The organism is Notoacmeibacter ruber, assembly GCF_003668555.1.
Classification (GTDB): domain Bacteria; phylum Pseudomonadota; class Alphaproteobacteria; order Rhizobiales; family Rhizobiaceae; genus Notoacmeibacter; species Notoacmeibacter ruber.
Window position 1 is genome coordinate 1925029 of sequence record NZ_RCWN01000001.1, and the last position, 57006, is coordinate 1982034.

The 57006-nt window shown below is 60.7% G+C and carries 50 protein-coding genes, 1 tRNA gene and 1 pseudogene (2 of these 52 cut by a window edge); 23 read left to right on the forward strand and 29 right to left on the reverse strand.

The features are described 5' to 3' along the window. Together D8780_RS09185 and D8780_RS09190 are read right to left on the reverse strand one after the other, a co-directional pair. Nucleotides 1-113 carry the 5' end (the start) of a CoA pyrophosphatase gene (locus tag D8780_RS09185; RefSeq protein ID WP_245412314.1) on the reverse strand. The gene continues 544 nt to the left of window position 1, outside the view, so 113 of the gene's 657 nt are visible here — the first part of the coding sequence; it begins with the start codon at nt 111-113; the stop codon falls past the left edge of the window. Beyond that, entirely contained in the window at nt 110-733 is a 624-nt protein-coding gene (locus D8780_RS09190) for a DUF1285 domain-containing protein (RefSeq protein ID WP_121645320.1), read from the reverse strand. Before D8780_RS09190 ends, D8780_RS09185 begins: the two co-directional genes overlap by 4 nt. 110 nt (nt 734-843) lie before the next feature. On the opposite strand from D8780_RS09190, the gene D8780_RS09195 reads away from it, so the two are divergent. Genes D8780_RS09195 through D8780_RS09210 form a run of 4 tightly spaced genes read left to right on the forward strand, consistent with a single transcriptional unit; the run spans nt 844 to nt 7719 of the window. After that, entirely contained in the window at nt 844-1851 is a 1008-nt protein-coding gene (locus D8780_RS09195) for an AAA family ATPase (RefSeq protein WP_121645321.1), read from the forward strand. Between the two features lie 8 nt (nt 1852-1859). Next, nucleotides 1860-2762: a DUF58 domain-containing protein gene (locus D8780_RS09200; protein ID WP_121645322.1), complete on the forward strand. Its 903-nt coding sequence runs from the start codon at nt 1860-1862 to the stop codon at nt 2760-2762. After that, the gene (locus D8780_RS09205; RefSeq protein WP_121645323.1) at nt 2762-5638 is read left to right on the forward strand and encodes a DUF4159 domain-containing protein; all 2877 of its coding nucleotides are present in this window, start codon (nt 2762-2764) and stop codon (nt 5636-5638) included. Before D8780_RS09200 ends, D8780_RS09205 begins: the two co-directional genes overlap by 1 nt. Next, complete coding sequence (locus tag D8780_RS09210) at nt 5635-7719, forward strand: hypothetical protein (protein WP_121645324.1); 2085 nt, start codon at nt 5635-5637, stop codon at nt 7717-7719. The genes D8780_RS09205 and D8780_RS09210 overlap by 4 nt, the downstream gene beginning before the upstream one ends. Before the next feature lie 4 nt (nt 7720-7723). Here the strand turns inward: D8780_RS09210 and D8780_RS09215 are convergent, their stop codons facing one another. Together D8780_RS09215 and D8780_RS09220 are read right to left on the reverse strand one after the other, a co-directional pair. Continuing rightward, nucleotides 7724-8380, reverse strand: a complete 657-nt coding sequence (locus D8780_RS09215; RefSeq protein ID WP_121645325.1) for a metallophosphoesterase — start codon at nt 8378-8380, stop codon at nt 7724-7726. Nucleotides 8381-8409: 29 nt separating this feature from the next. Further along, nucleotides 8410-8946, reverse strand: a complete 537-nt coding sequence (locus D8780_RS09220; protein ID WP_121645326.1) for a GNAT family N-acetyltransferase — start codon at nt 8944-8946, stop codon at nt 8410-8412. A 292-nt stretch (nt 8947-9238) separates the two neighbouring features. On the opposite strand from D8780_RS09220, the gene D8780_RS09225 reads away from it, so the two are divergent. Together D8780_RS09225 and D8780_RS09230 are read left to right on the forward strand one after the other, a co-directional pair. Further along, complete coding sequence (locus D8780_RS09225) at nt 9239-10207, forward strand: glutathione S-transferase family protein (RefSeq protein ID WP_121645327.1); 969 nt, start codon at nt 9239-9241, stop codon at nt 10205-10207. A gap of 82 nt (nt 10208-10289) precedes the next feature. Next, complete coding sequence (locus tag D8780_RS09230) at nt 10290-11147, forward strand: hypothetical protein (RefSeq protein WP_121645328.1); 858 nt, start codon at nt 10290-10292, stop codon at nt 11145-11147. 15 nt (nt 11148-11162) lie between these two features. On the opposite strand, the gene D8780_RS09235 is transcribed toward D8780_RS09230, so the two are convergent. Next, complete coding sequence (locus D8780_RS09235; RefSeq protein WP_121645329.1) at nt 11163-11636, reverse strand: NUDIX domain-containing protein; 474 nt, start codon at nt 11634-11636, stop codon at nt 11163-11165. A gap of 51 nt (nt 11637-11687) precedes the next feature. Between D8780_RS09235 and D8780_RS09240 the strand changes: the two genes are divergently transcribed. Next, a complete protein-coding gene (locus tag D8780_RS09240) occupies nt 11688-12656 on the forward strand; it encodes a metallophosphoesterase family protein (protein WP_121645330.1) in 969 nt (322 codons plus the stop codon). On the opposite strand, the gene D8780_RS09245 is transcribed toward D8780_RS09240, so the two are convergent. The 3 genes from D8780_RS09245 to leuA form a co-directional block, all read right to left on the reverse strand. Then, entirely contained in the window at nt 12629-13414 is a 786-nt protein-coding gene (locus D8780_RS09245) for a hypothetical protein (RefSeq protein ID WP_121645331.1), read from the reverse strand. The two genes, D8780_RS09240 and D8780_RS09245, sit on opposite strands and share 28 nt — an antisense overlap. Nucleotides 13415-13506: 92 nt before the next feature. Beyond that, nucleotides 13507-14298: an alpha/beta fold hydrolase gene (locus tag D8780_RS09250; RefSeq protein ID WP_121645332.1), complete on the reverse strand. Its 792-nt coding sequence runs from the start codon at nt 14296-14298 to the stop codon at nt 13507-13509. Next, the gene (gene leuA / locus D8780_RS09255; protein WP_199699637.1) at nt 14298-15977 is read right to left on the reverse strand and encodes a 2-isopropylmalate synthase; all 1680 of its coding nucleotides are present in this window, start codon (nt 15975-15977) and stop codon (nt 14298-14300) included. Before leuA ends, D8780_RS09250 begins: the two co-directional genes overlap by 1 nt. Nucleotides 15978-16405: 428 nt before the next feature. Between leuA and D8780_RS09260 the strand changes: the two genes are divergently transcribed. Continuing rightward, on the forward strand, nt 16406-17005 hold the full coding sequence (locus D8780_RS09260) for a DUF998 domain-containing protein (RefSeq protein ID WP_158598476.1): 600 nt from the start codon (nt 16406-16408) through the stop codon (nt 17003-17005). Between the two features lie 7 nt (nt 17006-17012). Here the strand turns inward: D8780_RS09260 and D8780_RS09265 are convergent, their stop codons facing one another. From D8780_RS09265 to D8780_RS09275, 3 genes are read right to left on the reverse strand one after another with little or no spacing between them, the layout of a single operon-like run. Continuing rightward, nucleotides 17013-17957, reverse strand: coding sequence for a cation diffusion facilitator family transporter (locus D8780_RS09265; protein ID WP_121645334.1), 945 nt, complete (start codon nt 17955-17957; stop codon nt 17013-17015). A 40-nt stretch (nt 17958-17997) separates the two neighbouring features. Next, nucleotides 17998-19002: an extensin-like domain-containing protein gene (locus D8780_RS09270; RefSeq protein WP_121645335.1), complete on the reverse strand. Its 1005-nt coding sequence runs from the start codon at nt 19000-19002 to the stop codon at nt 17998-18000. 5 nt (nt 19003-19007) lie between these two features. After that, nucleotides 19008-19976 (reverse strand): L,D-transpeptidase family protein, encoded by a 969-nt coding sequence (locus D8780_RS09275; RefSeq protein WP_121645336.1) that lies wholly within the window; start codon nt 19974-19976, stop codon nt 19008-19010. 527 nt (nt 19977-20503) lie between these two features. On the opposite strand from D8780_RS09275, the gene D8780_RS09280 reads away from it, so the two are divergent. The 3 genes from D8780_RS09280 (at nt 20504) to D8780_RS09290 (ending at nt 24034) form a co-directional block, all read left to right on the forward strand. Next, nucleotides 20504-22687 (forward strand): anthranilate synthase, encoded by a 2184-nt coding sequence (locus D8780_RS09280; protein WP_121645337.1) that lies wholly within the window; start codon nt 20504-20506, stop codon nt 22685-22687. A 172-nt stretch (nt 22688-22859) separates the two neighbouring features. Next, nucleotides 22860-23204: an ArsR/SmtB family transcription factor gene (locus D8780_RS09285; protein WP_121645338.1), complete on the forward strand. Its 345-nt coding sequence runs from the start codon at nt 22860-22862 to the stop codon at nt 23202-23204. A gap of 38 nt (nt 23205-23242) precedes the next feature. Further along, nucleotides 23243-24034, forward strand: coding sequence for a TrmH family RNA methyltransferase (locus D8780_RS09290; RefSeq protein ID WP_199699581.1), 792 nt, complete (start codon nt 23243-23245; stop codon nt 24032-24034). 10 nt (nt 24035-24044) lie between these two features. Here the strand turns inward: D8780_RS09290 and D8780_RS09295 are convergent, their stop codons facing one another. Together D8780_RS09295 and D8780_RS09300 are read right to left on the reverse strand one after the other, a co-directional pair. Continuing rightward, nucleotides 24045-25109, reverse strand: a complete 1065-nt coding sequence (locus D8780_RS09295; RefSeq protein WP_121645339.1) for a coiled-coil domain-containing protein — start codon at nt 25107-25109, stop codon at nt 24045-24047. A 113-nt stretch (nt 25110-25222) separates the two neighbouring features. Beyond that, nucleotides 25223-25723, reverse strand: a pseudogene (locus D8780_RS09300) (DUF1134 domain-containing protein); the annotation flags it as partial. Between the two features lie 365 nt (nt 25724-26088). Between D8780_RS09300 and chpT the strand changes: the two are divergent. Next, on the forward strand, nt 26089-26718 hold the full coding sequence (gene chpT, locus D8780_RS09305; protein WP_121646487.1) for a histidine phosphotransferase ChpT: 630 nt from the start codon (nt 26089-26091) through the stop codon (nt 26716-26718). Between the two features lie 136 nt (nt 26719-26854). After that, the gene (locus tag D8780_RS09310) at nt 26855-27259 is read left to right on the forward strand and encodes a response regulator (protein WP_121645341.1); all 405 of its coding nucleotides are present in this window, start codon (nt 26855-26857) and stop codon (nt 27257-27259) included. Nucleotides 27260-27418: 159 nt separating this feature from the next. Here the strand turns inward: D8780_RS09310 and ctrA are convergent, their stop codons facing one another. Further along, entirely contained in the window at nt 27419-28114 is a 696-nt protein-coding gene (ctrA, locus tag D8780_RS09315) for a response regulator transcription factor CtrA (protein ID WP_121645342.1), read from the reverse strand. 445 nt (nt 28115-28559) lie between these two features. On the opposite strand from ctrA, the gene D8780_RS09320 reads away from it, so the two are divergent. Next, entirely contained in the window at nt 28560-28937 is a 378-nt protein-coding gene (locus D8780_RS09320; RefSeq protein ID WP_121645343.1) for a flagellar export protein FliJ, read from the forward strand. A 150-nt stretch (nt 28938-29087) separates the two neighbouring features. Here D8780_RS09320 and D8780_RS09325 read toward each other — a convergent pair whose 3' ends face one another. From D8780_RS09325 to D8780_RS09350, 6 genes are all read right to left on the reverse strand, one after another. Continuing rightward, nucleotides 29088-30092 carry an ABC transporter ATP-binding protein gene (locus D8780_RS09325; protein WP_121645344.1) on the reverse strand — a complete coding sequence of 335 codons (1005 nt, stop codon included), beginning with the start codon at nt 30090-30092 and terminating at the stop codon, nt 29088-29090. Nucleotides 30093-30104: 12 nt separating this feature from the next. Further along, a complete protein-coding gene (locus tag D8780_RS09330) occupies nt 30105-30935 on the reverse strand; it encodes a carbohydrate ABC transporter permease (RefSeq protein ID WP_121645345.1) in 831 nt (276 codons plus the stop codon). Nucleotides 30936-30947: 12 nt separating this feature from the next. Continuing rightward, nucleotides 30948-31820, reverse strand: a complete 873-nt coding sequence (locus tag D8780_RS09335) for a carbohydrate ABC transporter permease (RefSeq protein ID WP_121645346.1) — start codon at nt 31818-31820, stop codon at nt 30948-30950. Nucleotides 31821-31895: 75 nt separating this feature from the next. Then, nucleotides 31896-33212 carry an ABC transporter substrate-binding protein gene (locus tag D8780_RS09340; protein WP_121645347.1) on the reverse strand — a complete coding sequence of 439 codons (1317 nt, stop codon included), beginning with the start codon at nt 33210-33212 and terminating at the stop codon, nt 31896-31898. A 110-nt stretch (nt 33213-33322) separates the two neighbouring features. Continuing rightward, nucleotides 33323-34384, reverse strand: a complete 1062-nt coding sequence (locus D8780_RS09345) for a LacI family DNA-binding transcriptional regulator (protein WP_199699582.1) — start codon at nt 34382-34384, stop codon at nt 33323-33325. 379 nt (nt 34385-34763) lie between these two features. Further along, nucleotides 34764-34840, reverse strand: a tRNA-Met gene (locus D8780_RS09350). Nucleotides 34841-35200: 360 nt separating this feature from the next. On the opposite strand from D8780_RS09350, the gene D8780_RS09355 reads away from it, so the two are divergent. Further along, nucleotides 35201-36166, forward strand: a complete 966-nt coding sequence (locus D8780_RS09355) for a Gfo/Idh/MocA family protein (protein WP_121645348.1) — start codon at nt 35201-35203, stop codon at nt 36164-36166. 9 nt (nt 36167-36175) lie between these two features. Here the strand turns inward: D8780_RS09355 and mnmA are convergent, their stop codons facing one another. Continuing rightward, entirely contained in the window at nt 36176-37360 is a 1185-nt protein-coding gene (mnmA, locus tag D8780_RS09360) for a tRNA 2-thiouridine(34) synthase MnmA (protein ID WP_121646489.1), read from the reverse strand. Between the two features lie 243 nt (nt 37361-37603). Here mnmA and sciP point away from each other — a divergent pair, with 243 nt between their 5' ends. Then, nucleotides 37604-37879, forward strand: coding sequence for a CtrA inhibitor SciP (gene sciP, locus D8780_RS09365; protein WP_121645349.1), 276 nt, complete (start codon nt 37604-37606; stop codon nt 37877-37879). A 104-nt stretch (nt 37880-37983) separates the two neighbouring features. On the opposite strand, the gene D8780_RS09370 is transcribed toward sciP, so the two are convergent. Next, nucleotides 37984-38733, reverse strand: coding sequence for a sulfite exporter TauE/SafE family protein (locus D8780_RS09370; protein WP_199699583.1), 750 nt, complete (start codon nt 38731-38733; stop codon nt 37984-37986). Between the two features lie 164 nt (nt 38734-38897). On the opposite strand from D8780_RS09370, the gene D8780_RS09375 reads away from it, so the two are divergent. The 5 genes from D8780_RS09375 (at nt 38898) to D8780_RS09395 (ending at nt 45407) form a co-directional block, all read left to right on the forward strand. Next, a complete protein-coding gene (locus tag D8780_RS09375; protein WP_121645350.1) occupies nt 38898-41219 on the forward strand; it encodes an FdhF/YdeP family oxidoreductase in 2322 nt (773 codons plus the stop codon). A 183-nt stretch (nt 41220-41402) separates the two neighbouring features. After that, the gene (locus D8780_RS09380; protein ID WP_121645351.1) at nt 41403-42362 is read left to right on the forward strand and encodes a ubiquinol oxidase subunit II; all 960 of its coding nucleotides are present in this window, start codon (nt 41403-41405) and stop codon (nt 42360-42362) included. Beyond that, nucleotides 42359-44356: a cbb3-type cytochrome c oxidase subunit I gene (locus tag D8780_RS09385; protein ID WP_121645352.1), complete on the forward strand. Its 1998-nt coding sequence runs from the start codon at nt 42359-42361 to the stop codon at nt 44354-44356. The genes D8780_RS09380 and D8780_RS09385 overlap by 4 nt, the downstream gene beginning before the upstream one ends. Next, entirely contained in the window at nt 44353-45003 is a 651-nt protein-coding gene (locus D8780_RS09390; RefSeq protein ID WP_121645353.1) for a cytochrome (ubi)quinol oxidase subunit III, read from the forward strand. Before D8780_RS09385 ends, D8780_RS09390 begins: the two co-directional genes overlap by 4 nt. Continuing rightward, a complete protein-coding gene (locus D8780_RS09395; RefSeq protein WP_121645354.1) occupies nt 45000-45407 on the forward strand; it encodes a cytochrome o ubiquinol oxidase subunit IV in 408 nt (135 codons plus the stop codon). Before D8780_RS09390 ends, D8780_RS09395 begins: the two co-directional genes overlap by 4 nt. Nucleotides 45408-45416: 9 nt before the next feature. Here D8780_RS09395 and nadC read toward each other — a convergent pair whose 3' ends face one another. The 4 genes from nadC to cobU all read right to left on the reverse strand — a co-directional run bounded on the left by nadC (nt 45417) and on the right by cobU (nt 49599). Beyond that, nucleotides 45417-46277, reverse strand: coding sequence for a carboxylating nicotinate-nucleotide diphosphorylase (gene nadC, locus D8780_RS09400; protein WP_121645355.1), 861 nt, complete (start codon nt 46275-46277; stop codon nt 45417-45419). Further along, nucleotides 46274-47857, reverse strand: coding sequence for an L-aspartate oxidase (locus D8780_RS09405; RefSeq protein ID WP_121645356.1), 1584 nt, complete (start codon nt 47855-47857; stop codon nt 46274-46276). The genes nadC and D8780_RS09405 overlap by 4 nt, the downstream gene beginning before the upstream one ends. A 16-nt stretch (nt 47858-47873) precedes the next feature. Then, nucleotides 47874-48923 carry a quinolinate synthase NadA gene (gene nadA / locus D8780_RS09410; RefSeq protein WP_121645357.1) on the reverse strand — a complete coding sequence of 350 codons (1050 nt, stop codon included), beginning with the start codon at nt 48921-48923 and terminating at the stop codon, nt 47874-47876. A gap of 124 nt (nt 48924-49047) precedes the next feature. Beyond that, complete coding sequence (gene cobU / locus D8780_RS09415; protein WP_245412316.1) at nt 49048-49599, reverse strand: bifunctional adenosylcobinamide kinase/adenosylcobinamide-phosphate guanylyltransferase; 552 nt, start codon at nt 49597-49599, stop codon at nt 49048-49050. A 186-nt stretch (nt 49600-49785) separates the two neighbouring features. On the opposite strand from cobU, the gene D8780_RS09420 reads away from it, so the two are divergent. Continuing rightward, nucleotides 49786-50859 carry an NAD(P)H-dependent flavin oxidoreductase gene (locus D8780_RS09420; RefSeq protein WP_121645358.1) on the forward strand — a complete coding sequence of 358 codons (1074 nt, stop codon included), beginning with the start codon at nt 49786-49788 and terminating at the stop codon, nt 50857-50859. A gap of 5 nt (nt 50860-50864) precedes the next feature. Here the strand turns inward: D8780_RS09420 and D8780_RS09425 are convergent, their stop codons facing one another. The 3 genes from D8780_RS09425 to D8780_RS09435 all read right to left on the reverse strand — a co-directional run bounded on the left by D8780_RS09425 (nt 50865) and on the right by D8780_RS09435 (nt 56440). Beyond that, a complete protein-coding gene (locus D8780_RS09425; protein ID WP_342633430.1) occupies nt 50865-54023 on the reverse strand; it encodes an efflux RND transporter permease subunit in 3159 nt (1052 codons plus the stop codon). Between the two features lie 2 nt (nt 54024-54025). Then, entirely contained in the window at nt 54026-55234 is a 1209-nt protein-coding gene (locus D8780_RS09430; protein WP_147440304.1) for an efflux RND transporter periplasmic adaptor subunit, read from the reverse strand. Nucleotides 55235-55366: 132 nt separating this feature from the next. Continuing rightward, on the reverse strand, nt 55367-56440 hold the full coding sequence (locus D8780_RS09435; RefSeq protein WP_121645360.1) for a zinc-binding metallopeptidase family protein: 1074 nt from the start codon (nt 56438-56440) through the stop codon (nt 55367-55369). A 167-nt stretch (nt 56441-56607) separates the two neighbouring features. On the opposite strand from D8780_RS09435, the gene queC reads away from it, so the two are divergent. After that, nucleotides 56608-57006, forward strand: the 5' portion of a protein-coding gene (gene queC, locus D8780_RS09440; protein WP_121645361.1) for a 7-cyano-7-deazaguanine synthase QueC. 309 nt of this gene lie beyond the right edge of the window; the window shows 399 of its 708 coding nt (coding positions 1-399); it begins with the start codon at nt 56608-56610; its stop codon lies off the right edge, out of view.

Genomic DNA, 57006 nt, shown 5'->3' on the forward strand with positions numbered 1-57006 from the left:
CAGTCGCGCGTCTCGAACGGCCCGGCCTCCTTGCTCGCCCTAAGACGGAAATCATCTGTCGAATAAAGGCTTTCCCCAGTTTCGATGTTCGCCATGCCGCCGGGTGGCCTCATTCGCCCATCGCTTCCAGCCGGTCCATCGGAGCAATCGGAAAGACCGCGCCACGGCTGTGGACCGCGAGAACCTCGACATCACCGACGGTCATCGGCTCCGCCATGGCAACGAGATCGAACGTCACCGCACGCGTTGCCAGAGCCTGAAGGCGGCCCCGCACACGCAGATAGGGCTTCAGAGGTCCGTCCTCTTCCGCTCCGTCGAAGTGGATCGGATGATCCGGGCCGGCCTCGACCACGTCGCCGACATTGGTGCGAAACGTCAGAACCCGGTTCTTGCCGACACCGCTCGACACACATTCGACAGCGATAAAGGGCGCGTCTGCCACATTCACCACCACCTTCTCGACCGGCGTGACGAGATAGGTCTGCCCGTCTTCATCCTTGCGCAGCACCGAAGAGAAGAGTTGAACCATCCGCTCTCTCTCGATCGGCGAATCCTTGTAGAGCCAAGTGCCGTCCGCCCCGATGGAGAGGCCTATATCCCTGCAATTGTCGGGTTCCCACATCTCGACAGGGGCCGGGTCGCGCCCATTGCTGACAGATCGCGAGATCAGCGCTTCGAGCGCGTCGGCACCTTCTTGTTCCATTTCCTGACGGTCCGGTTGAGGCTTTTTCATGCCTTACGAAATAGTCATGGCGCGCGCGCTTGCCAGCCTTATTCGATCCCTTAAGCTTTGAACTTGGAATGTAAGGTCCCTGATTCTGAAAAAGCCAAGGCGTATCCTCCATGAGTGCACTGACCGAACCCGGCACGATGACCGAGGAGGAAATGCTGGCAAGCGCCGAAAGTGCCCTTGCCGATATCGATGAGATCAAACGCGCGGTCGGCGAGATCATCTTCGGTCAGGAGACCGTCGTCGAACGCACGCTGGTGGCTGTGCTGGCCGGCGGACATACGCTTCTCGTCGGTGTGCCGGGCCTTGCCAAGACGCTGTTGGTGGAGACGCTCGGCGCGGTTCTCGGGCTCGATGCACGGCGCATCCAGTTCACCCCGGATCTGATGCCGGGCGATATTCTCGGCACCGAGATCCTCGAAGAGAACGAAGCCGGCAAACGCGCCTTCCGCTTCGTGGCCGGTCCGGTCTTCGCCCAGCTGCTGATGGCCGACGAGATCAACCGCGCGAGCCCCCGCACCCAGTCGGCGCTTTTGCAGTCCATGCAGGAATATCATGTGACAGTGGCGGGCCAGCGTTACGACCTGCCGCAGCCATTCCATGTTCTGGCCACGCAGAACCCGTTGGAGCAGGAAGGCACCTATCCACTGCCCGAAGCGCAGCTCGACCGCTTCCTCATGCAAGTCGACATCGATTATCCTGACCTCGATGCTGAGCGGCGCATCATCACCGACACGACCGGCATTTCCAGCGCGCGCGCCAGAAGCGTCGTCAGCGCAGGCCGGCTGATGGAAATTCAGGAACTGGTGCGACGCATGCCCGTCCCCGATTCCGTGGTGGACGCCATTTTGCAGCTTGTGCGATCAGCACGGCCCGGCCATGGCAATGATGAGATCGACCGGCAGGTCGCCTGGGGCCCCGGCCCGCGCGCCAGCCAGGCATTGACGCTCTGCGCACGTGCGCGAGCGCTTTATGATGGACGGCTGGCCCCCTCCATCGACGATGTGGCTGCTCTGGCCGAGCCGGTTCTGCAACACCGTATGGCGTTGAGCTTCGGCGCAAGGGCGGAAGGCACGAGGATAAGGGATGTCATCGCCGATCTGGCGAAGAGCCTGCGATAGGAAAGCCATTGGCGGCAATCGGCACATCCAGCGCACCCGTTGCGCCCCAAGACGCTCTGGCACGGGCGCGGGAACGTGCGGCCTTCATTCCGGACCTGCTTGTGGAAGCGCGGCGCATCGCCGCAGCCGTCCTGTCTGGATGGCATGGCCGGCGGCGGCGCGGCATTGGCGAGGATTTCTGGCAATACCGCCCCTATACGCCCGGGGAAACCATGGCGCGTATCGACTGGCGACGCAGCGCGCGTGACGATCATGTCTATGTGCGCGACAATGAATGGCAAAGCGCGCACACGGTCTGGCTGTGGGCGGACCCGTCGCCTTCGATGCTGTTCCAGTCGCAAGGCGCCAACGTGTCAAAGGAATCCCGGGGCATCGTTCTCGCCCTGGCACTGGCCGAACTTCTCGCGCGATCGGGCGAAAGGATCGGCTGGCTCGGTCTTTCGGAGCCGGTGGCCACACGCAATGCAGCAGAGCGACTGGCGAGCCGCATGCTGATGGCTCCTCTTCCCGAGCGCCCGGATTTCAAACTCGTCAGCGGTCGGTGCGACGTCGTTCTGATTTCCGACTTTCTCGATGACGTCGAGACGCTGCAGGAAATGTGGCGCCCGCTCGCCAAGCGCGGCGCGAGAGGCCATCTCATCGAGATATCCGATCCCGCCGAAGAGAACTTTCCCTATGGCGGGCGCACCCGTTTCATCGACCCGGAAACCGGCGAGAGGCTCACTGCGGGGCGCGCCGAAGATGCGGCCGATGCTTATCGCGATATCTACCAGGCACGGCGCGACGAAATCTCTCGCGATGCCCGTCGGCTCGGCTGGAGCTATACGCTGAACCATACCGACCAACTGGCAAGTGAAGCGCTCGTTCATGTTCATCAGGCGATGACAACGGCTCATGGAAGCGGCCAGTGATGTTTGGTCTGCCGCTCGCTTTTGCCGCTCCAGCCCTCCTCGCCGGCCTGATTGCTCTTCCCGCGATCTGGTGGCTGCTGAGAGCGACGCCGCCGCGGCCGAAGGAAGAAGTCTTTCCGCCCCTGCGCATTCTCGCGCGCGTCCTGAAAACCGAGGAAACACCCCAGAAGAGCCCTTGGTGGCTGACGGCGCTGCGACTTCTGATCGTCGCCATTGCCGTGCTCGCGCTGGCCGGACCGATCTGGAACCCGCGCCAGACCGTTATTGCCGATACGGGAGCACTGGCCCTGATCGTCGACAATAACTGGGCAAGCGCCGAAGACTGGGATGAGCGCCTGGCGACCGCAGAAGACCTGGTCGATGAAGCGGCGGACGATGGACGACCGATCCTCCTTGCCTTCACCGCAGATGCCGCCAATAGCGAGATCGGTCCTTTCGACGCCACAGAAGCCCGACAGCGCCTGGCGGCCGCAACTCCCCGGCCCGTCCCGGCCGAGCGTACCGCTACCTTTGAAAGGCTCGTAGAAGCGGCACAGGCCCTCGATCAGCCCGTCAGCTTGGCCTATCTTTCTGACGGACTGTCCACCGAGGCCGACGAGATGGCCTTCTCGGTTCTCTCTGCTCTGTCGCCCGCCAAAGTGGTGCTCGGGGCACCAGACCGTCTGCCTTCCGTTATTGTGACCGCTGCGGAGAACGAGGCCGACGCGCTGGTCACGACCCTACGCCGTCCCGACGATGGCGGACCGGCGTTGATGGCTGTCGGTGCATATGATGCTCGCGGACGCCGGATTGCCGAAACCAACGCGACTTTTTCGTCCGGCGAAGACGAGGCGCAGGCGCGTTTTGCCGTGCCTTTCGAACTCCGCAACGACATTGTCCGCATTGCGGTCGATGGAGAAAGTCAGGCCGGGGCTGTTCACCTTCTGGATGACGACGCACGCCGAAGGCGCGTCGGACTGATCGGCGGCAGCGGCGCCGAAGCGGGGAACCAGCCACTATTGGCACCGCTCTTCTACATCCGGCGGGCTCTCGCCCCCTTTGCCGATCTGGTCGAACCGACGTCCGGCGATCTAGGCGAGGCCATACCCTCCGTTCTGGAACAGAAACCGGCCATGATCGTGCTGGCAGATGTCGGCGTTTTGCCGGAAGCCGTCGAACGGTCGCTCCTGCGCTGGGTACAGAATGGCGGTATGCTGATCCGGTTCGCAGGTCCGCGCCTCGCTGGCAGCGACCTGACCGCCGACCCGCTGCTCCCGGTGAGATTGCGCAGCGGGGAACGCACTCTCGGCGGAGCCCTCTCCTTTAGCGAGCCGCAGCCTGTTGCGGATTTTCCGGCGGACGGGCCGTTCGCCTCGCTCATTCCCCCGCGCGAAGTCTCGGTCGAACGTCAGGTACTGGCCGAGCCCTCCCCCGAATTGGCCGACCGCTCGTGGGCCAGCCTCGAAGACGGCACGCCGCTGGTGACGGGACGGACGGAAGGCGAAGGGACGCTTGTACTTTTCCACGTGACGCCCGAAGCGAGCTGGTCGAACCTGCCCCTCTCGGGAAGTTTCGTCGACATGCTGCGCCAACTGACCCGCCTGTCGCGCAACCAGGGCAGGCTGGATGCGGACGCCGGTACGGCACAGGCCGCGGCTCTTTCACCATGGCGCGTGCTCGATGCGAGTGGCCTCCTGATCGCGCCAGGCGCTGAGGCTCGGCCCCTCGAGCCACAGGCAGAGCAGGTGACGATTGCCAATCCCCCAGGTCTTTACGGGACCGAAGATGCGGTTTTCGCGCTCAATCTCATGAGTGAGGACGACCGTCTGGAGCCGATCGCCCTCCCCGATCTCGACACGGCGGTCCAGCGGATCGGCTATGGCGACGGCGAACAGATCGATCTTCGGGGGCCGCTTTTCGCTATCGCGCTGGCTCTTCTGGCGATCGACAGCCTCATCAATCTCTGGCTCTCGGGCGCTCTCACCTCCCTTCGTCCCGTTCAGCGCGGTGTGCGTCGTGGAAGCGCCGCAGCAATAGGGGCCGTCCTCGCCATTGGCCTTCTGTCAGCGCCGGGCGAACTTCACGCGCAGCAGCAGACACCGGGATCATCAGGCGGCACCGGCAGTAGGCAAAGCGAAATCGACGGCGCCGAAGCCGTCGAGGCGCTGACGAGAACCCGACTGGCCTTCGTCATGACCGGCGACGCTGAGACCGATCGCATCAGCCGGGCAGGCCTGCGAGGCCTTTCAGCATGGTTGATCGGACGCACTGCGATGGAGCCGGGCGAGCCACAGGGTGTCGATATCGAAACGGACGAGCTGTCCTTCTATCCGATCCTCTACTGGCCGATCGTAGCCGACGCCCCGACGCCATCGGCCGAAGCCCTCGCCAGGATCGATGCCTATATGAACACTGGTGGAACGGTCCTGTTCGATACGAGGGACGAGTTCTCGCAGAACCTGCGCCGCAGCGGCACCGTGACGCCGGCCACACGCAAGCTGCGCGACATCCTTGCGACGCTGAATGTCCCGCCGCTTGAGCCGGTCCCTGCCGATCATGTTCTGACGAAGAGCTTCTACATCCTGCCGAGTTTCCCCGGCCGCTACGCCAACGGACCGCTCTGGGTCGAGGCGCTGACCGATGCGGATGGTGGGATGGCCCGCCCGGTCCGACGCGCCGATGGCGTCTCTCCGATCATGATCACGAGTAACGATCTGGCGGGTGCCTGGGCGATTTCAGACGATGGACGGCCGCTGCTCCCAGTCGTACCGGGCGGTGAACGCCAGCGCGAATATGCCTATCGTGTCGGCACCAACATCGTGATGTATATGCTGACGGGCAACTATAAGGCGGATCAGGTGCATGTACCGGTACTGCTGGAAAGGCTCGGCCAGTGACCGACCAGTTTTCGCTCGCGTTCGAACCGCTCGTACCCCCTCTCTGGCTGGCCGTTCTGGCTCTGCCGCTCATTGTTTTCGTCGGTCTCGGCTTTGTGTTTCGCCGGCGCGGCGCGCTCATCCGCGCCCTTGCGGCAACGCTGCTGTTTCTTGCGATCACCAACCCGGTCGTTCTGCGCGAAGAGCGCGATCCCCTGACAAGCATCGTCGCCGTCGTGGTTGACAGGAGCCAGAGTCAGGAGATCGGCGAGCGCGCTTCCCAGACCGACGAAGCCCTTGCCGATCTACGCGAACGGATCGAGGCATTGCCGCAGTTCGAACTGCGCGTTGCTGAGGCGGGCGGCCCCTCCGAGGATGCCGACCGTACCGAGACCCGTCTTTTCGAAAGCCTCAACAGCCTTCTGGCCGACGTTCCGCCAGCGCGTGTTGCGGGCGCAGTTTTCATTACCGATGGCCAGATCCACGACATCCCGACCGATGCCGCAACAGCCGGAATCGATGCGCCGGTGCATGGGCTGATCACCGGGGAAAAGAACGAGTTCGACCGGCGGCTACGTCTGGAACGCGCACCCCGCTTCGCCCTTGTCGGCGAGCCCGTGGAGCTGACCTATCGCGTCTTGTCGGAAGGGATAGCGGCCGGTGCCGATGAGCCGGAAAACGGTATGGTCGACGTCACCGTTCGTTTGAACGGCCAGGAGGTTTCGCGCGAACAGGCGCTGATCGGACGCGAAACCGTGACCTCCGTCGAATTGCCGAACGCCGGTCGCTCCATCGTCGAGATCGAGGTGGCGCAGGCCGAGGGCGAACTGACGGCCGCCAACAATGCCGCTATCGCCAATATTGACGGGATCCGCGAAAACCTTCGGGTGCTGCTCGTCTCAGGCGAGCCCCACGCCGGCGAGCGGGCCTGGCGAAACCTCCTCAAAAGCGACGCCTCTGTCGACCTGGTTCACTTCACCATTCTGCGGCCACCGGAAAAGCAGGACGGCACGCCGATCAACGAACTATCGCTGATCGCCTTTCCGACGCGCGAGCTTTTCGTCGAAAAGATCGACGAGTTCGATCTCATCATCTTCGACCGCTACCAGCATCGCGACGTGCTGCCGATCCTCTATTACGACTACATCGCCGAATATGTCCGCAATGGCGGCGCATTGCTCGTCGCAGCAGGCCCGGAATATGCCTCCGAGCAATCCATCGCCCGTACGCCACTGCTGCCGGCCCTTCCCGCGCTGCCGACCGGACAGGTTGAAAATGCCGGCTTTCGCCCTGCGCTGAGCGATCTCGGCCGGCGCCATCCTGTCACCCGCAGCCTCGACGGCGCCAATGCGGAGCCACCCTCATGGAGCCGCTGGTTCCGCCAGATCAATGTCGACAAACCGCGCGGACAGGTCGTCATGGAAGGCATCGACAATGCGCCGCTGCTCGTTCTCGACCGTGTCGAGGAGGGACGTGTCGGCATGCTCCTTTCCGATCAGGGCTGGCTCTGGTCACGCGGTTTCGAAGGCGGCGGACCTCATGTCCAGCTTTACCGGCGGATCGCACACTGGCTGATGAAACAGCCGGAACTGGAGGAAGAGCGGCTCATGGCGCGAGGCGACGGCATGGTTCTGGAGATCGTTCGCCAGACCATGTCCGAGGAGGCGCCGCCCGCCCTCATCACAGGCCCGGACGGGCAAGAGCGGGAAGTCGAACTTACGGCAGATGGCCCCGGCATTTTCTCGGCGCGTCTGTCGATGGATGATATCGGCCTTCATCGCGTGAAAAACGGCGATCTGGATGCCATCGCGCATATCGGTCCGGTCAACGCGCCGGAATTCGCCAATACTATCTCGACGACGGAGACACTGTCCTCTCTGGCGGATGAGACGGGCGGAACCGTCCGGCGCGTCTCGGATGGCTCCCCGTCCGTCGCCCCCATCCGCTCGGGCACGGCAAGCTCGGATCGGTTTCTCGGGCTTCGTCAAACCGACGAGACGATCTTGCGGAGCGTGGACCGAACGCCCCTCCTTGCCGGCTTTGCCGGCTTGGCAGCCATTCTTCTTCTACTCGGTGGGATGTGGTGGCGCGAAGGGCGTTGATCGCCTATTGCGCCTGAATGAGATCGACCGGCGGTCCGGGCTGGTCGTCATCGAAAACCGCAGCTGAAAGCGGGCCGCCAAAGACCGCGCCACTGTCGACATTCGTCCGGTTGCCCCGGGACGAAGGGTTGGATGCTTGCGGCGTATGGCCGTGAACGAAATGGAGCGGCGCGAGATCCTTCATGCGGTCCCTCGAAGAGAAACGCTCCCAAAGAACCATTTCCTCCTGCTGGTCTTCAAAGGCAACGGCCGGGTCATACCATGCGTGGCCGTAAATACGGTGTCGATCGCGATAAAGGAGGTCGAGACCCCGAATAAAGCTGACATGCTCGGGTTTGACCGTGCCTTCAGGGTAAGAGGCGAGCGTCGCTTTTCCTCCATTCTGAAGCCAGAGCGGCAGATCGTCCGTGGAACTCCCGCTCTCGCTGATCGCATTCAACATCATGATTTCATGGTTGCCGGACAGGATAACCCACCGCCACCCGTCGGACGGGCCTTCGATCAGCCTATCGAGCACACCGGCGCTGTCCGGCCCCCGGTCGATATAGTCGCCAATGAAGACCACGGTGCCAGCGTCGCAATAGTCGCCGATCTTACCGAGGAGCGTTTCCATCTTCTCCTTTTCACCGTGAATATCTCCGACGGCGAAAGTGAAGGCCATTGTCTCGGCTCCCGGCTGTCTTGTGGCACCTACCCTTTGTCAATGCAGCGGACATGGCGAACGTTCCCCGCCAGACATTCCGCCAGATTGGATTGCAATTCGCAGACCAGCAGCCGATCCGGCGCGACAGGAAGTGGCATGCGGACCCGATCGGTATAAACCGGACGAAAGCCCATCGACCAATAATAGGGCGCATCGCCGACCAGCATCACGAAGGGGCTGCCCACAGCCCGCGCAGCCTCGACGCTCATATTGACCAGATGTTTGCCGACACCGAGCTTCCGCCGGTCTGTGAGCACCGCGAGGGGCCCCAGCAGATGACCGCGCTCTCCGCCGACAGCAATGGGCGTGAGACGCACCGACCCGATCAGAAGGCCTTCGATCCGTGCGGTGAACGACAGGGAAAGGTCATGCGATCCCTGCTCTCGAATGATCGAAGCCGCGCGCGCAAAACGGCCGGGCCCGAAAACACCGGCGTGCAGTGTGTCTATCGACCCGGCATCCTCCGGCTCCTCGGGAGTGAAGACAATCTGAGACAGTGTGACAGGCGACGAGGGTGCGGACATGAGGCGATCCAGAACTTGCGAAGAGAGAGGGGCACCGCAAGATCGCAGTACCGTTCAGTAAGAAACGCGTCGTCCTCGTCGCAGAATCATTGAAATGCCTCTCATCTTCGGGCGCGTGAGCCCGTCTGCTCTGGTGGCTAGCGTATCATGACGGGCCTGTCCACTGTGCAAGCCCAAAGGTGGCGCTGCCGGCCTCCCCACCAGATGGAGACGGACTGTTCAGGACCGGAAGTGTGGGCGGAGGCGTGCCGGCACACTAACTCTCCGTACAAGTAAGAGAGAGGAGAAACCGATGGGACAGCTTGTCGACGGAACGTGGAAAAGTGGTGAAGTCGCCCGGATCAAGGATGGCGCTTTCGACCGCCCCGATTCGACCTTCCGCAACTGGGTGACGAAGGACGGCAGCGCCGGTCCCTCGGGCGAGGCCGGTTTTGCTGCGGAAGTGGATCGTTATCACCTCTACGTATCTTATGCCTGCCCCTGGGCCCACCGTACGCTTGTGATGCGCAAGCTGAAAAAACTGGAAGACATCATCTCCGTCTCTGTCGTCCACTGGCATATGGGAGACGAGGGGTGGAGTTTCCGCAAGGCGGACGGTGCAACGGGCGATCCCCTTTACGACAAGGCCTTTCTTCACGAGATCTATCAGCACGCCGACCCGCAGGCGACATGCAAGGTCACGGTCCCTGTCCTGTGGGACAAGAAGAAAGAGACCATCGTCAGCAATGAGAGCAGCGAGATCATCCGAATGCTGAACTCCGCTTTTGACGAATGGGCAGGCGACAGCGCGGATTTCTATCCGGATGAGTTGCGCAGCGAAATCGACGCGATCAATGATCTCGTCTATCCGAACATCAATAATGGTGTTTACCGCGCCGGCTTCGCCAAGGCGCAAGACAAGTATGAAGGGGCGTATGACGATCTCTTCGGCGCGCTCGACAAGTTGGAGCAAAGGCTTGCGGAAAGCCGCTACCTCGTCGGCGACCGCTTCACCGAGGCGGATATCCGCCTCTTCACCACTCTGATCCGTTTTGATGCGGTCTATCACTACCACTTCAAGTGCAATCGCAACCGCATCGACGAGATGCCCAATCTTGCTGGCTATATGCGCGAGATCTACCAGATGGACGGCGTGGCCGAGACCGTGCGGATGGACCACATCAAGGGCCACTATTACACCAGCCATCCGGACGTGAATCCCACCCGTATCGTTCCCAAGGGTCCGATCCTGAATTTCGACCGCCCGCACGGCCGGGGCTGAGCCTTCGAGAGCAACTGCGCAACATCCTCCCTGCCGGGGCGTTGTCCAACCAACGGACAGCCAATCCCAGGGAGGATCATCCATGCTTGGCAGCAATCATCTTTCACTTCTCGCTGCAACCGCAGTCGCCCTGACCATGACAGCCGCGCCGGCCTTCAGCCAGCAGAACGGAACCACGGTCGAGACACCAGCTCTGGTCCCGGCTGAGCCGGGTACCTCGATCCGCGACCTCGATGAAGGGCCGGATGATGCGGAGACGGCCAGCCAACAGACGCTTCAGCCCGGTGATAGTGCTGGGTCGGACGACGATTCGATTTCCGCCGAAACGCCTGAGATCGAGCAAATGGACCCTCCCGACGAACTGGTCGACGAGGAGAATGTCGAGACGCCCGCTGCCAACACTTCGCCGAAAGCCAAGGCAGATCAGGCACCCGAACGCCGCAATCGGAAAATGCAGGGAGCCGGTGATCGCCAGACTGGCGATGTTCGTAATGAGCGAAAGGCGCGGACCATGGGCAAGTGCCGGCGCATGCTCAAGCGCCAGCGCGCACGATTGATGCATCAATGCGATTCTCGTCCAGATCCGATGCGGCAAGATTCATATCACGATCGCAGGGAAACACATGGAGACATGAACCGCCGGGGCCCTCACGGGATTCACCATTCTCCTCCTGCCACCTTCTCGATCCAATTGCCGGGTGGCGGCAGGTTCGATGTCGCATGCGGCGATTCCCCGATCGAGGCGTGCCTGCGAGCCGCGAGCCCGATCATCGACTCTCTGACAGAGCGAAGCCGTGGCCCCATCTCGTCCGGCTCACCTGGCCAGAAGCTCCCGGCTCCGGCGGTCCCGCCGAAGAGTTCGACCGCGCCCATGGATTCAAACCCAGCCTCACCGATTCCGGACGATAGTCGGGATGGCGAAATGCCGTCGCGCACCTGACTTGACAGAGAGGCCCTACCAGTCGGTGGCGGGCGGCTTGCCTGCCCGCCATTCTTCGATGCGCCGTTGGGTTGCAGCGGTAACGCCGTCCGGTAGTTCAGAAAGAGGAAAAGCCTTTGCCTCCGCAATCTCCCGATCACCGGGGTGCTCACCGATCCGCCGGCAGTCATCGGTGAAATAGAGCAAGACGTGATCGTGCCGTGCCCGGCGATTGAAGAAAACGCCCACGAGGCGCGGATCGGTCTGGGGCTTGAGGCGCGCTTCTTCCCAGAGTTCGGCATAGACCGCCTCCATGGCTGTCTGCCCCCGCTCCACGCCGCCGCCCGGCAGATACCAGCCATCGACATAGGTGTGGCGGACGAGGAAGATACTGTCCGCATTGCGATCATGCACGATAACACGAACGCCAAGCGTCATCGGCCTCTTGAAGAGAAAGAAGGTCCGCAGCGCAGCACGGCGCAGGTGCCTTGCACGGAAAGACAATCTCATTCACGCAATCCTGTATGGAAAACCTGCCCGGAGCGACTAAGATAGGCATCGATGTACACACTCGGCCACATTTCCGACCTCCATCTCGGCCCGTTGCCGGATATTCGCTATCGTGAGCTGGTAAGCAAGCGTATCACCGGCTACGTCAACTGGCACCGCACCCGGCGAAGCGCTCTCGGCGACGAGGTGCTGAATCGTGTCGCCGAGCATATGCTGCAATCATCGCTCGATCATGTTGCCATCACCGGCGACATGACGAATCTCGCGCTCGACAGCGAAATCGAGTCGGCCCGACAATGGCTTGAGGGCTTCGGCGACGGCCAGTTCGTTTCGCTCGTGCCGGGCAATCACGATGCCTATGTGCCGGGGGCTCTGGACAAGGCTTGCCGCGCCTGGAGCCAGTGGATGGGCGGCGATGAGGTTGCGCCGCCGATCGATAGCCGCTCCTTTCCCTATATGCGCGTGCGTGGGCCTTTGGCGCTGATCGGTATTTCCAGCGCGCGCGCCTCCGCGCCCTTCATGGCGACCGGCTACTTCCGGCGGCGTCAGGCGACCCGCCTTGCCCTGATGCTGGACGACGCCAAGCGACGCAATCTCTGCCGTGTGATCATGATCCACCATCCGCCGGTGCGTAACGCCGCCTCGCAGCACAAGCGGCTGAACGGTATCAACCTTTTTCAGCGCATCGTTTCTCAGCATGGCGCCGAACTGGTTCTTCACGGCCATACGCACCTGCCGACAATTCACTGTGTGGAAGGCCCCGGTGGGCCGGTGCCGGTGGTCGGTGTGAGCGCGACCGGTCAAAAGGCGGGCGGCCACAAGCCGGCCGGCGGCTGGAACCGCTTTTCCTTCGCTCCCAACAATCGCGATGGCTGGGCTATAGGCTTAGAGCGCTACGCCGTCACGGGTGAAACCACGCCGCTGGAATGCATCGCCGAGGTGCAGCTCGATCAACTGGATATGCCGATCGAGAACCCGGATTGGAGCAGCCCTCAAAACCGTGAAGCGATCTCGCGATAAGTCCCCGCTGAAACACCGCTCGTATCCGTCACCTGGCTCAGCAGGTTCTGAAGAAGTTCCGGCGCGATAAACAGTGCGATAGCAAAGAATCCGACCACCATACCCAACAGGATCACGATTAGCGCCAGCAGAGCTGTCAACCACCAGCGGCGCCGCTTTCCAGATCGAACGGTTGCAGGCTCACTCTTCGCCCTTGCAGCCGTGATGGTATCGCTATCGGTTTCCTCGACCGTATCAGGTGTCTGATCCTTTTCGATCTTTTCTGCCGCTTCGGCCTCTTCCGGCGGATTGAGCCATTCTCGGGACGGCAGGCTGCTCCGGCGTCCTGAACTGACGCCTTCCATCTGCAACCGTTCACGCTCGACCATGCGTTCCGCGACGTAGAAGGTCACATATTCCGCCATCTCACGCGCGTCGGTCGATTCCGCGATCACCTCACGCCCCCGCCGCAAATCCCGCACGAAACAATAGGTTCGACCGTCACGGCCAATATGGACATGAGCCACGGCATCGACCCAGAATCGCGGCTCCACACCCGATGAAACAGCCAGATCGAAACGATCGTCCTCCGGCGGAATGTCATCGATGACGGATTCCAGCTCCTGCACCAGAAGATCGATGCGCGCCTGCCGGGCTTCGCGGAGATCGCCAAGTATGTCGGAACGGTCCGCGACCGCGTTCTTCACCTCGCGAATGGCCTCCGAAAGACGGCGCGTACGCACCGGATCACCATCGGGCTGATCCTGCTTATCGTCCATCTGTCGGTCCGTATCCTCTCACTGATTAGCCACGACTTTAGCGGCACAGCGCCGATTTGCCATCAAAGATCTCGGTAATCTGCTGACGTGCCTCAGCGACCTGTCAGGGCGATGATATGCGCAACGGTCTCCGGGCATTCCTCCGGCAACATATGGCCGCCATCGACGATGGTATGCAGCGCGAAATGGGCCGGAATGCCTTGGCTCTGGTGATAGGGCAGGATGCTGTCGGCCGTGCCCCAGAGGAGCGCGACCGGCATGGTGAGCTTTTCAAGCCACTCGCCGGGCAATTGCCCCTGTTTGCCATCCCGCGTCATGCCTGCGGCAATTGCCTCCAACATCGACGTCTGACCGGGCTGTGCCCGCGAGGCGGCAAGCGCCTTCATATCGTCATCGGCCATCACAGTGCCGGGCGCACTCATCGCGCCGAGGCAGCGTCGCAATTCTTCGGGGGTCTCGGCGGCCGCAAAGGCCGACAATGTTTTGATATCGATTTCCGGGCCGAAGCCACCCGGAGCCACAAGGCTGAGTGAAGAGACCCGCTCCGGGGTGGAAATGGCGATGAGCGCTGCGATCGCGCCGCCCATGGAGTGTCCTGCGAGATGAAAGTGCTGGACGCCCCGCCGTGTGAGATCGGCGGTAATCAGTTGTGCGGCCCGCTTCGGCGGCCCCGAATCTGGCGCGTCCAGATTCTCACCATGGCCCGGCAGGTCATAGGCAATGATCGAAAGACACGGGTCGGCGTCTCGCAGGGACGCGACAACCTGTCGCCAGATGTGGTGAGTACCGCCGAAACCGTGCAGCAGAACCAGTACCTTCGTCCCCTCAGCCGCGCCGAAGATCTCGGCGCGGAGAGGAACGTTTTTATCGGTGTCGTCGCTCATCAGGCTGTCTGATCGGACGAGAGAACACGGTTCGCCGCAGCGGTGATCGCCTTGAGAGAAGAGGTCACGATGTTCTTGTCGATACCGACACCGAAGAGCCGACCATCGGGATAATCGATCTCCATGTAGCAGATGGCCGCCGCGTCAGAGCCCTTGCCGATCGAATGTTCCGAATAATCGATCACCGACATCGGTACGCCCACATGCTCGGACAATGCGGCGATGAAACCGTCAACAGGACCGGTGCCCGATGCGGCGATCCGCATCTCTTGCCCTTCGTCGACGATCGTCGCCTCCACCATGCGCCGGCTGTTCGTGGTGCTATCGGCGAAGGTGTGATGATCCACGAATTTCAGCCGTCCGTTCGGCTGATCAACATAACGCTCCATGAAGCGCTCATGGATTTGCGCACTCGGCATTTCGACACCCTGCTCATCGGTGATGCGCTGAATGTCCTGACGGAACTCCACCTGCAGATTGCGCGGCAGGTTCATGCCGTAATCGGCTTGCATGATATAGGCGATACCGCCTTTGCCACTCTGGCTGTTGATGCGGATGATGGCTTCATAGGTGCGGCCGACATCCTGCGGGTCGATCGGCAGATACGGCACCTCCCACAATTCCTTGTTGGCCTGCGCGACCGCCTTCATTCCCTTGTTGATCGCATCCTGGTGACTGCCGGAAAAGGCCGTGTAGACCAGCTCGCCGACATAGGGGTGACGCTCCGGAATCGTCATCTGGTTGGAATATTCGAAGACTTCCTTGATGCGGTTGATATCGCGCACATCCAGCATGGGATCGACGCCCTGCGTGTACATGTTCAGAGCCAGCGTCACGATATCGACATTGCCGGTCCGCTCGCCATTGCCGAACAGCGTGCCTTCCACGCGGTCTGCGCCGGCCATCAGCCCCAATTCCGTGGCAGCGATGCCGGTGCCCCGGTCATTATGCGGATGCAGTGACAGGATGACGTTTTCACGGTTCTCCAGATTGCGGCTCATCCACTCGATCTGATCGGCATGAATATTCGGCGTGCTCATCTCGACTGTTGCCGGCAGATTGATGATCAGCTTGCTGTCGGGTGTCGGTTGGATGATCTCGATCACCGCATTGCAGATCTCCAGCGAGACTTCCAGTTCCGTCCCGGTAAAGCTCTCCGGGGAATACTGGAAGCGGTAGCCGCCGCCGGCCTTCGCGGCCATGTCGGTGATCATCTTGGCGGCGTCCGTGGCGATCTGCTTGATGCCTTCGACATCCTTTCCGAACACGACGCGGCGCTGCAATTCGGACGTCGAGTTGTAGAAATGCACAATCGGACGGTTGGAGCCTTCCAGCGCCTCGAACGTGCGTGTGATCAGCTCAGGACGGCACTGCACCAGGACCTGCAGCGATACATCCTGCGGCACATCCCCCTTCTCGATGCACCAGCGCGCAAAGTCGAAATCGGTCTGGCTGGCAGCGGGAAAGCCGATCTCGATTTCCTTGAATCCCATATCGAGCAGCAGCGCGAACATGCGGGCCTTGCGGTCGTGGCCCATCGGATCGACCAGTGCCTGGTTACCGTCGCGCAGATCCACCGAGCACCAGATCGGAGCCTTCTCGATCCGTTTGGACGGCCAGGTCCGGTCGTTCAGACCAACCATCGGGTAAGCCTGGTATTTCCGCGCGGCGTCATCCATCGTCCGCCGTCCTGCGTTCAGATTCATATCGTTCATAAGTCGGTATCCCATTCATCTCGCCGGGCCTGCCGCGCAAAGAGCGCCATCGTGCGAGGCCTTGTCGGCCATTCGGTCTGAAATTTCAATTGAGTTGGCTGGGGCAGTGACGCGAACGGCCTATCGACCGCCGGGCGCCCCTTATCGGACCCGACGGTCGCCGAGAAGAAGGAGAAGCTGCGTGGCGCGCTTCGAAAAGGAGGTCGAAATCCTGTTCATGGCGGCAAGACTAGCTCTAGATGTTTGGTCCGGCAAGCCCAGTTAGACCATATTACGTTGCGGCGGCGGCAGGATCGGAGCTTTGTCAGCTTTTGGCTTCAGACAATAATACCCGGGATGAAACCACCACAAGGGCGAGCCCATGGGTGCTGAAGGCAATCGGATGGTTTGCGATGGCCGGATGCATCTTCGCGGCCGGCACCGATCTCATTCTCGGTTTCTTTCTGGAAGAGAACTATTCTCCCATCTCCGACACGATCAGCGATCTGGCCGCAGGCGGTCGCTACGCGCCGTTGCAGGACAAGGCGATGGAGACATTTGCGGTAGCGACTATTCTGACCGGCCTCGGTCTGCTCCTGGCGCGGCGCAGCGGCGCGAAGTGGATCCTGGGAGCCGTCGCAATGGCCCTCACGGGCATTCTCGTTTTCCTTATCGCGCTGTGGGACGAGTATGGCGATCTCGATCAGGGCGGCTGGGTCGTCCACTACAAGCTCGTCTATGCCATGGCCGCACTGGTTCCGAGCGGTCTGCTCCTGTTACGCCGAGATATCGTTCGCCGCTCCGACCATAGCAAACTGGTCGGCATTCTCTTTCCCGTGCTCGCGGGACTCTGGGTCCTCGGCGCGCCGATCTTCTACTTCATGCATACCGGCTATGACGGCCTCGTTGAGCGTACGCTGGCGGCCATCCTGATCATCTGGGTCGCGGTATGCGCATGGTCGCTGATCCGTGAGCGAGAGCTCGACGAAGATGGCGGACGGGGCGAAGTTTGATTGCAGTCTAGGTGATCGGCAGGCCGTGCGGTTCGCTCTTTTCTTCCGGCTCGACGTGAATGGTGACCCGCGCTCCCTTCATCGCGCGTCGGATCGCCCCTTCGATCCGGTCGCAAATTTCATGAGCGGCACCAACGCTCATCGCCCGATCGACCACCAGATGAAATTCGATAAAGCGGACCGGTCCCGCCACACGAGAGCGAATGTCATGGACCTCGATGGCGCCCATCGCATTTTCGCGGATGCACTCTTCGATCAACGCCTGTTCATCCGGCTCAACGGCCCGATCCATCAAGCCGTTGAGCGATGAAACGATGACCTTTGCACCGTGATAGAGAATATTGGCGGCGACGAGGATCGCGACGAGCGGATCGATCCAGAGCCAGCCGGTCAGTGCCACAAGGACGAGCGCGAGCACGACGCCGAGGGAGGTCCAGACGTCTGTCAGAATGTGCTGACCGTCGGCCTGCAGGGCTGGCGAGCGAAGCGCCCTGCCCTTTCGCAGAAGCAAGATGGCCAGGCCGCCATTGACTGCCGTCGCGACCAGATTGACGCCGATGCCGAGCGAAGAATTTTCAACGGGCACCGGCCTTAGAAACATGGGAATGGCCTCAACGGCGATCAAAAGCGCCGCGACCGCGATCAGCACCCCCTCCAGCACCGCAGAGAAATACTCTGCCTTGTGGTGACCGAAAGGGTGATCCTCGTCCGGAGGCCTCTGGGCGATCGAAATGGCCATCAGGGCGGCGAAAGCCGCCACCACATTGACGATGGATTCCAGCGCGTCGGAGAAGAGCGCGACCGACCCGGTCAATTGCCAGGCCAGAAACTTCAGCCCCATGACGACAAAGGCCATGACAACCGACAGAACGGCGAGACGCCTCACCGTCCGGGCGTCGCTCGGCCGTTTCTGGCCATCTGGCCTGTTCCGCTGAAAGACGCCCACCACCATGGCCTGCTCCTATCACGGCCGGTTTCGGTGGTCATGAATTTTATTGGCAGAGACGGTAGCCGCTGCTCCGTTCAATGACATCCAGATGCAGATGATCGTTGTGATATTCGTCAGAGCCCGGGCCGAGCACGGTGGTGAACTGCAGGCAGGCTCCCGCCTGCACTGTCCGCTGGAAAGCTTCTTCCATTGTTCCCTTGCCTGCGCGCGGCACGATCGGAAGCGGCTTATGGCCCTCGAACGAAAAGCTCATCACGTCGATCGCCTTGCCCTTCGCATGTTCGCTCAATTTGCCGGTCGGCTTGTTGTTACGGCGGCGGCAAATATAGGTCGATCCATGATTGATGGCGGACACCCTCACATCGGGTCCGAAAGCCGCGGCGCTGGGCTGAACGACACTGCGAACCCATCGCGCCATCGCCAGCGCGGCATCGCAGGTGATGCTGGTGCTCGGATTAACCTCCACCCCATTGATTTCGGTCACATTGTAAGGCCGGGCGACGCCGCACTCATTATCGCCGGCAATCGGTTCGAGAACCTCGTAAGAAACCTTCAGCAGATCCAGCGCCTTTTCGCAGGCGGCAATCTTTTCGTCGCTCGGGCTGAGAGGCAGGGTCGGCTGGTCGGCGCGCGGTTGCGATAGAGGCCCCTGGTTCTCAAATTCATCGAGATCGACGTCTTCCGACTGCCGCGCATCACTATCAGGATTTCGTTCCGAAGCTGCATCGTCAGAACGCTCGTCTTCGCTCTCGGAACTGTTCTCTCCATCCCGATTGCCGGAAGGACGGTCCTGGGGCACGGGAGGCGTCGCCTCCGAACTTTCATCGTCGGTTTCTGTGTCCTGAGCCTCTTCCCCCGAGTCGCTCTTCGAGCTGTCGGATTCGACCTCGGAAGCGTCCGGCGCATCATCCGGCCTCGGAGATGGCAGAGGGGGGGCAACGTCGCTCGTCTCCGACGTCGCCTGGGACAAAGCAGGCTCGGGTTGGACCAGCAAAGCCAGCGCGAGAAAACCGCAGCCCAATGCGACCGAACGAGACGTGATGACCATCAACTTCAATCCTTGAATTCGACTGTGGTGCCCTGTGAGACGGCGTGCGCCAGTTCGACGGCATCCCAATTCGTCAGACGAACACAACCATGGCTCGCCGTCTTGCCGATTTCGGCCGGATATGGCGTTCCGTGAAGGCCGTAGGTCGGCTTCGAAAGATCGATCCAGACAAGGCCCACCGGCCCGTTCGGACCTGGCGGAATGGACAGCTTCTCATCGATCTCGGCCTCGGGAATGTTCTTCGGATCGAAGGTGTAGTTGGGCTCCATCGCCACCGCCTCGACTTCGACCTTGCCTGACGGGCTCGGCATATCGTCCGAGCCGATCGTCGTGGGGTAAGAGAGAACGATCTCGTCATTGTCGTTATAGGCCAGAAGGCGCGAACGGCTCTTATCCGCAATAATCCGCGTGACCGCGACGTCCTTTCTCTCACCCGGATCGGCAACGACGATCGTATCGTCCTCCTCGAAACTGCTATCCGGATTAAGGCTCTCGAGAAAGTCGACATCCATGTGGAATTTCTCGCCAAGCGCCTCGCTTGCCGAGGTAAATCCGAGCCACTCTTCCTCGGCCATTTCCTTGTAATCTTCGGGATTGCTCTCCTTGATCCGGTCGAGGTCGGAGGCGGTAACGGTGTATTCCATCATCGCGGCCTTGTCCTTGCCGGAAAGCGCGTCCCAGACCTCCTGGTCCATCTTCCCGTCAACGGTGAAGCCGTTCATCTCCTCGAAACCGCGCAAGGCATCTTCCACATTGCCGCCAGAGTAACCGTCGATCACACCGGGAGATGACGCATTGCGGTCCAGAAGAATCTGGATTCGCGCCGTCAGGGGGCTCTGCCCAACAGGCAGCGGCGCCCCGTCATAGCGGGCCTCGTTCACGGATTTCATTGAAATATCAGCAGCAAGAGCAGGGGTCGTCATCACCGCGACAGCCGCACCTGCGGAAAGCAATCCATGAAAGGAAAAGGCCATAAACATCTCCAATTGAATAGTGAAGGCTCAACGCCGTTCGGACCTTTTTGTTGCCCGTCCACAACATGCGTGAAGATATAAACCCTGAGTTGCATTTGTCATGGAAAACACTTTTACGAATTGTATGGCACATGGAGGAAGTCCGGTTGATGGATATCAGGTCATGGCCGGAACGGGGTCCCGCGGAACCGCCCTCAAACCTCCGCACAGGGCCGCCCAGCTCCGCGCCGAAACGCGGTTGCACAGAAAGAGTCTGCTTCGTCCCACGCGGAGCAGACTCTTTTTGCATGTGAAATAATTTGCACTTGCCGCTGCTCTCAAACGCAATGGACAAGAGAGCGGGAGCAGATTATGAGGCATATTATGAACACACGAACCATCAAGGTCGAGAACTGGTGGTGCCGCTGACAGGCGGCCCGCTTCCTATGCGTTGATGGAAGAGAATTGGAAAAGGCTGCCATGGAGATGTCCGGGCGGCCTTTTTGCTATGAAACCCGGCATCCCTGGCCGAAATCAGGCAGGACGACATGACGAATACGGATAAAGCGGCATCGCAGCAGTTCCAGACGCGGGGCGGCGTCACGATCGAGCGGGGCCGGACGGCGGTCGAATATGAGGGCGCCATAGAGCGCTGGATCGATGCGTTGGATCGTCGGCGCGGCGCGGTGTTTTCATCCAATTACGAGTATCCCGGCCGTTATACCCGCTGGGACACCGCCATTGTCGATCCGCCGATTGCCATCGCCGGACGAAGCCGCCAACTGACGATCCAGGCCCTCAACGAGCGCGGGAGGGCCATGCTGCCAATGCTGGCGGAACTAGCAGGCAGCGCAGAAGGCGCGTCTGTCTCCTTGAGAGACGATGCTCACGCAGTGATCGAAATTGACGAGCCGGACGGCCACTTCACCGAAGAAGATCGCTCCCGCGCTCCGAGCGTATTCACGGTCTTGCGTGCCATCTCCGATCATTTCCACACCGAAGAGGACGATAATCTCGGTCTCTATGGTGCATTTGGCTACGATCTGGCGTTTCAGTTCGACCCGATCAAGCAGCGGCTGCCACGCCCGGACGATCAGCGCGACCTGCTTCTTTATCTGCCCGACGAAATCCTGGTGGTCGATCACTACACCGCTTCGGCCTGGACTCAGGATTACACATTTTCGAGCGAAAGATGGAGCACGGCAGGCCTCTCCCGCGACAATGACGAAGAGGCGTTTCGCTTCTCCGAGACCAATCCGCCGCGCAGCGACCATCAGCCGGGAGAATACGCGCAGTTGGTGGGAGGAGCGAAGGAACATTTCCGGCGCGGCGACCTGTTCGAAGTGGTGCCTGGCCAGACCTTCTACGAGAAATGTGAGACGCCGCCTTCCGCGATCTGCCGCCGGCTGAAAGAGACCAATCCGTCGCCCTATTCCTTCTTCATCAATCTGGGCGATCAGGAATACCTCATCGGCGCTTCGCCGGAGATGTTTGTCCGTGTGAATGGCCGGCGCATCGAGACTTGCCCCATCTCCGGCACGATCAAGCGCGGCGCGGATGCGATCGAGGATGCCGAGCAGATCCTGAAACTGCTCAATTCCAAGAAGGACGAGAGCGAACTCACCATGTGCTCCGATGTCGACCGGAACGACAAGAGCCGGGTTTGCGAACCGGGCTCGGTGCGCGTGGTCGGTCGCCGCCAGATCGAGATGTATTCGCGGCTGATCCATACGGTCGACCATATCGAAGGCCGGCTGCGGGCCGACATGGATGCTTATGACGGCTTTCTCTCACACGCCTGGGCGGTCACCGTGACCGGCGCGCCCAAGCTATGGGCCATGCGGTTCATTGAGGAGCACGAAAAAAATCCGCGCGTCTGGTACGGCGGAGCTGTCGGCATGGTGCATTTCAACGGCGACATGAATACCGGCCTGACATTGCGTACCATCCGTATCAAGGACGGGATCGCCGAGGTGCGCGCCGGCGCCACGCTTCTCTTCGACTCCGATCCGCAGGAAGAAGAGGCGGAAACCGAACTGAAGGCCTCGGCTCTGCGCGCCGCCGTACGCGAAGCGGCGACGTCGAATGCCCACTCGGCCGAGCGTGCATCTGCCCCGGTCGGAGAAGGCATCCGCATTCTTCTGGTCGATCACGAGGACAGCTTCGTTCACACCCTGGCCAACTACTTCCGCCAGACCGGCGCAGAAGTGACCACCGTCCGCGCGCCGGTTCCCAACGAGCTGTTCGAACGGGTCGATCCGGACCTTGTGGTTTTATCCCCAGGCCCCGGTATGCCGAAAGATTTCGATACCAAGCGGACCATCCATATGGCGCGCCAGGCCGATCGCCCGATCTTCGGTGTGTGCCTCGGCCTGCAGGCCCTCGCCGAAGCCTATGGCGGCTCGCTACGCACCTTGCATGTGCCCATGCACGGGAAGCCGTCGCGCATTCGTGTCGAAGCCCACAAAACCATCTTTTCGGGGCTTCCGAATGAGGTCACGGTAGGCCGCTATCACTCTATTTTCGCGGATTTGGCGCGGCTTCCGGAGGGTTTCGAGGTCACGGCCCAGACCGACGATGGGGTAATCATGGCCATCGAGCACAAGAAGGAGCCGGTTGCCGCCGTTCAGTTCCACCCCGAGTCGATCATGAGCCTCGGCGGCGACGCTGGGATGCGCATGATCGAGAACGTGGTGGCGCATTTACCCCGCCGGCGCGGCAATACTGCCTGAAATCGCGCAGTGGATTGCCCAAATTGTGACAAATCAATGGCATGATTGCGTCAGACGTTAAAAGGTTATAAACCTAGATTAAGGGGACTTGGCCACCGCAAACGTAAAGTGGGCATTTGCGGACGGGTCGCCTATTGGCAAGTTCTCAGGAGCTTATGGGCGAGGCTTTCTTATGAATTTTGTATCGGAACAATTCTCGCAGCTGCCTGACAGACAGGCGCCGGGCTTTACTGCTTTGCCTGCGAGAGTTGACCAGAGCGCGGCCTTTCTCGGCGCCATGTCGAACGCGAAAAGGCTGGAAATTCTCTGTATTCTTCACGGCGGAGAAATGAATGTCGGCCGACTGGCCGAATGCGTTCACCTGTCGCAATCGGCTCTATCGCAGCACTTGTCTAAATTGCGCGCACGCGAGATCGTCACGACAAGGCGGGATGGGCAGACGATCTACTATCGTCTTCATTCCGATCTTGCCAAGGAACTGCTCGAGCTGCTCGACCAGCGCTGCAGCGCTCTCTGACCGCGCTCACCCGCGTAACGGTGCGCGACATCTGACGAATGGTTGACCTGATCCGCATTACGGACCGCGATGATCCCGCGATCGCGGATTATCGGGATATTCGCGAACGCGACCTTTCAGGCCGGCGAAATCTGTTCGTGGCCGAAGGGTCGGTCGTGCTCAATGTGCTACTGACCAGCGGGCGATACGAGGTTCAGTCGCTCTTCCTACTGGAAAATCGGCTGTCCGGCCTCTCCGACATCCTGCAGAAAGTCCCTGAAGGCGTGCCGGTTTATGTCGCCGGGCGCGAGATCATGGACGCCGTGGCTGGCTTTCCCATTCACCGGGGTGTGCTCGCACTCGGCCGTCGCCGCACCGAAGAGACCCTCGCCTTCCCTGAAGGTCCGTCTCTCATCGTGGGACTGGTCGGCATCGCCAACCATGACAATATGGGCGGCCTCTTCCGCAACGCGGCTGCCTTCGGGGCGGATGCGGTCTTGCTGGACGAAACGTGTTGCGATCCCCTCTATCGAAAGGCGATCCGTGTCTCCGTCGGCGCGACACTCAAGATCCCCTTTCTTCACGGACGCACCGCCGGCGATATGGTCTCGGATCTGCAGGCCGCCGGCTACACCATATACGCAACCAGCCCGGGTGCGGAGCGCACTCTCGACCAGATGGACTGCCCGGCGCGGGTCGCTGTCCTGTTCGGAGCCGAAGGAAGTGGCTTACCGGAAGACCTGTTCTCCATGACAGAAGGGCTGCGGATCGACATGGCGCAGGACTTCGACAGCCTCAACGTGGCGTCGGCATCGGCCGTCGTGCTCCATCATTTCCGTCGAAGGGCCTGAAGACGGCCCTTCAGTTCTTGCCTGAGAGACGGTTGGCAAAGCGAGCGGACAGGCCGCGGCCATCCTGCTCACCCGCCAGCAACTGGTTGATGGTCCCGTCTTGACCTTCGCTGGCGGCGGCGGCGGCGACCGTTTCCTCGGCAAAGCGGTCCAGAGCCTCGCGCAGAGCATTCATTTGCCGATCCCGACCGGAGGAGTTGTCGGTCATGGAGCGCAGCTGCTCAAGCTGGCTTCGCAAAAGTTCGTTTTCGGCACGCAGGGCACTCGCATACGCAATGGTGTCACTGCCCTTGTTTCCCGCTAAGGGGTCGGCTGTCCCACTGGCCTTCTCCCTGACCTCCGGTTCCGCGGCGCTGACTGCCGATGAATCGTACTGGTCGACCGGCTCACCCAATTCCTCCAAGCGCTGCGTCATGAGCCCGCTGCGCTCGCGTTCGCGATTGACCTGTCTTGTGCTTTCGGAAAGTCGGTCCAGAAGATTTTGAAGTTCGCCATCCTGCAGCGCCAGACGCTCGACGAGGCGTTCGCGCTCCCTGCGGCTGGCATCGACGCGAACCCGCTCCACATCCAGATCCGCGGCGAGATCGTCTTTTTCCCCCTCCGACCGCTCCAGCGACTGCTTGAGCTTGCCAAGGCTCGCTTCGGCCTTCGCGAGACGCTTCTCGAGCGCTCCATTGGTCTTCTTCAACTCCGCAACCTGCTGAGTACGCTCAGCGACATTCCGGTTCAGCTCGCGGATTTCGCTTTCCAGCGTATCGACCGTTTCGCCGCGCTTATTATTTTCAGCATCAAGCAGCCTGTTCTCTTCGCGAAAGCGGCCGATAGCGGCCTCGGTCAGCGCGACCTTCTCGCGCGCGCGCTCCATGCCGATTTCCAGTTTGCGCATACGCATGGCGTAGTCGGCGCGGATCTGATCTTTCTCGGCTCTGGCTTCCGCAACCGTTGTGGGAACCGCCGCCGCTATGCGGCGTCCCGTCAGGGTCACGGCGCGCCGCCAGAAGAAGGGTGCCAGAAGAAGTGCCAGCAGAAGGGCTGCGAGGAATCCCGCAGCAAAGATCAGCCCAAATTCGATCACAGCAAACCCATTCTCTCAGCCGCGCGCAAAATCGAACGGCCCTCTTGGCTAGGATTTAGCGCAAGAGAGCCGTTCTGTGCAGCCCCGACCGTCAAAAGCGGAGACTAGGACGTTTAGAAAGGATTCCAGGTTGGCGAGGGCGTCAGCTTCAGATAGCCGACATTGAGCCCCAGCCGGGCGCCGATGCCGGTGCGCACTGGTACGAGAAGAACGTTGTCACGCTCCAGCACGTTAATGCCGACGCCGGCGAGGACATAAGCCGCCCCGGCCACGCCGCCATAACGGGTGTAGAGCGAGGAGACGCTGTCGAGATTGTAGACCAGCATCATGATGCGCGAGCCTTGGCCACCGAAATCGATGCCGAGCGAAGGTCCCTGCCAGAAAACCGAATGATCGCCGGCATTCTTCGTATAGAGCTTGCCTTCGCCATAGGTGAGGCCGCCGAAGAATGCGCCGGACGCCTCTTCCCCGAGGACATAGCCATTCGGCTGGCCATAGCGCGCAAAGATCGTTTCGATCGCCTGGGCAAGCCCACCGGAGGTGGAGCCGAAGAAACGGTGTCCGTTGTCGACGATTTCCTGCGCCGAATAGTCGTTTCCGGCGGCCTGCCCCTGGACTGCCGTTCCGGTGACGAGCAGCAATGTCAGCAGGAAGGATGCAAGCATCCGCATGAAGAGCGTGTGGAACCGGTTTGGCATCGCTGCAAACTCCTGAACATGGTCGGCATAGCGCCCTCCCGGACCTTCCTTTGGCCGGAGCTGGCGCCGATCTCACGCCAAGATCGCAGAGAATCCTTGTCTTAAGTTTAATAGACGGTGAAACTGTTGCGGCCATTTCGAGACAAGCGCGTGGCATGGCGCTGTGGATAGGGGCCGCTTGCCCCCGGCGCGGTTGGCAGAGTAACCGTAGCGCGATGAGATATCGCTCGATTCGGCACAGGGCGCCGCCGGCCGGGCTCAGGACGGGGATCTTCGACACCATGGCAAATGTTCTCACGCTTTCAGCGAGCGATCTGGCGGCTCTTCTTTGCTCCAAGGTCTGCCACGATATCATTTCTCCCGTCGGAGCCATCAATAATGGCCTGGAACTGCTCGATGAAGGTGGCGCAGACGAAGACGCCATGATGCTGATCCGCGCTTCGGCAAAAAACGCTTCCGCCCGTTTGCAGTTCGCACGAATCGCTTTCGGTGCAGCCGGCTCTGCAGGCTCCATGATCGATACAGGCGATGCGAAAGCCGTCGCGGAAAGCTTCATCGCCAACGAAAAGCCCGACCTGGTTTGGGAAGGCGAACGCGCCCTCTTGCCCAAGCACAAGGTCAAGCTTCTCCTGAACCTTCTCCTGATCGCAAATGCCGCGATCCCGAGGGGCGGTGAAATAAAAGTAACACTGACCGCGCTTGAGACCGCGCCGGAATTCGTGATCGTCGCCACGGGGCGCATGATCCGCGTTCCCCCGCATTTCCTCGAATTGCATGGCGGCTCGGTGGGCGAAGAGCCGGTCAACGCTCACTCTATCCAGGCCTATTATACGGTACTTCTGGCAGAGGAAGCCAAGATGCAGATCGGCATTTCGACAACCGGCGATACCGTTACCCTGACCGCCCGCTGACCGTTTATCAGGCATCCCGAACTCTCATTTCAAATGAGAACCGAGCCATTTCAGCTTCTTTAACCCGTGCGGGTTAGGGTTGCGCATGCGTTGGCTTGGGCAACCGCGCTCATAGAAGTAAGGGTCTATTCGGGTAATGCAACGATGCCTCATCATCGACGACGCTCCGGTCGTCCGGAAGGTCGCTTCTCGTATTCTCTCCACTGAGGATATGGAAGTGGAGGTGGCCGATAGCGCCAGCGCTGGCCTTAGCATCTTCAGCGAGATGCGGCCGGACATCATCCTGCTGGATGACTGGCTGCCGGATATGAGAAGCGTCGATTTTCTCCAGAGTCTTCAGACCATGACCGGCGGCGCGATGCCCCTCGTTTTCCTTATGGTGGTCGAGGTCGATCCCGTGCCGATCATGCGCGCCAAACGCGCGGGCGCCGATGGCTGGATCCTCAAGCCCTTCGACCGGCCACAGATGATGGCCGCCCTTCGAAAGAACATCGACCTCGCCCTTCAGCGCCGCGAAAAGCAGAAAGAGCGGGCCGCCTAGCTCCTGGACGGACGGCAGACGACACCAGGCGATGACGGGATGGACCCACCCGCTGCACGCTGACTACGCGCCTCTCCCAGACTGGAATTCAGGCTCCGCAAGCCACAAAAAAAGCCCGGCACGAGGGCCGGGCGTTTTTCATAAATGCTATCCTCTGGATCAGGCGCTCGCCCGAACCTCTTCCGGTTCACGCAGAACGTAGCCACGACCCCACACCGTCTCGATGTAGGACTGGCCGCCGGAGGCCATATCGAGCTTCTTGCGGAGCTTGCAGATGAAGACGTCGATGATCTTCAGTTCCGGCTCATCCATACCGCCATAGAGGTGGTTGAGGAACATTTCCTTGGTGAGCGTGGTGCCCTTGCGCAGCGAAAGCAACTCAAGCATCTGGTATTCCTTGGCGGTGAGATGAACCCGCTGTCCGGCGACTTCCACCGTCTTGGTGTCCAGGTTTACCACCAGTTCGCCCGTCGTGATGACCGACTGGGCATGACCCTTGGAGCGACGCACAATCGCATGGATCCGGGCAACAAGCTCATCCTTGTGGAATGGCTTGGTCATGTAGTCGTCGGCGCCGAAACCAAGGCCCCTCACCTTGTCTTCGATGCCGGCCATGCCGGACAGGATCAGGATCGGTGTCTTGACCTTGGAGAGGCGAAGTGTCCGCAACACTTCATAACCGCTCATATCCGGCAGGTTCAGGTCCAGCAGGATAATGTCGTAATCGTATAGTTTTCCGAGATCGACACCTTCTTCGCCGAGATCGGTCGTATCGACGTAAAAGCTTTCGGACTTGAGCATCAACTCGATGCTCTGGGCCACCGCACTGTCGTCTTCAATGAGCAGAACGCGCATTCAGTCTTCCCCTCTTTCGCCGCCGAGGTCTTTGGAGCCGTGCCCAAGGGCGATGGCTGATTTGCCTTGGCGTAGAGCCTGCCACGAAGATGGTTAACAAAGTCCGAATCGGGATGGCAAGTCTGCCTCGAACCTCTGAAAACCCTTTCGCAACACTATGATTCCAAACAGAAAACGATCATACGGAAGAGATTTGCGAACTTGAAGTTTATCCTCCAAGCGATTCTCCGGACTCACGTTCTGGGTCATTTGGCTTCGGTCCGATTTTTTTTACCGCGCCTTAATGACCGAGCACTATGATTAACGATGCCCGTAAACGAAGTCTTACCAAGCGCCTCTCGGGACAACCTTTTGTAAGGTATTTTGTGAGGACTGTGGACAGCGCCGACGGGACCCGGAGCCAGTTTCGCCGGGATCATCGCGTTTGAGTGTCAGGAGTACACCGATGAAATCGAGGGATAACCTTGTCCGTCTTAACCAGTTCCAGGTGAACGAAAAGCGTCGCCAACTGGACCAGCTCGAAACCATGATGGCGGAATTTGGCCGAAAAGCCGCCGAGTTGGAGCTTCAGATCGAATCAGAAGAAAAGAAGGCCAACATCACCGATCTCAACCATTTCGCTTATCCGACCTTTGCCAAGGCCGCGCGCGTCCGCCGCGAAAACCTGCTGACGTCGCAGGCAGAGTTGAAGATTCAGCGCGATGCTGCTGAAGCTGCGTTGGCGGAGGCGGAAGCGGAGCTGTCGCGAGCCGAAATGCTCGATGCCCGCGAAGCACGCACACGGCCCGTCGAGACGGTCGATCGCCGTCACATGATCGGCTAGCCGAAAAAAAGCGCGAGCAAGAACCCGCGAAAGCCGCCCCCGACGCTTCCCCTGACAGGAGCGTGGGGCGGTTCTTCACGTCTGGGGCTACCCTTATGCGCGTATGGCGCGAAACCGGGCCGGAGGCGACGCAAGCCCCTCCCCGCCAGGCTATTGGATCAGCAGACCCGCCTCGTCGAAACGATGGATCTTGTCGGACTGCGGCGTCAGATAGACCTTGTCGCCGTGGTGGAGGCTGACCTCGCCGCCGGCACGGATCGTAATCGTTTCGGCAAGGCCCGTATCGTGCACATGGAAATAGGTATCCGAGCCGAGATGTTCGGCCACGCCGATCGTACCACTCCACTCGCCGCTTTCCGTCGACACGTCGATATGCTCCGGCCGGATACCGATCGTGTGAGCGTTGTGCTTGGCGGCTTCCGGGCCGTCGAAAAGATTCATTTTCGGAGAACCGATAAACCCGGCGACAAAGAGATTGCGCGGCTGCCGATAGAGCTCCAGCGGACTGCCCACCTGCTCGATATTGCCCGCCCGCAAGACGACGATCTTGTCGGCCATCGTCATCGCCTCGACCTGATCGTGGGTCACATAGACCATGGTCGTTTCCAGTCGCGAATGAAGCTCTGAAATCTCCAGACGCATACCGACACGCAAGGCCGCGTCGAGGTTGGAAAGCGGCTCATCGAAAAGAAAGGCCGCCGGCTCGCGGACAATCGCCCGGCCGATCGCGACACGCTGGCGCTGACCGCCGGAAAGCTGGCCCGGACGACGGTCGAGATAATCGGTGAGATTGAGGGCGCGCGCCGCGTTATCGATCCGCCTTTTCTGTTCGTCCTCAGGCACCTTGGCCATCTTCATCGGGAAGGCGATGTTCTTGCGGACCGACATGTGCGGATAGAGCGCATAGCTCTGGAACACCATGGCGAGGCGGCGCTTGGCCGGCGGAAGGTCGGTCGCCGGCTCGCCGTCGATGCGGATTTCGCCGCCTGAAACATCCTCCAGACCGGCGATAAGGCGCAGCAGCGTGGACTTGCCGCAGCCCGAAGGGCCGACGAAAACGACGAACTCGCCATCCTCGATCGTCAGGTCGAGAGGCGGAATGACCTCCACGTCACCGAACCTCTTCTCCACCTTCTCGAGTGTAATGCGTCCCATGGAATGGTCTCCCTATTTCACCGCGCCGAAGGTCAGGCCGCGGACGAGCTGTTTTTGGCTGAACCAGCCCATGATCAGGATCGGTGCGATGGCCATGGTGGAGGCAGCGGACAGCTTGGCGTAGAAAAGCCCCTCCGGTGAGGAGTAGCTGGCGATGAATGCCGTCAGTGGCGCCGAGTTGGCAGCCGTCAGGTTGAGGGTCCAGAACGCCTCGTTCCAGGCAAGAATGATGTTCAGGAGCAAGGTGGACGCGATGCCCGGCACAGCCATGGGCAGCAGAACGTAGAGCACTTCAGACCGCAGCGTGGCGCCGTCCATGCGGGCGGCCTCCAGGATCTCCCCTGGGATCTCCTTGAAGTAGGTATAAAGCATCCAGACGATGATCGGCAGATTGATCAGCATCAGCACGAGCACCAGCCCGAGTTGTGTATCCAGAAGTCCGACATCACGGAAGATCAGATAGATCGGCACGAGGACGCCGACCGGCGGCAGCATCTTCGTCGACAGCATCCACATCAGGACGTTTCTGGTCTGCTTGCCGGGAACGAAGGCCATGGCCCACGCCGCAGGCACCGCCACCAGAAGACCGATAATCGTCGAACCGAGCGAGATCACCACAGAGTTCCAGAAGTGACGGAAATAGCTCGAGCGCTCCTGAACGGCCGTATAGTTATCGAGCGTCCATTCAAAGAACAGGAAGGATGGCGGCGATGCGATCGCTTCGGCTTCCGTCTTGAAGCTGGTGAGGATGGTCCACAGGATCGGAAAGAAGATCAGGAGGCCGATGATCCAGGCGATCCCCGTATTCCAGGCCTTGCGAGACGGTGTGACAGAGCGGGCCATGCGTCGTCCTCCTCAGGCGTCCAGATTCTTGCCGATCATCCGCATCAGGAAGATCGCGACGATATTGGCGAGGATGACGGCAACGACGCCGCCGGCCGAGCCGAGCCCCACATCGAATTGCAGAAGCGACTGGATGTAGACGAGATAGGTGAGGTTCGTCGAAGCAACGCCCGGACCGCCATTGGTGGTGACCAGGATTTCGGCGAAGATCGAAAGAAGAAAGATCGTCTGGATCAGAATGACGACCGTGGCCGCGCGGGAAAGATGCGGGACGATGATATAGAAGAAGCGGGAAAACGCACTCGCGCCATCCATCTCGGCGGCTTCCAGTTGCTCGCTATCCAGCGATTGCATGGCCGTCAGCAAAATGAGCGTCGCAAAGGGCAGCCATTGCCAGGCAACGATCACGATGATCGAGATGAGCGGCGCCACTGCGAGGAAATCGAAGGGCTGCATGCCAAGAAAACGGGCGATATGGGCGAAGAGCCCGTTGACCGGATTCATGAACATGTTCTTCCAAACCAGCGCGGACACCGTCGGCATGACGAAGAACGGCGCGATGACCAGAAGGCGAACGATCCCCTGCCCCCACATGGGCTGATCGAGAAGAAGAGCCAGGAGCGTGCCGCCGACAACCGTGATAATCAGCACGCCACCCACAAGCAGCAGCGTATTGACCAAGGCGGCGGTAAAAGCGGGATCGGTGAAGAAGTATTCGTAGTTTTCGAGGCCGACGAACGGGTTCGCTCCCGGCATCAACAGATTGTAGCGAAGGGTCGAGAAATACAGCGTCAGCGCCAGAGGCACGATCATCCATAGCGCAAGCAGAATGACGGCAGGCGATATCATCAGCCGCGCAGCGGCTCTCGAATGCTGGGTCGCCATGACAGCTCCTCCTCCCCCGGCAGCTTACAATGCGGGGGCCGCAAACGCAGCCCCCACTTTATTTTTAAGTGACGGTCAGTAACCGGCGCGATCGATCTCGCGCTGTGTCACCTGCTGGGCGTTGGAGAGCGCCTGATCAGCCGAGGTCTGCCCGGCAAGCGCAGCGGAGAACTGCTGTCCCACGGCGGTGCCGATACCCTGGAACTCGGGAATGGCGACGAACTGAGCGCCGGTATACGGGATTTCCTGAACCGACGGCTTCTGCGTATCGACCGCATTCATCGAATTGAGGGTCATCTCGGCGAAGGGTGCCTCGTCCTTGTACTCCTCGTTTTCATAAAGAGACGTCCGCGTGCCGGGCGGAACCGAGCGCCAGCCCTGTTTGTCGGCGACGAGCTTGGTGTATTCCTTGCTCGTCGCCCAACCGATGAAATCCTTGGCGGTATCCTGCGCTTCGGATGAAGACGGGATCGCAAGGCTCCATGCCCAGAGCCAGTTGCCATGGTTGTCCACGCCTTCCTTATTGGGGAACTGCGCAAAGCCGACGCTGTCGGCCACCTGGCTGTCATCGGGATTGGTCACGAAACCGGCCGCCACGGTGGCGTCGATCCACATGCCGCACTTGCCCTGCTGAAACAGCGAAAGGTTCTCGTTGAAGCCGTTGGAGGACGCGCCGGGAGGCCCGTACTCGTTCATCAGTGTCAGATAGTCGTTGAGGGTCGCCTTCCATTCGGGACTGTCGAACTGGGCTTTCCAATCCATGTCGAACCAGCGCGCGCCGTAGGAATTGGCCATGGCGGTAATGAACGCCATGTTTTCACCCCAGCCCGGCTTGCCACGCAGGCAGATGCCGTAGACCTCGTTGTCCTTGTCGGTCATCGCCTCGGCTGCAGCCTTGATCTCCGACCAGGTCGGCTGATCCGAAATCTCGACGCCAGCCTTTTCGGCCAGATCGGTCCGGTACATGATCATGGCCGATTCGCCGTAAAACGGAGCGGCATAGAGCGTGTCGTCGGCGGAAAGCGCTTTGCGAACAGCCGGCAGGAGGTCGTCGATGTCATAATCATCGCCGAGATCATCCAGCGCCACCAGCCAATCCTGTTTCGCCCAGATCGGAACTTCGTACGTACCGATTGTCAGAATGTCGAACTGGCCACCGCCGGTCGCGATGTCCTGCGTGACGCGCTGCCGCAGCACGTTCTCTTCCAGAACAACCCAGTTGATGGTGTTGCCAGTTTCCTGCTCCCACTGGGAGGCAAGTTCCTGCATGCGGATCATGTCGCCATTGTTGACCGTGGCCACGGTGATGGATTCGGCCATCGCCGAATGAGCCATTCCAGCCGCCATGCCAAGGCCGACGACAGACCCGAGAAGGGTGCGTTTAGAAATCATGGTGTTTCCTCCCGAAACTTTTACGCGGGACAAATATAAAAGAGAAAGTTTTCCAGCGTCAACCGGACTCCGGGCCTGATTCTGTGACGCAGCGCAGCAAAATCCTTTCGTCAGGCCGACTCGCGGAGCTTGAGGACGCCGTCGAAAAGTTCGATCTCGGGAGATGTACCCTCGGCCTTGCCCTGCATTTTGCGAACCAGTCGCGAGACGGCTGCCCGGCCGATTTTCTCCACATCCTGAGCCACCGTCGTCAGCGCGGGCGTGGTGTAGGGGCAGAGGGGATAATCATCATGGCCGGCGATCCTCAAACCGCCGGAAGCGCCTCGCCCCGGGACAAGGCCGTGCCGCGAGGCAGCCCGCAGAGCCCCGATGGCGACGCGATCATTGACGCAGAGGATGGAGCGGTCGGTGAACCGGCCACGCGCGAAAGCCGCGTCAAGCACCGCCTCGCCATGGGACTCGAAATACCAGCCTTCCTCCACGAGATCCGTACCGATCACGACCGGCTCGTGACCGAGACTTTCCATGACAGCGATATAGGCGCGCTCCCGTTCCAACGCGTTGAAATTCACCCGCGGCATGCCGAGTAGGATTGGTGACTCGCCGACCCGGCATAGATATTCGGTGATCAACCTGGTGCTTCTAGGATGGTCTGTACCAACAAAATCAACATCCGGCATGGTGTTTGGCCGGGAGTCGACCAGCACATATGGCAACCGTGCATTGAGCCGTTCGTGCGTCTTAATGTCACTCTGGTTGCCGAGCGGCACGACAAGAGCACCATCCATGCTCATCGACATGAAGGTTTCGGCCGCCCGCGCTTCGATCTGTGGATCGGAATGCGAGCACTGCATGATGACGGTGAAACCCGCCTCCATGGCCGCACTCTCGATCGCCTGAAGAAGGTTGGTGAAGAACAGATCGTTCAGATAGGGAATGATGACGCCGATGAGACCGGTCGTTTTCCGGTTCATCCGCGTGGCAAAGAAGTTCGGTACGTATTCGATCTTCTCCAGCTCGCGCCGGATTCGCTCCGACGTCGAGCGCCGAACACTGTCCGGATCCTGAAAATAGCGCGAGAGCGTCGGGCGCGATACGCCAATCGCCACCGACAACTCCTTCATGGTGTTGATCTTCTGCTTCTTCACATTCTTTTCGGTATCACGTGACATGGCCTCCCTCATGTCGCCGAAGTCCTTCCGGATGCAAGACTAACAGGAAAGCAAAAATTTTTACACGTGCAAAGGTCCTTGCACAAATCGGCGACAAGCCTAGCCAGCAAATAGGCTGCCGCCATGCATTAAAAAAGAACAGACGAAAAACTGGTTAGCCTCTTCCATTCTGCACCCACCGTCGGGGTGTCATGGGCAAGCCCCAAACGCGTAAATCAGGCGCTGCGGCTTTGTTGACGATACCATTTTTACCGCCAATGCGCGGAGCATAAGGCCGATAAGGGCATTAGCAACTGGATACACGCCGAACCCGATCTGTAACCAGTCTCAGGGGCGGGACGGGCCTATGGCAACGACATCATCCGAATACATAGAAGAATGGTAGCGGAGGAGGGACTCGAACCCCCGACACAAGGATTATGATTCCTCTGCTCTAACCGACTGAGCTACTCCGCCCCCGGCGCCGAATTGTCGCGGTCGGTTATGCCGCGGCGCTGCAAAGTGCGGCGGATATAGATGCGGCTTCGGCGTGGTGTCAAGCGCTTGCCGGGGGTTGCGCGAAATATCCCGACACGAGGCTGAGCCGGCCTTTTCGAAACATTCCTGCCACACAACATTTCAACAGCGGTCAAAAAACGGTCACATCCTATGGCGCGATGTCATATGCCGTGACCGGAGGGCCTTCGCGAAAAAATAAACAAAGTGTCGGCAACGACTTAGACCACGCGATGGAATTTACCTTCCCGTGCCGCTCCGGCTTGCCCCGCCGCAGCTGCCGACATAGAAACGCCCGATATTTCAAAGGGCTTGATTGGTATGAATCCACGCATTGGCGTCATTGGCTGCGGCTATTGGGGAAGTAACCACATTCGCACCCTCGCATCGCTCGGCCATCTTGCCGCGGTGGCCGATGTGAATGCGCCGCGTGCGGAAGGGTTCGGCAGCGAATATGACGTCCCGGGCCTATCCCCGGAAGAAGCCATCGCCTCCGATGACCTCGACGCTCTGGTTCTGGCACTGCCGCCGCAATTTCATGCTGAGATGGCAATTGCAGCCACCACGGCGGGCAAGGATGTGCTGGTGGAAAAGCCGATCGCTCTCTCCGTGGCGGATGCGGAGCGATCCGTCGCAACGGCACGCGAACATGGTCGCATCTTTATGGTGGGCCATGTCCTGCGCTTCCACCCTGCCTTCGAAGGCCTGAAGACGCTGGTCGATGACGGCGTGCTGGGTGAAATCCGCTACATTCACTCCCACCGCGTCGGCCTTGGAAAATTTCATACCGAGAATGATGCCCTGTGGGACCTTGCACCGCACGATCTCTCCATGATCCTGGCGCTGACCGGTGAAGCGCCGGTGGCTGTCCATGGCGAAGGCGCAGCGATGCTCGACCATCTTTCCGATTTCGCTCATCTGCATATGCGCTTTTCGGACCGGCTAAAGGGGCATCTCTTCGCCTCGCGTCTCAATCCCTATCGCGAGAGGCGGCTTTCCGTCGTCGGCACGAAGGCCATGGCCGTCTTCGACGATGTCGAACCTTGGGAGCGTAAGCTGGCGCTCTACCGCCACACACTCTGGCAGGATAATGGGGCCTGGGCCGCGACGCAGGAAGAGCCGGAATATCTGCCCGTCACAGGCGGCATGCCACTGACGCGCGAGCTCGAACATTTCATCGACTGTATCCGCACGCGCCAGGCACCACGGGCCGATGGTCAGGAAGCGATCGAAGTCCTGAAGATTCTGACCGCCGGCACGGTGCGCCACGACCGGACGGACCGATAACGGATTTCGCTATTCGGCCGCCACGGTCTGCGCCGACAACGACTTGAGCGCGGCTTCGGCATCAGCGCTTTTCTCGCCGCGCGCAATGAAACCACCACCCAGTATGCGGGCCCGCGGACCATCATCGGCGTAGAAAACGCAAGCCTGCCCGGGCGCGACCCCCGTCTCGCCCTGCAGGTCGACATATACACCCTGTTCGTCGGCAAAAAGGCGCGCCGGCTTTGGCGGGCGTGAAGAGCGGATACGCGCCACCAGCGGAAGGCCCTGCCCACCGGCGGCATCCTCGATTCGCCCATCGCCCAGCCAGTTCACGTCGCGCAGATGGACACGGCGCGTCTCGAGCGCCTCTGCCGGCCCGACAATCAGACGCGCCTTGTCGGCGTCGACCGCGACCACATAGAGCGGCTCACCGGTCGCCACGCCGATGCCGCGCCGCTGCCCGACCGTATAATTGATGATGCCTTCGTGCCGGCCGAGAACCCGTCCGTCGAGATGAACGATCTCGCCCGGTTCGGCAGCTCCCGGCCGCAATTTGGCGATCATGTCGGAATAGCGCCCACGCGGCACAAAACAGATATCCTGGCTGTCCGGCTTCTCGGCAATCGCGAGGCCCATCTCCTCGGCCATTTCGCGCACACGGGATTTCGGCAAATCGCCCAACGGGAAGCGCAGATAATCGACCTGCTCCTGCGTGGTGGCGAAGAGGAAATAGCTCTGGTCGCGGCTGTCATCGACCGGCCGGTAGAGGGCGCGGTGCGCACCGTCCTGCCGGCTGGCGATATAGTGCCCGGTCGCCAGGGCATCCGCGCCGAGATCCTTGGCCGTCGCGAGGAGATCGGCGAACTTGACCGTCTGGTTGCAAGCGATGCACGGCACGGGCGTCTCGCCGGAGACGTAGCTGTTGGCGAACGGATCGATGACCGCCTCTCGGAAGCGGCGCTCATAGTCCAGCACGTAATAAGGAATCCCCAGCGTGTCGGCGACGCGACGGGCATCGTCGATATCCTGGCCTGCACAGCACGAACCGGCGCGCTGGACGGCCTCGCCATGATCGTAAAGCTGCAAGGTCACACCGATGACCTCATAGCCCTCCGCTGCCAGCAGTCCGGCCACGACGGAGGAATCGACGCCGCCACTCATCGCGACGACAACGCGCGTGTCCTCCGGCGCCTTTAGCAAATCGAGGCTGTTCATCGGCTTGCAATCCAGTGTTTCGAATTCTGGCATCTCATGGTGGGCGATATAGGCGAAAAGGCGTCGGCACGCCAACCCGAAGTCCCCGAACGGAAGCGACGCGTGAACCATCCCGGTATGCTTAAGGAATGCTTTCAGTCCGGTTTACCAGTCTGAATAAAGGCTTAGCGACCGATTAGGCGGTTCTTAAGAGGCCCGTCCTATTCTTCGGTCAATAGGTCTTGAAATTTTGTAGAGTGTACAATGACCGAGTTGGCCCGCCCACGCGTAAAATATGTCATCGGCCCCGATGGCAGCCCCCTGACGATCGCCGATCTTCCACCGACCAATACAAGGCGCTGGGTGATCCGAAGAAAAGCCGAGGTTGTTGCCGCCGTGCGCGGCGGGCTCCTTTCCCTGGAAGAGGCGTGCCAGCGCTATCACCTTTCCATGGAAGAGTACCTCTCCTGGCAGGCGTCAATCGACGAATACGGCCTTGCCGGCCTGCGGACCACACGCATTCAGCAATACCGCCACTAGGACCACACGTCCTATCGGTGCACTACGCAGAATCTGGAAAAGGTGGACTGCCCGGCAGCCCGCCTCCATCCGTCTACGCGAAGGCTTGGCTGCGTTTTGGACTGTCAGAGAAGCTCGGTCGCGCCGGTCCAGGTCAGTTGCAGCGAAAGCATGAACAGGATGATCTGGATCACCCGCAGATAGCTCTGCTCGCTCAGCCATTTCGACAGTTGGCGGCCGGCATAGGTCCCGATGATGGCAACGACGCACAGCACGGCGATGAGCCAGCCATCGTCCGCATCCATCAGTCCCAATGAAAGATAGGCCGGCAGTTTCGACAGGTTGATCGCCGCGAAGGTAAAGGTCGTCGTACCGGCGAACACCATTTTCGGGAGCTTCTGGGGCAGAACGAAAGCCTGATACGGCGGCGCACCGGAATGGCTGACGAAAGATGTCAGCCCCGTGAGCACGCCCCAGAACAAACCAAGCGGCATGGAGCGCGCACCGCGTCTTTCCTCTGCCGAGCGCGACGCGCCCCACGCCCATCCGCAATAGCCGAGCCCGATCAGGCCTGTCGCCAGCGTGAAAACCGCTACAGGCACGTGCGGCTCGACGAGTGTGCCGATCAGAACGCCGACAAAGCCGGCAGGCACCAGCACCGCGAGATTCCATCCGTCCCATTCGTGCCGGTAGAGCCAGACCCCGACAATATCGGAAATGATGAAGATCGGCAGCAGCAGCGCCGCCGCAGAAAGCGGGTCCATGAAGAAGGCAACAAGCGGCACGGCCAATGTCGCGGCCGCGGCGATGCCGCCCTTTGAGAGACCGACAATGAAGGCGGCAAACAGAAGAACGGCAAATTCCATCGTGATCATGGGGATCCGGAGAGCTGAAAGAGCGCCGAGACGCCTGATAACACCCGTTCTATAAGGCCTCGGGCGAAGAGAACGCGGTCGATTAACTTTTCGACAAGCGCCTTGCCCCTCTTCCGCTCTACCCCACCCTTGATGGATAAGTCCAACGGGTAGAGCGCAGCACCATGACCGACAACGCCAAGGAACTGGCCAAAGAAGGCAAGACACCGCATTACGACAGCCCGGCGGGCGGATGGGGCTCTCTGCGCGGCATCGCCGAGGTCACCGATGAAGCAAGCCCGGAATTCGGCGTCGCCGACACGCTACGCCGGCAGAACAAGCCGGGCGGCTTCATGTGCACCTCGTGCGCCTGGCCGAAGCCTGCCAACTATCACCCGTTTGAATTCTGCGAAAATGGCGCGAAGGCCACCGTCTGGGAACTGACGAGCGATCGCTGCACACCCGAATTTTTCGAACAGCATACCGTCTCCGAATTGCGGAACTGGACCGATCACGAGCTTGAAATGACGGGCCGGCTGACCGAGCCGATGCGCTACGATGCTGCGAGCGACCGCTATGTGCGGGCCTCCTGGGAGGAGGCTTTCTCGGCAATCGGCACCACGTTCAAGAGGCTCGATCCGAAATCGACCGTCTTCTATTCGTCCGGGCACGCGGGGCTGGAAGCCTCCTATCTCTACGCGCTGTTCGCGCGCCTCTACGGGCACAACAACCTGCCGCAAAGCTCCAATATGTGCCACGAGACCACTTCGGTCGGCCTGAAGAAGGTTATCGGCTCATCGGTCGGCACGGTCATCTGGGACGACCTGGAAGAGACGGATGCCTTTTTCTTCTTCGGCCAGAACCCCGGAACCAACTCTCCGCGCTTCCTTCGCCCACTCGCCGAGGCCAAACAGCGCGGCGCCAAGATCGTGACCTTCAATCCGCTCCGCGAACAGGGGCTGGTTTCGTTTGTCGATCCGCAGAGCCCGGTCCAGATGATGACCGGGAAGGAAACGAAAATTTCCCACCGCTATTATCAGCTCAAATCCGGCGGCGACGTCGCCGCCATTCTCGGCCTCTGCAAATATGTGATCGAAAAGGACGACGAGGCTCAGAAAAGCGGCGGCCATCGCGTGATCGATCAGGACTTTATCGATCAGCATACGACAGGCTTCGACGAATTCATCGAATTTGCACGCGCTGCGGACTGGTCCGACATCGAGAAGGCGTCTGGCCTATCGGAAACCGATCTGCGCGAAGCCGGTCATATTTATATCAGTTGCGAGCGCGTCATCGGGGTCTATGGCATGGGTCTCACCCAGCACAGCCACGGCGCTCTCAATATCGCGATGCTGGTCAATCTCCTTTGCCTGCGCGGCAATATCGGCAAGGACGGAGCAGGCTGCTGCCCGGTCCGCGGCCATTCCAATGTTCAGGGGCAGCGAACCGTCGGCATTTCGGAAAAGCCCAGCCTGATACCGAACGACAAGTTACGCGAACTCTTCGGCTTCGAGCCGCCGATGGACCAGGGCTACGTCATCACCGAAGCGCTTCAGGCCACCATGAAGGGCGAGGTCAAGGCAATTCTCTCCCTCGGCGGCAATCTGTGCCGGGCCCTGCCGGAGCGCGACAAGGTCGAGCAAAGCTGGAGCGCGCTCGACCTGACCGCGATGATATCCACCAAACTCAATCGCAGCCATCTCTTCCCGGGCAAGGAGGGATGGATCCTACCCTGTCTCGGCCGCGCCGAGATCGATCGGCAGGCGACAGGCAATCAATATGTTTCGGTCGAGGATTCCTTTTCGTGCATTCACGGTTCGGTCGGGCACAGATCGCCCGCCTCCGAACATCTGAAAAGCGAGTTGGCGATCGTCGCCGGCCTGGCGAAAGCGACCCTGCCAGCCAATCCGAAAGTGAAATGGGATGAGTGGACGGCCGATTACAGCCATGTCCGCAACCTGATCGAGGCCTGCTATCCCGACGACTTCCACGACTATAATGCCCGCCTCAACGAGCCCGGCGGTTTCTGGCGGGGAAATTCGGCACGCGAGCGCATCTGGGAGACCGAGAGCGGCAAGGCTGTCATTACCACGCCGGACCAGCTTCATTCCCGCAACTTCGAGGAACGCGACGGCCGCTATATTTTGGTGACGCTGCGCTCCAACGACCAGTTCAACACGACCATCTACGGATATTCCGACCGTTTTCGCGGCATCGAGGGGACGCGCGACGTGGTGTTGATGAACCAGGCTGACATTGATGCGGCGGGGCTTGAAGCGGGCGAGACGGTCACGCTTTTCTCCGACGACGACACGCCGGATGGCGGAAATCGCCGCCTTGGTGGGCTGACGCTCACGCCTTACAACATACCGCGCGGCACGATCGCCGGTTATTACCCGGAGTGCAACGTGCTGATCGGCCTGATGCATGGGGACGAGATATCGAAAACGCCCGCCAGCAAGTCGATTCCCGTTCGCATCGAGCGTGAAGAGAAACCGTCGCACTGACGCGTCAGGATGAGGGTGGCCTTCCCGTCGGCCAGTCCTTAGTCTGGTGGCGAAGCGCCAGAAGACGGTGCGGCGCAAAGAGGGGACGTCGTGGCCAAAAGGCTCTCGCAAACCGCCTCGTCAGTGAGGTGGCGAATATACTTGCCACTTGCCGCCGGGTTTTCTGTTGCGGGTTGTTCATCAATGCCGCTGATCGACACTGCGGGGCCCGTGGCGGAGGCCAATCGCGATCTGATGTTCATCGCGCTCGGCCTGATGGCGGTCGTGGTCATTCCCGTCTTCATTCTCACCGCGCTGGTGCTGCTACGCTATCGAGCGGGGCATGAGCACGGCAAGTATCGGCCGGAATGGAATTTCTCCGGTTGGTTGGAGGCGCTGATCTGGGGCATACCGGCGCTGATCATCGTGGCGCTTGGCGTATTTCTCTGGAATGGCACCCACCGGCTCGATCCTTACAGCCCGCTTCCGGCATCCAGTCCACCACTGGAAGTGCAGGTGATCGGCCTCGATTGGAAGTGGCTCTTTCTTTATCCGGAGCAACAGATCGCCTCCGTCGATCGGCTCGTTTTTCCCGCCGACCGCCCCATCGCGCTTTCCCTGACAACCGACGCCAACATGATGAGTTTCTTTATCCCCCGGCTCGGCAGTCAGATTTACGCCATGGCCGGCATGGAAACGAAGCTGCATCTCGCTGCGGACGGCAACGGCACTTTTCTCGGACGCAACACCCAATTCAACGGAATCGGATTTTCGCGCCAGCACTTCGACGCGATGGCGGTAGGCGAGGACGATTTCGCGGCATTCGTCGATAAAGCGAAGGCGCGAGAGCCCCTGTCTTCCGCGCGCTATCGGCAACTCGCCCTGCCATCCGTGCTGGAGGAACCAGAAATCTACGGCGGCTATCCTGGCGACCATTTCCGACAGGTGATGATGAAGTACAAAAACGAAGTGCCGACCCCCGATCGTCCGGACGAAAATGCGCTCTCGACAGAGGACGATATCGGAAGCGTCGACGGCTCAGGCCATCCCGCTTTCAGTGTGGAGGAAGAAGCTCCCGTCGATCGCGGCGACGGGCCGATTACGGTTTCCGGCCCCCAGAAGGGTCGCAAAATCGAACCTGATGTCGAGGAAGCCAGCGAATGACACTCCTCGGAAAACTGTCCTGGGATGCCCTGCCCTTCTACAGCGTCATTGCCTTTATTGCGGCGATGGTCGTCGTCGTCGCCGCGCTTCTGATAGCCGGGATCATCACCTGGTACTGGAAATGGCCCTATCTGTGGAAACACTGGTTCACCACGCAGGACCACAAGAAAATCGGGATGATGTATATCATTCTCGCTTTCGCCATGCTCGCCCGTGCCTTCATCGAGGCGATGATGATGCGAGCCCAGCAGGCCTTCGGGCTTGGAGCGGAGTCAGCGGGCTACCTGCCGCCCGAGCACTTCAATCAGCTTTTCACGACCCACGGCACGCTGATGATCTTCTTCGTCGCGATGCCGCTTCTCTCCGGCCTTATCAATTTCGTCGTGCCGCTTCAGATCGGAGCGCGTGACGTGGCCTTTCCGCTCGTCAACCTGGTCTCTCTGTGGCTGACATGGGCGGGCGGCTTTCTGATGATGGTCAGTCTGGTCATCGGACGCTTCGCGACCGGTGGCTGGAGCGGCTACCCGCCTTTCACCGAGCTTTCCCTCTCACCCGGCGTCGGGGTTGATTACTGGATCTGGGCATTGATGCTTTCAGGTATCGGAACCACGCTCACGGGGATCAATTTCGTAACGACCATCTGGAAGATGCGCGCGCCGGGCATGACCCTGATGCGTATGCCGCTCTTCTGCTGGACGTCGCTCTGTACTGCCCTTCTGATGATCTATGCGCTGCCGCCCCTGACGGTTGCGACCGGCCTTCTGGCTCTCGACCGCTATGCCGGCTTCCACTTCTTCACGAACGACGCCGGCGGCAACGTGATGCACTATGCCAACCTTTTCTGGCTGTTCGGTCATCCCGAAGTGTACATCCTCATACTGCCCGCCTTCGGGGTCTTCTCGGAGGTAATCTCCACCTTTTCCGGCAAGAAGCTCTTCGGCTACACATCACTGGTCTACGCGACCATGTGCATCGCCGTGCTCTCCTTCACGGTCTGGCTGCATCACTTCTTCACGATGGGGGGCACGGCGGACGTAAACGCCTTTTTCGGCATCATGACCATGGTGATCGCCGTACCGACCGGCGTGAAAATCTTCGACTGGCTTTTGACCATGTGGGGCGGCCGCATCAGGCTCACCGTGCCGATGCTCTATTCGCTTGCCTTTATCGTCACCTTCGTTCTCGGGGGTGTCTCAGGCGTTCTGCTGGCTATCCCGCCGGTCGACTATATGGTGCACAATACGCTTTTCCTGGTCGCCCATTTCCACAACATGCTGATCCCCGGAACGCTTTTCGGCATGTTTGCCGGCATCCATTACTGGTTTCCGAAGGCCACCGGATTCCGCCTCGATGAAAAATGGGGCCGCCGCGCCTTCTGGTTCTGGGTCTCCGGCTTCTACGTCGCGTTCATGCCGCTTTACATACTCGGCCTGATGGGAATGCCGCGCCGCATGGTCACCTACGAGGTGGAAGCCTGGCAGGCCTGGCTGATCGCCGCAGCGATCGGCGCCATTCTCATCGGACTCGGCATCGCCTGCATGTTCATCATGCTCTACGTCTCGATCCGCGATCGTGGCCGCCTTCAGGATGTCACCGGCGATCCGTGGGACGGGCGGACGCTGGAATGGTCGATCACCTCACCGCCGCCGGAATGGAACTTCGATGAAGTCCCGGTCGTCACTCGCCGCGACGAATGGTGGTACCGCAAGCAGAACGGCGAAATGCAGCAAAAAAGCGAGGACCCCGGTGATTACGAACCGATCGACGTCCCCAAATGGTCACTGATCGGTCCCTCACTCGGCATGGTTGGCACCGCGTTCGGCTTCGCCATGGTCTGGCACGTCTGGTGGCTGGCCATCCTGACCGGCGGTATTCTCGTTTCGATGATGATCGGCCGCGCTTTCGTGAAGGATCGCGAACGCGCCATCCATACGGAAATCATCGCGCAGCACGCCCGCCTCTGGAACATGGCGCAGCGGGGTGAACACCCATGAGCCAGACGCTGACACAAACGGAGCTCGATCAGGGCAGTAATCAGCAGCATCCAGGCCCGGAAATCGCGCGCGGCGATAGCGAAACCGGCCGCGAGGACGAGACGGAAGTCTTCGGTTTCTGGGCCTTCATGATGAGTGATGCCATCATCTTCACGCTGCTTTTTGCTACCTTCGGCGTGCTGCGGCAGGGTCTTGCGGGCGGACCAGGACCGCGCGAACTCTTCTCCCTGCCGCTGACAGCGGCAGAAACCGCCGCGCTCCTCACATCATCGGTCACCTTCGGGGTCGCAAGCCTTGGTCTTCAGGCCGAACGACCGGGCCGGGCCATTTTCTGGCTCGCCATCACCTTCGTGCTCGGTGCGATCTTTCTCGGCCTCGAACTCTATGAATTTCACGACATCTTTTCAAAAGGCGGAACGCCGCAGACCTCGGGCTTTCTCTCGGCCTGGTTCACGCTTCTGGCGACGCACGGCCTGCACGTCACCTTCGGCATGGGTTGGCTGATACTGATCGTGGTCCAGCTCATCCTCTACGGAACGGAAGCACAGGTTGGCCAGCGCATGCTGCGACTCGGCATTTTCTGGCACTTTCTCGACGTCGTCTGGGTCGGCATTTTCTCGATCGTCTATCTGGGGACGCTGGCATGAAGGGCAGCCCGAGCGAAGAAGCGCAGAAGATTCAGGAGCGCGGCAACGCTGCGCCGAAGAAGCTGCGGGAAGAGGAGCTTGCCACCTACCTCAAAGGGTTGGCTTTTGCAGCGGTTCTGACCATTGCAGCCTTTGCCGTAATCATGGCGGATCTGCTGGAAGGCTGGGCCGCGCGGCTGACCGTCTACGGCCTCGGTCTGATCCAGATCGGCGTGCACCTCTATTATTTCCTGCACCTCGATTTCAAAGGCAGCCGGCGCGAAGATCTGCTGCTTGTTCTCTTCACCACCCTGCTGGCCATACTGATGGTCGGCGGCACGCTGTGGATCGTACTCGGCATGAACGCCCGCATGATGCCGGCAGGCATGATGGGCGGCACGACGTCAATCAGCGGCGGAATGTGAGGGGGCCGATCAGCTGAAATCGAGACCGAGATCGAGCACACCGACCGAATGGGTGAGCGCGCCGACGGAAATGTAATCGACGCCGGTCGCCGCGACCTCGGCAATGCGTTCCAGCCGCATGTTACCGGATGCCTCGGTCTTCATCCGACCATCCACCAGCCGAACCGCTTCGCTGAGCGTCGCGGTTTCCATATTGTCGAGGAGGACGTTGTGCGCGCCGCCCTCGTCCAGCACTTCTGCAAGCTGATCGAGTGTGTCCACCTCGATCTCGACCGCCATCATGTGGCTGGCGCCCGACTTCACCGCCTGCAACACGGCGCGGACGCCTCCGGCGGCGGCAATATGATTGTCCTTGATCAGAATGGCGTCCGACAGCGAATAGCGATGATTGAATCCGCCGCCATGGAGGACAGCCAGTTTCTCGGCAATGCGGAGGCCCGGCGTCGTCTTCCTGGTGCAGGTGATACGGGCCTGCGTGCCCGCCGCCTCACCCACGAACGCCGCCGTCTGCGTGGCGATACCGCTCATCCGGCCGGCGAAATTTAAGGCCACGCGCTCACCCATCAGGATCGAGGCGGCGTCTCCCTCGATCGCCATGACGGTCATGCCGGCTTCGCAGGCCTGACCATCCTCGACGATGGTGGAAACGACGAGATCGGGATCGACGAGACGAAAGGCAAGCGCTGCAATCGCCATTCCAGAGATGCGCCCGGCTTGCCGCGCGCGCATCTCGGCGCGCCAGCGCGTTCCGGCAGGGACGACGGCCCGCGTCGTAGCGTCGCCATAGGCGCCCATATCCTCCAACAAAGCGCCCCGAACCATGGGTTCGAGAACGAGATTGGGAACGCGCATGGCGAAAGCCTGGGTCATGTCGCCGGCTCTTTCTCTTCGACAGCAGTCCGGCGGATCGCCAAGGCCTCATCGAGCGTCATCATGGTTCGTTTGGCCAATTCCGGCTCGGGTGCCGGAAAGTCAGAGCGATAATGGCCCCCGCGCGATTCCTCGCGCTGCAGGGCCGCCGCTGCGATCAGCGTGGCCGTTGCAATCATATTGGAGAATGCATCGGAGGGCGCGGTTTCACGGTTCAGATCATCGATCTTCCGCAATGCTGCTTTCAGCCCTTCCGCATTGCGCACGACACCGACATGGTCGGTCATCAATCGGCGCAGTTCTGCAACAGCGGACTGATCGGCCAGCGCGCCCCCTTCCTCGAAGGAAACAGAGACGTCTTCGATGTCATTTCCGGGAATGCCGAGCGTCCTGCCCATATCTTCGGCGGCGCTGGACGCGATCACCAGCGCTTCGAGAAGGCCGTTGGATGCAAGCCGGTTCGCACCGTGCAGGCCGGTCGAGGCGACCTCGCCCGCGACCCAAAGCCCTTCAAGAGAGGTGCGACCAGACGTATCGGCGGCAACGCCACCCATATGATAATGCGCCGCTGCATTGACGGGGATCGGCTCGGCAACCGGATCGATACCAGCCTTGCGGCACGCCTCCGCAACGGCGGGAAACTGGGTCAGCACCTTTTCGCCAAGCGCTTTCCGGGTATCGAGCATGGGCCGAAGACCCTGCTGGCTCTGGCTGAAAATGGCGCGCGCCACGATATCGCGGGGCGCAAGCTCCTTGTCGGGGTGAATGCCCTCCATGAAGCGCTCGCCACGCTCATTGACGAGAATCGCGCCTTCCCCACGAAGAGCCTCCGTCGCCAGCGGCGCAGGATCGATGCCCGCGTCGATCGCGGTTGGATGAAACTGAACGAACTCCGGATCACCGATGACCGCACCGGCGCGGGCGGCCATGCCGATGACGTGTCCCCGGATGCGGGGCGGATTGGTAGTGATGGCGTAGAGGCCTGCCGAGCCGCCGCCCGCCAGAAGATGGGCCGAACCCCGCAGCAAGACCGGCACTGTCGATGGCTCCGACGCTCGCTCGATATAAACCCCGGTGACGCGACCGTCTTCGACTTCGAGGCCGCTCGCCAGCGTATCGGTCAGCACCTGGATCGAGGGAGTCTGAAGGACCTTTTCGACAAGCGTCGCCATGACGGCGCGACCTGCCTGATCTCCCATCACCTTGGCGATGCGGGGATGGCTATGCGCAGCTTCCAGCCCGAGCGAATAGTTGCCGTCGGACCGGTCGAAGGGTGTTCCAAGCGCGGTGAGATGGCGCACATGCTCCGGCGCAGCGGCCGTCACGAAGGCCGCGACGATCGGATCGACCGTACCGGCCCCTGCGATCTCCGTATCGTGAGCATGTTTCGAGGGCGCATCGCCTTCGCCGAGCGATGCGGCGATACCGCCCTGAGCCCAGGCCGAAGACGCGCCCTGCCCCAACGTTTCAGGCGAAATGAGAACCACCGGGCGCGGCGCCAGATTGATGGCGGCATAAAGTGCCGCAAGGCCCGCGCCGATGATGACGACACGTTCTGTTTCGATCGTTCTCTGCTTCATCCCCCCGGGCCGCCTCTCAATTCTTCAACGTGGCGGAAAGATCGATCATCTTCTGCACACTCAGCCGCGCCTTCTCGGCGACCTGCGGATCGACATGAACCTCGGGGCTCATTGTGTGGAGGCTCCAGAGCACCTTCTCCAGAGTGATCTTCTTCATATAGGGGCACATATTGCACGGCTTGGCGAACTCGACCTCCGGCAGGCTGTCGGAAATATTCGAAGCCATAGAGCATTCCGTCACCAGCATCGCCTTTTTCGGCTTGTTGTCGCGCACCCAGCCGATGATGCCGGAGGTCGATCCCGTAAAGTCGGCTTCGGCCACGACATCGGGCGGGCATTCCGGATGAGCGATGATCTTCATCCCCGGATCGCTTTCGCGATAGCTCTTCATATCGTCCGCCGTGTAAAGCTCGTGGACGATGCAACTACCCGGCCAGTAGACGACATTCTTCGTCGATTGCGCCGCAACGTTCTGTGCCAGATACTGGTCCGGTGTCATGATGACCGTGTCGCTCTCCATGCTTTCCACGATGGAAAGGGCATTGGACGAGGTGCAGCATATGTCGGACGCCGCTTTCACTTCGGCTGTCGTATTGACATAGGAGACCACCGGCGCGCCGGGATATCTGGCGCGCATCTCCTCGATGCCTTCCGCTGTTATGCTTTCGGCAAGCGAGCAACCGGCACCCGTATCCGGAATGAGAACGGTCTTCTCCGGATTCAGGATCTTGGAGGTCTCGGCCATGAAGTGAACGCCGCACTGGACAATCACCTGCTGCTTGACCTTGGTCGCCTCGATAGCGAGCTGAAGGCTGTCGCCAACGAAATCGGCGACCCCATGATAGATATCCGGCGTCATATAGTTGTGCGCCAGAATGACGGCATCACGTTCCTTCTTCAGGCGGTTGATCGCCTCGATATAAGGGGCATGAAGCGCGAACTCGGCCTCGGGCACCACACGGTCCATGCGCTCATAGATTTCGCCCATATCTTTCGCCCGCGCCATGGAAGGCGTCAGGTCGTAAGCATTGGCCAGTTCGGTCTGCATGGTCGCCATATCGGTCATCGCGATCTCCGTTCGGAGGAAGGGATGAGCTTCATCTAGGCAATAGCGGCGGCAAAAGCCATTATTTTTCGCCGAGTGCCCCGAGCGCAAAACGCAAAATAGGCTGCCAAGTCAGGTCGATGGCTCATTGCGGCTTCAGGATGAGCGGCAGACCTGCCGCCACGAACACCACCCGGTCGGCCAGTGCCGCCATGCGCTGATTGAGAAGACCCTGCGCATCACGAAAGCGGCGGCCAAGCGCATTTTCCGGCACGATCGAAAGGCCCACCTCGTTCGACACTAGGACCGTCGCTCCGGTCCGGTGCCGGAGGACGTCTTCAAGAGCATCTGTCGCTGGTTCCGGATCGCGATCATTCAGCACAAGGTTGCTGAGCCAGAGCGTCAGACAATCGACCAGGACCGGCGCCTCCGTCGGTATCTCGTCAACCGCCCCGGCCAGGTCCAACGGTGCTTCGACCGTTCGCCAACCTGTGTCACGCCGCTGCCTGTGCATCGCAATCCTCGCCTCCATCTCGGCATCGAAAGCCTGTGCCGTTGCGACGTAGAAAAGGGGTGGAAGCTCATCGGCCAGCAATTGCTCGGCATGGCGGGATTTGCCGGATCGAGCTCCGCCAAGAACCAGAGAAATGCGTTGCTGCGTCACGTAAAGTCCTTTTGCGCCGTGCCGGCGGATCAAAATTATTCATCCCCTGCTAGGAGCGAATGCCGCGCAGGAGAGCGAAGTCGGTCCTAACAGAAAAGCCCCGCTTATGCTCCCCGCTATCGACCGGGCGTATCGCCTCACCGGGCTGGACGTTCCTTTTCGCAAGGTCACATAAGCGTCAAGACTCAAATGCGGCGATAAGAGGAGGCCTGCCCCTACATGACATCATCCGCATTTTCCGAATGGTTCAACGCCGACTACCCCATCATTCAAGCTCCGATGGCGGGCGTCACCACGCCGAAACTGGCTGCCGCAGTTTGCGAGGCCGGAGCGATCGGCGCGTTGGGACTTGGTGCGATGAACGCGGATACCGCCAGAAAACATGTCGAAGAGTTACACTCCATGACGGCGAAGCCATTTATTCTCAACGTCTTCTGTCATGCCGACAAAGCCTCTGACGATGAGACCGAGCGAAACTGGATCACGACTCTTTCCAACGAATTCGAACGCTTCGGCAAAAAGCCGCCCGAAGAGCTGACGACGCCTTATACGCCTTATCAGGATGATCCGGCCATGCAGCGTCTTATGCTGGAGCTGCAGCCGGCGGCGTTGACCTTCCATTTCGGATTGCCTGGCGACGATCATATCGAAGACCTGAAGAAGGCCGGCATTCGTCTCGGCGCGACGGCGACAAATGCCGAGGAAGTGCGGTTGATCGAGAAAAAGAGACTCGACTTCGTCATTGCGCAGGGTTGGGGCGCGGGAGGTCATCGCGGTGTTTTCGATGCGTCCGCTGTCGATGAAAAAATGCCGACCGACGCCGTTCTATCCGTCTGTCTGGAGGAGACCGATCTGCCAGTGATCGCCGCCGGAGGCATCATGACCGGCAGCGATATCGCGACCTTCCTGGGGATGGGCGCCAGCGCCTGCCAGCTTGGCACCGCTTTCGTCGCTTGCCCGGAAAGCTCCACCGCACCAGTGCATCGTCGGTGGCTTGCCGACCCTGACCGTGAAACGGTCATGACGCGAGCCATATCGGGCCGTCCCGCACGCGGTTTCGTCAACCGGCTGACCGCCATTGGCGATAAGATCGGCGAACCGGCCATACCGGCCTACCCGCGAGCCTACAGCATCGGAAAGGCGCTCCATGCGTCCGCCGCCACTCATGACAGCGATGCTTATGGCGCCTTCTGGGCGGGGACAGGCCATGTAAGATCGCGGCCCCTTCCCGCCGGGGAGCTCGTCGCGACACTGGTTCGTGAATACGAAGCCGCCTTGGAGCGCGGAGTCTAGCCGGATCAGGCGACTTCTTCGGGCGCGAGTTGTTCGGCACGCGCCAGTTCGCGCCTGAGCCGGGCCGCCTCTTCGGCGGATGGCGCCGCAAATCGGGCAAGGAGCAGATAAACGACCGGCGTCAGATAGAGCGTCGCAACCGTCGAGAGACCAAGCCCGCCGACGATGACGTAGCCGAGCGCATTGCGCGCCTCCGCTCCGGCCCCGGATGAGAGGATGAGAGGCACGGCGCCGAAGATCGTAGAGATCATGGTCATCATGACGGGCCGCAGACGCAACACGGCGGCTTCCTCCACCGCTTCGCGCACGCTCCGCCCCATATTGCGCAGCTGGTTGGCGAACTCCACGACCAGAATGCCGTTCTTGGCCATGACGCCGACGAGAAGCACCAGCCCGATCTGACTGTAGACGTTGAAGCTGACCCCCAGCAGCGCCATCGCCCAGATCGCGCAGGCAAGGCCGATCGGCACGGTCGCCATGATAATCAGCGCCGAGAGAAAACTTTCGAACTGCGCCGCGAGGACGAACAGCACAATCAGGATGGCAATACTGAAGGTCACGATCAGATCCGTGGTCGACTTGTCGAGAACAGCCGCCTCCGAAAGCGGGATCATTCGCACTCCGCTTGGCAGAAGCGGCTCGGCGATCGCCGTCAATTCATCCAGCGCGGTTGCAAGAGCCATATCATCGGGGGAAACCGTGACGGTCACGGCACGCTGCTGTTCTTCGCGATCCAGCGACGAAGCCGCCGACGTCTCGGTCAGGCTTGCGATGGAGGAGAGGGGCACCATCCGGTCGCCATTGGCTTTCAGATAGATGTTCTCCAAGTCGGTCGGATCGTTGATCGGGCGGGTCGTCGAGACCAGCTTTACCGGAAAGGCCCGGTCGGCGATGAAAACGCTCCCGACCTCGCGGCCATCGAGCATCGCCTGAATGGCGGTTGAAAGTCCCGAGAAATCAATGCCGAGATCCGAGGCGCGCTCGCGGTCGATCTGAACCGACAATTGCGGCGTGGAGGCGGAGTAATTCTGCCGCGGATTGGAGAAGCGCGGATCCGCCTTTAACTGATCGACCAGATTTTCCGCCGTCTCTCCAAGAACGCGATAGCTCGGACCGACCAGCGCGACGCGCAGGCCTCTGCCTGCTCCGCGAATACCCAGGGAATTGGGCTGGATAGCGAATGCTCTTACACCCGCCACCTCTCCGACGGCGGCGTTGATATCATTGACGATATCGTTCTGGCTGCGCTCACGCTCTTCCCAAGGCGCTAGCGTCAGCACCATGAACCCGCCACCCCGATTGCTGCCGGAGAATGAAAAGATGTTCTGAACCTCGCCTCTTTCGCGCAACGGTTCGAGAAGCGACTCGATCTGCTTCAGCTTTCCTTCGGTATATTCCGGCGCAACGCCTGAGGCGACACGAACCGAGAGAAGGGCAATGGACCGGTCTTCCTGGGGCAGAAGTTCGCGGTCGACATTCTGAAAGGCGATCCAGGCCGAGGCGGCAAAGGCCAGCATGGCCAAAATGATTGCGAAGGGAAAGGCGAGCGCAAAACGCAAAGTCGAGGCGTAAAGCCGCTCCAGATAGGAGCCAAAGCGCCGGGCGAGGCCGGGAGCCTTCTCTTCACTCTCGTTCCGCGCCTTCAACATGCGCGATGCCAGCATCGGGCAAAGGGTCAGGGCGACGAAACTGGAAAGTGTTACTGAAAAGGCGAGCACGAAACCGAATTCGCCGAACAGGCTGCCGGATTGTCCGGGAAGAAACGAGACCGGCACGAAGACCGCGATCAGGGTCGCGGTCGTCGCGATGACGGCGAAAAACACTTCCCGAACACCAAGGACCGCAGCGGCGCGAGGACCGAAACCGGCATTGCGCTTTCGCACGATGTTCTCCAGCACGACGATGGCGTCATCGACCACCATGCCGGTCGCCAGAACCAGCGCCAGCAAAGTCAGGATGTTGATCGAAAAGCCGGCCAGCCATATGGCGCCGAAAGTGCCGAGCAGGGCCACGGGTATCGTCACCGTGGGAATGAGGGTCGCCCGCCAGTCCAGAAGGAACAGGAAGATCACGACGACCACCACTGCCACGGCAATCAGCAGGGAGTTACGGACCTCCGTGATCGCCCCCCGCACAAAGGTCGCATCATCGCTGGTCACACGGATCGCGACCCCGTCGGGCAGCCGCTGCTGGATCTCGGCGACGGCGGCGCGCACGCCATCGGAAATCGTCAGCGTGTTGGACGAGGCCTGACGGATGACGCCCATTCCGACACCAGTCTGCCCGTTGGCGCGCAAGTTGGAGCCTTCCAGATCAGGCCCGAGCGTCACCCGCGCCACATCGCCAAGTCGCACGCGGTCAGCGAGAATAAGGGCTTCGAAATCCTCCGCCGAGGTGACATCGGCCTGGGCCCGGACGACGAGGTCCTGCCCGCCGCTGGTCAGCGAGCCTGCCGGCACGTCGAAGGAAAGAGAGGAAAAAACGCTGGTCAGGTCGCCGGGCGAGAGTCCGCGCGCCGCAAGCGCATCAGGATCGAGATCGATCAGGAATATCTTTTCCTTCTCGCCATAGATCTCGATATCGGCGACACCCTCCACCGCGTTGAGTCGGTCCACAACCTCATCTTCGACGAGAACCGTCAGATCGGCCACGCCAAGCCTTTCCGACGTTACAGCGATGCGCATGACCGCCTCGGCGTCGGAATCGGCTTTCACGATCCGCGGTTCCTCAGCATCGTCCGGCAATTGATTGACGACCTGTGCGACTGCATCTCGAAGATCGGCGGCGGCAACCGAAATATCGGTCGAGGAGGAAAACTCCGCCATGACACGGCTGCTGCCCTGCGACGAAGACGAGGAAATCGTCTCAACGCCGGAGATGCGCGCGGCTGCGGATTCGATAACGGCTGTGATCTCACGATCCACCGCTTCCGGCGCGGCCCCGCTCCAGTCCGTCCGAATACTGACCACCGGGCGGTCGACATCGGGGAGTTCGCGGACCTCTCCCCCATAGATGCCGGCAAGACCGGCAACGATGATGAGAAGATTGACGACGAGTGCGAAGACCGGACGGCGGATGAAAAGGGCCGTCCCGCTCGTCGCAATTTCCGCCGGTGACGGGCGGGAGGCAGCGGAACCGCTATCGGTTCGGGTCGTATCGCTCACGACTAGTCGTTCCGCTCGGTCTGGGTCGGTTCGATCGACGCCGTCGAGCCACCGGCTCCGGCCTCGTCAATGCGAACACCGCCGCCCTCGCGAACGCTCTCCACGCCTTCCTGGACCACAAGCGTACCGACCGACAGGCTGTCGCTGGCAACGAGCACCTGCTCGGCATTGCGCTGGACGATCGAAATGGGAGCGCGTCCGACCTTGCGGTCGTCATCGAGCGTCCAGACATAGGCGCCGTCGGTGCTCCACTGAACCGCTAGCGGCGGCACGGAAAGGCGAGGATTACCTTTCAGTTCGAAGCCGATACGAAAGCTCATGCCGGGGCGCAGAAGCCCCTCTTCATTGGGTATCTTTCCGCGAACGCGCAATGTGCGGCTGGCCTCTTCGAGACGGTTGTCGACGCCGACGATCTCGCCTTCGAAGGAACGGTCAGGCACGGCGTCGGTCTGTGCCTCAAAGGCCTTGCCAACCACCATGGAGGCCGCGAGGCGTTCCGGCACATAGAACGTCACCTGCAGAGAAGAGAAATCCTCGATCCGCACGATATCGCTACTCGTGGTCAGCATCTCGCCGGGATCGATTTCCACTATACCCGCGACGCCGTCTATTGGAGCTTCCACACGGCGCTGCGACAGATGAAACTTCGCCTCCTTCAGTTCCACCTCGGCCGTCGCCAGATCGGTCCGGGCCTGATCCGTCTCGACACTGGAAATGGTGCCGCGATTGCTGAGCCTGCCGTAACGTTCGACCTTTTCCCTAGCCTGATCGACGGCAAGCTGGGCGCGTTCCACCGCGAGTACTTCGGCGTCGTCCTGAAGCTGAATGATAAGATCGCCGGCCTGGACTTTATCGCCCGTCTCGACCTCGATCGATTCGACCTGACCGGCCTCGTTCGGTCTCAGCGTGACCGAGCGCAGCGACAGCCCCGTACCGATGGTGCTGAAGCGTTTATCCATGGAGGCCTCGCCAACCTCCGCAACCGTCACGAGCGGAGCAGCGCCGAAACCGCCCATCCGCCGGCCGCCACCCCGTGGCCCTCCTGCCGCGCCCTCCTGCTCCGTTTCCGGTGTCAGAAAGGTCAGCGCGCTCAGCCCGGTATCGTTCAGGACGCTCCCGGCATTCGGATCGAGCCGCAGCCAGATTGCCGAAGCAACCACCACGACCAGAAGACAAGCCATGACCTGTTTGAGGAAAGTGATTAGTCGCAAGGGCTCCGCCGGGGCATGAATGGATCTGTCAGACAGCCAATATAGACCAGGACGAGCGCTTTTTGTCTTAACATTCGGAGAGAAAGGTAAGGTGCAAGCACCCGCCTCGCCGACCCGATCGGGCCTGCCTCTTCAGCCCGCGCTCTCGTGAACCAGATCGTGCATGAAGGCGAGTTTTCTCATGACCGCTTTATTGAGGACGAATGGGTAGAGGTCCGGCTGCCCCATGGAGCGGTTGATCGCATTGGCCGCTATGGTAACCGGAACCCAGGACTCCACGAGAGCGGCGGCACTAGCGGCATCATATCCGCTTCGCACATCGTGCACGGCAGCCTGTTCGCCAGAAATCGCTTCGGTCGCCGCGGTCACGAGGCCATAGGCCCGCGCCGTTTCGATCGTATCCGTCATGTGCAGATAATGGGCCCAGGTCTCGGCAAAATCCTCCCAGGGGTGCGCCGTCGCATAGGAGGAAATGTAGTGGTCGGCCCAGTCTGCCGGCGCACCATTTTCATAGTGCTTTTGCAGAGCCTCGCCATAATCGGCCCGCTCGTCGCCAAACAATTCACGGAAGGCGTCCAGTCGGTTGCCGTCGCGAACGAGTATGTCCCAGTAGTAGTGCCCGACCTCATGACGGAAATGGCCTATGAGAGTGCGGTAGGGCTCGCCCATGGCCTTGCGGTTGGCTTCGCGAATCGCATCGTCGCCTTCGGCGATATTGATCGTGATTAGGCCCTCATCGTGCCCGGTCAGCACGCGATTGACGGTGCCGTCCGGCAATTCCTCATCGGACAGGAAGTCGAAAACCAGAGGCTCCGCCACAGCATCGCCGGGTACGGGATGCGGCAGGCCCCAGCGCCGTATAGAATAGAAAAGCGCTCGTTTGCCCGTCTCAAGAGCCGTCCACTTCTCCTGATTGCCTTCGACGCTCAGATCCGGAATGGTCCGGTTATGCTGGCAGCACGTGCAGCGCTCGTGATCCGTCGTCGCGTCGATAAGCCAATTGCAGGCAGCGGTGGAATGGTTGCGGCAAAGCCGGAATGTGCCATCCGCAGTGCCGATGGCGTGCCAGGCGCCATTGCCATCATCCTCCAAAGCGACCATCTGCGTGGTCGCCGGATCAAATCCGAGACGGCGATCGCAGTGGCCGCAAAAGTGATTGTCGAAATAGACTTCCTCGTCGCAGGACGAGCAGTAGAACCGTTTCATGCTTTTTCCGAAATGAAGAGGCGGATGGCCATAGCACCGGACAACGACGCAATCCCGGAAGGGTTGCCATGCTGGACAAAAAAGTGCGCACGGCAGCAAACTCTTCCGAATTGTGCCATTCGGTATTAGAACGCGCCGCTTTGTAGCCCAGACAGGACCCTTAGCCGATGCAATCCGACACTTCCGCACTCGTCCTTTTTTCCGGCGGACAGGATTCGACCACTTGCCTTGCCTGGGCGCTGGACCGCTACGAGCGCGTGGAAACCGTCGGTTACGATTATGGACAGCGCCACTCGGTGGAACTGGAGTGTCGGAAAACGATCCTGGAGACCATCCGCCGCGATTTTCCGCAATGGGCCGACCGGCTTGGAGAGGACCACCAGATTCCGATGCGTGAACTCGGCGCCATCTCCGAAACGGCGATGACGGAAGAGGTTGAATTCGAAACTGGCAAGCAGGGCCTGCCCAACACCTTCGTCCCCGGTCGCAATCTACTCTTCTTTACCTATGCGGCGACGATCGCCTGGCGGCGCGGCATTCGTCATCTGGTGGGCGGCATGTGCGAA

What these genes read in the sequence shown, in the direction of transcription:
- D8780_RS09265 (WP_121645334.1), bottom strand. Translation starts at nt 17,957, where the DNA reads ATGGTGGTGGGCGTCTTTCAGCGGAACAGGCCAGATGGCCAGAAACGG.
- D8780_RS09345 (WP_199699582.1), bottom strand. Translation starts at nt 34,384, where the DNA reads ATGTCACGTGATACCGAAAAGAATGTGAAGAAGCAGAAGATCAACACC.
- D8780_RS09320 (WP_121645343.1), top strand. Translation starts at nt 28,560, where the DNA reads ATGAAATCGAGGGATAACCTTGTCCGTCTTAACCAGTTCCAGGTGAAC.
- sciP (WP_121645349.1), top strand. Translation starts at nt 37,604, where the DNA reads ATGACCGAGTTGGCCCGCCCACGCGTAAAATATGTCATCGGCCCCGAT.
- D8780_RS09250 (WP_121645332.1), bottom strand. Translation starts at nt 14,298, where the DNA reads ATGAGCGACGACACCGATAAAAACGTTCCTCTCCGCGCCGAGATCTTC.
- D8780_RS09205 (WP_121645323.1), top strand. Translation starts at nt 2,762, where the DNA reads ATGTTTGGTCTGCCGCTCGCTTTTGCCGCTCCAGCCCTCCTCGCCGGC.
- D8780_RS09420 (WP_121645358.1), top strand. Translation starts at nt 49,786, where the DNA reads ATGACATCATCCGCATTTTCCGAATGGTTCAACGCCGACTACCCCATC.
- D8780_RS09370 (WP_199699583.1), bottom strand. Translation starts at nt 38,733, where the DNA reads ATGATCACGATGGAATTTGCCGTTCTTCTGTTTGCCGCCTTCATTGTC.
- ctrA (WP_121645342.1), bottom strand. Translation starts at nt 28,114, where the DNA reads ATGCGCGTTCTGCTCATTGAAGACGACAGTGCGGTGGCCCAGAGCATC.
- D8780_RS09330 (WP_121645345.1), bottom strand. Translation starts at nt 30,935, where the DNA reads ATGGCCCGCTCTGTCACACCGTCTCGCAAGGCCTGGAATACGGGGATC.
- D8780_RS09355 (WP_121645348.1), top strand. Translation starts at nt 35,201, where the DNA reads ATGAATCCACGCATTGGCGTCATTGGCTGCGGCTATTGGGGAAGTAAC.
- mnmA (WP_121646489.1), bottom strand. Translation starts at nt 37,360, where the DNA reads ATGAACAGCCTCGATTTGCTAAAGGCGCCGGAGGACACGCGCGTTGTC.
- D8780_RS09235 (WP_121645329.1), bottom strand. Translation starts at nt 11,636, where the DNA reads ATGAGATTGTCTTTCCGTGCAAGGCACCTGCGCCGTGCTGCGCTGCGG.
- D8780_RS09190 (WP_121645320.1), bottom strand. Translation starts at nt 733, where the DNA reads ATGAAAAAGCCTCAACCGGACCGTCAGGAAATGGAACAAGAAGGTGCC.
- D8780_RS09275 (WP_121645336.1), bottom strand. Translation starts at nt 19,976, where the DNA reads ATGGCCTTTTCCTTTCATGGATTGCTTTCCGCAGGTGCGGCTGTCGCG.
- D8780_RS09310 (WP_121645341.1), top strand. Translation starts at nt 26,855, where the DNA reads ATGCAACGATGCCTCATCATCGACGACGCTCCGGTCGTCCGGAAGGTC.
- D8780_RS09225 (WP_121645327.1), top strand. Translation starts at nt 9,239, where the DNA reads ATGGGACAGCTTGTCGACGGAACGTGGAAAAGTGGTGAAGTCGCCCGG.
- chpT (WP_121646487.1), top strand. Translation starts at nt 26,089, where the DNA reads ATGGCAAATGTTCTCACGCTTTCAGCGAGCGATCTGGCGGCTCTTCTT.
- D8780_RS09285 (WP_121645338.1), top strand. Translation starts at nt 22,860, where the DNA reads ATGAATTTTGTATCGGAACAATTCTCGCAGCTGCCTGACAGACAGGCG.
- D8780_RS09335 (WP_121645346.1), bottom strand. Translation starts at nt 31,820, where the DNA reads ATGGCGACCCAGCATTCGAGAGCCGCTGCGCGGCTGATGATATCGCCT.
- D8780_RS09395 (WP_121645354.1), top strand. Translation starts at nt 45,000, where the DNA reads ATGAAGGGCAGCCCGAGCGAAGAAGCGCAGAAGATTCAGGAGCGCGGC.
- D8780_RS09290 (WP_199699581.1), top strand. Translation starts at nt 23,243, where the DNA reads ATGGTTGACCTGATCCGCATTACGGACCGCGATGATCCCGCGATCGCG.
- D8780_RS09325 (WP_121645344.1), bottom strand. Translation starts at nt 30,092, where the DNA reads ATGGGACGCATTACACTCGAGAAGGTGGAGAAGAGGTTCGGTGACGTG.
- D8780_RS09215 (WP_121645325.1), bottom strand. Translation starts at nt 8,380, where the DNA reads ATGGCCTTCACTTTCGCCGTCGGAGATATTCACGGTGAAAAGGAGAAG.
- D8780_RS09245 (WP_121645331.1), bottom strand. Translation starts at nt 13,414, where the DNA reads ATGGACGATAAGCAGGATCAGCCCGATGGTGATCCGGTGCGTACGCGC.
- nadC (WP_121645355.1), bottom strand. Translation starts at nt 46,277, where the DNA reads ATGACCCAGGCTTTCGCCATGCGCGTTCCCAATCTCGTTCTCGAACCC.
- leuA (WP_199699637.1), bottom strand. Translation starts at nt 15,977, where the DNA reads ATGGATGACGCCGCGCGGAAATACCAGGCTTACCCGATGGTTGGTCTG.
- D8780_RS09230 (WP_121645328.1), top strand. Translation starts at nt 10,290, where the DNA reads ATGCTTGGCAGCAATCATCTTTCACTTCTCGCTGCAACCGCAGTCGCC.
- D8780_RS09260 (WP_158598476.1), top strand. Translation starts at nt 16,406, where the DNA reads ATGGCCGGATGCATCTTCGCGGCCGGCACCGATCTCATTCTCGGTTTC.
- D8780_RS09280 (WP_121645337.1), top strand. Translation starts at nt 20,504, where the DNA reads ATGACGAATACGGATAAAGCGGCATCGCAGCAGTTCCAGACGCGGGGC.
- D8780_RS09380 (WP_121645351.1), top strand. Translation starts at nt 41,403, where the DNA reads ATGCCGCTGATCGACACTGCGGGGCCCGTGGCGGAGGCCAATCGCGAT.
- D8780_RS09390 (WP_121645353.1), top strand. Translation starts at nt 44,353, where the DNA reads ATGAGCCAGACGCTGACACAAACGGAGCTCGATCAGGGCAGTAATCAG.
- D8780_RS09385 (WP_121645352.1), top strand. Translation starts at nt 42,359, where the DNA reads ATGACACTCCTCGGAAAACTGTCCTGGGATGCCCTGCCCTTCTACAGC.
- D8780_RS09240 (WP_121645330.1), top strand. Translation starts at nt 11,688, where the DNA reads ATGTACACACTCGGCCACATTTCCGACCTCCATCTCGGCCCGTTGCCG.
- D8780_RS09435 (WP_121645360.1), bottom strand. Translation starts at nt 56,440, where the DNA reads ATGAAACGGTTCTACTGCTCGTCCTGCGACGAGGAAGTCTATTTCGAC.
- D8780_RS09195 (WP_121645321.1), top strand. Translation starts at nt 844, where the DNA reads ATGAGTGCACTGACCGAACCCGGCACGATGACCGAGGAGGAAATGCTG.
- D8780_RS09270 (WP_121645335.1), bottom strand. Translation starts at nt 19,002, where the DNA reads ATGGTCATCACGTCTCGTTCGGTCGCATTGGGCTGCGGTTTTCTCGCG.
- D8780_RS09340 (WP_121645347.1), bottom strand. Translation starts at nt 33,212, where the DNA reads ATGATTTCTAAACGCACCCTTCTCGGGTCTGTCGTCGGCCTTGGCATG.
- D8780_RS09375 (WP_121645350.1), top strand. Translation starts at nt 38,898, where the DNA reads ATGACCGACAACGCCAAGGAACTGGCCAAAGAAGGCAAGACACCGCAT.
- D8780_RS09220 (WP_121645326.1), bottom strand. Translation starts at nt 8,946, where the DNA reads ATGTCCGCACCCTCGTCGCCTGTCACACTGTCTCAGATTGTCTTCACT.
- D8780_RS09405 (WP_121645356.1), bottom strand. Translation starts at nt 47,857, where the DNA reads ATGAAGCAGAGAACGATCGAAACAGAACGTGTCGTCATCATCGGCGCG.
- nadA (WP_121645357.1), bottom strand. Translation starts at nt 48,923, where the DNA reads ATGACCGATATGGCGACCATGCAGACCGAACTGGCCAATGCTTACGAC.